Raw genomic sequence first — 43,030 nt, 5'->3', positions numbered from 1 at the left:
CGACTTAAAAAATTGCGATGCGCAATCAGATCATAAAACACTAATACTCGTCAATTTAAAGTTCGATCCCGCCCTGGTATTTAACACTGATTGACTTTTATCTAAATAGGTTATTACGAGAACTCTAAACTAGTTTAATTAGTCGCAAAAATATTCTCACTAATAATATGGTTTAGGCACTGTATGTAGCAGCTAAAAATAACCATATAATTAGCAGCCAACGTTCCTACTGACACAGATAGAAAAGGTATAGTACACATAACAACAATGAGTAGCAGGTTAACAGAAAGAATAAACCTCGACTTGGTTTTTAATCTCTGCTTTATCGCGTCAATCGCGGACATTTTTCTTATTTTATACACAATTCTTATAACATGGACAGCCAATAACAGACTGAATGCAATATTAAAAAGAGTAAGTAGTGGGTATTCAAGGTGTAGCCCGGCAATACCTATGCAAGCAAACGCTAGCATAAGTAGTAACTGTATCCAGTGCTGTTTACAGTAAACTATGAGCGTAACTTTTGCACAAGCTCCTTGTTCTTTTACCACTACGGATAATAAATCCCAAGCAGTTATAATTAGCGCCATATAAAAACCAATATATATAAGTAAGCTTGACTTGTATAAAATAGCAGAGAACAGCAGTAATACTGCAATAGTCAATTTGGCTACTGGTAAGCCTGGTTTTAGATATATACGATCTATGTAGTTCATCGGAAAGCCTTTAGTGTGTATCACCTATTAGATTAACATCTCTCTACTTCTTCCCATTCATAACAGCCACCACCTGTACAGACAGAATATTCTACTGAACAAAAACCTCCCAAAGAGCTGCTGCCACCGCCGTCATTATTTCCTCAGTCATGAGGAGTTTCTACACTTCACCATTATTACCGCGGTTGTCACCATCATTATTTAAATATCCTTTTATTTATAGTTCGAGTTTGTACCTAAAATCAATTATTACAAATTGTTTTTAAATTGTAAAATTAAAGTGGTTTTTCAGCCGTGTGGTATGTTGAAAAGGGGGTCTTAGATTAGAAAGTAGAATGTCTGGGAAGCTAAGGGAAATAAATAAGTTTTCAGAAAAGATAAGCCAACCGGTCTGTCTCGGCTGGCTTATCAGATAAGAAATTATTGCGAGATCTGTAAACGTAGATAGTCATAGATCTTGCTAAAGAATCCACCTTCTTGGATCTCTTCAAGCGTAACCAGCGGGTATTGTGCTACGTCTTCACCCTCAAGTTGTAAGAACAAAGTACCAACTTTAGTGCCTTTTGCTAGCGGCGCTTCGAGCGTCTTATCTAACTCAAAGTTAGCCTTTAAGTTCTTGCTTTGACCACGTGGAATAGTGATTGGCGTGTCTTCCATAATGCCAAGCGATACGGTTTCTTTGTTACCCATCCATACGCGCTGATCGGCAAACGCGTCACCAGCTTGGTAAGGAGTAATGGTTTCAAAGAAACGGAAGCCGTAGTTAAGCAATTTTTTGCTTTCAACTTTACGTGCACGCTCACTTTCTGTGCCCATGACTACCGCAACAAGACGCATATCATCTTTAATCGCTGAAGTAACAAGGCTGTAGCCTGCATCTGAAGTGTGGCCGGTTTTAATGCCGTCCACTTCAAGGCTTGCATCCCAAAGTAGTGAGTTACGGTTATACTGCTTTATGCCGTTGTATGAAAAAGACTTTTTCTTATATAAAGCGTATTCATCAGGTACATCACGAATAAGCGCGGCACCTAGAGTCGCCATGTCTCTTGGAGTGGTGTAATGCTCATCGGTGTCTAGGCCATGGCTATTGATAAAGTGACTATTCGTCATGCCTAGCTTTTCAGCATGTGCATTCATCAGATCGGCAAACGCACTTTCGCTACCAGCAATGTGCTCGGCCATTGCAACACAAGCATCATTGCCTGATTGAATAATGATCCCGTGGTTTAAGTCATCAACACTGACCTGCTTACCCACTTCGATAAACATCACCGATGAACCAGGAAAGTTCTTAGCCCACGCTTTTTCACTAATAGTGACCTGATCAGATGGACTAATGTTACCTGCCGCGATTTCAGTACCAATAACATAACTGGTCATCATTTTGGTTAAACTTGCTGGCGCTAGCTTAGTATCGGCTTCACCTTCTGCAATCACCTTTCCAGTTGTGAAATCAACAAGGAAATAGCCTTTCGCATTAATCTGCGGCGGCGAAGGAATAATTTGTGCACTGGCACTCATAATAGAGAAAGTGCACACCAGTCCAAGGACTTTTTTAACGATTTTTGGTTTGATAGAAGTCATTATGCTCGCTTTTTTGTTTATCGGCATTCATTGCGGTTATTCTAAAGTTCCTGCTCACTGTAAAGCAAGAAAGCACGACTAAATTGACCTTGTTGTAAGGTTTTTAGTAAAGATTGTGCTTGATTGTCGTCGGTAATTGGGCCGACTCTAAGCTTGTACAGGTTGTTTTCAAACGTGATGGGTGTACCTAACCCCAATTCTTGTTTTAACTGACCTGCTAATAACTGTATGTTCTCAAGTTTACTGCCAGCAGCAACTTGTACATAGGTTAGCCTTGGAGACTCGCGCGATAGAGTAATGGCTTCGACCTTAACGCGCGCTGTACCCTGAAGGTGATAGCCTAGCTTATAGGCTGCAGCGTAAGACAGGTCGATTAATCTATCGTCGTGGAATGGACCTCGGTCGTTAATTCTAACGATAGCAGAGCGTCCGTTGTCTAAGTTTGTTACTTTGGCAAAGCTAGGAAGTGGCAGCGTCTTATGTGCCGCTGTCATATCGAACATATTAAAAATTTCACCATTGGAGGTGTGGTAGCCATGGAATTTACGGCCGTACCACGAAGCAGTACCTTGTTGTTGATACCCATGTTCGTCTGAGATTGGTGTGTAACGTTTTCCAAGAACAGTGTAGGGGCGATTGGCACTCACGCTCTTTTTCTCGTTGGTGACAATGGCATCCTGCATTTCCAGTTCGGTAGGCTCGCGTAGTGGCGCTTTATCATGGCGAATATGATAGCGACTTCCACAAGCGCTGAGCACGCTTAACAGGGCAAATACTAAAACCAGTTTTGAAATTAGGGTAATACGAACTGTCATTATTTTAACAACATCCTCTTATCTGTTGCGATTGCCATAATAATGCCAAAACCGGCCATTAAGGTCACCATCGATGTGCCACCATAGCTAATTAGGGGCAGAGGTACACCGACTACTGGCAAGAGACCAGAAACCATTCCGATATTTACAAAGACATAGACGAAGAAGGTTAATGTCAGTGCTCCTGCGAGCAGCTTACTGAAAGCGTCTTGTGCTTGCACTGCGATATACAATCCGCGACCAATTATAAAAAGATATAAGCTGAGTAAAATAGTGACACCCAACAAGCCAAATTCTTCGCTCAACACCGAGAAGATAAAGTCGGTATGGCGCTCGGGTAAAAATTCTAATTGAGATTGTGTTCCGTGCAGCCAGCCTTTGCCCTCAACGCCACCGGAGCCAATCGCAATTTTCGATTGGATAATATGGTAACCAGAACCCAGTGGGTCGCTTTCTGGATCTAAAAAGGTCAGAACACGTTGCTTTTGATAGGCATGCATTCCGTAATGCCAAAACGCATAGCCGCCGGGGACCGCGAGTAACAAACCAGAGCCGATTAAACGCCAACTTAACCCAGCTAAAAAGAGCGCAAAAATACCAGAGCTGGCGATTAAGATAGAAGTACCCAAGTCGGGCTGCTCTTTGATCAGAATGGTTGGCACTAATACAATCGCAAAGCCGATTGTTAAATTCAAAATACTAGGAGGTAAGTGAGAGCGGCCAATAAACCAAGCGACCGTCATGGGCACCGCTAGCTTCATTATTTCAGAAGGTTGAAAGCGGGTAATGCCTAAATCAAGCCAGCGCTGAGCCCCTTTACTACTGACTCCAAAAAACAGCACTGCGACGAGCATGCCAAGACCTAAGAGGTAAACCGGAATTGCCACACGCTTAAGTGTATTCGGAGAAAACTGCGCCATAAATAGCATGGCAACTAACGCACCAAACATGCGTGTGCCGTGGCGCATCATCATGCCCATATCTTGTCCACTAGCACTATAAACAATTGCAAGGCTACCAATCATCATAGTGATCAAGGCTGCAAATAATGGTAGGTCGATATGGACTTTTTCGAATAGCGAACGAGGCTTATTCAGCGGGCTCATTGCTGTTGCTCCTTCTCAAGCGGGTAGGCTGAAAAGTAATAATCCATCACTTGTCGTGCCATTGGCGCTGCGATAGCACTACCACCACCTTGGTTTTCGACAACCACAGTGATAACAATTTGAGGGTCATCAAAAGGTGCAAAACCCACGTAGATACCATTGTCTCTGTGTTTTTCTTTCAGCTTCTCGGCATTGTACCTTTCGCCTTGAGCAATACTGATAACTTGCGCGGTACCTGTTTTACCAGCGTGATCATAGGTCACGCCCTTAAATGCACTTTTCGCGGTACCTATTTTTACTGTGTTGTGCATAGCTTTTAACGCGATATCCCAGTGATAAGGATTTTTCAACACTACAGGTGGTTTTTCTTCCGTAAATAATTGTTCTACTTCAGTGTCTTGCTTAGAAATTTGTACTAAGTGAGGCTGGCGGTGTATGCCTTTATTGACCAAAATGCTCAGCGAGTTCGCTATTTGCATTGGAGTGGCAGTCCAGTAGCCTTGTCCTATCCCAACGGAAATCGTATCTCCCGGGTACCACGACTCTTTAAAACGTTCTCTTTTCCATTCAACGGATGGCAAAATGGCGGAGGTTTCTTCATGAATATCGATACCCGAAAGCTCACCAAAGCCAAACTGGTTCATAAAGTCGCTAATTTTAGTTATGCCGAGTTTATATGCAGCTTCATAAAAATAGGTGTCGCAAGACTGCTCAATAGCCTTATACACATCAACATGCTCATGGCCCCAAGGACGCCAGTCACGCCATTTATGTTTTACATTGGGAATTTGAAAAAAGCCGGGATCCCAAATTTTGGTTGTTTCGGTGACAACACCTTCTTCCAGTGCAAGCACCGCGAGATGGGGCTTCACTGTGGAAGCAGGTGCATAACGGCCTTGAGTTGCACGGTTGATAAGTGGTCTGTCTGGGTTGAGCAAGGCTCGGTAGTCTTTGCCGCTGATCCCGTGAACAAACAGATTTGGGTCGTAACTTGGGTTAGAATAGAGCGCTAAAATTCCGCCATCTCGTGGATCCATAACGATGATCGCGCCTCGGGTGTCTTTTAGCACATGTTGGACGATTTGCTGCAAGCCGATATCAAGCGTTAGCACTAAGTCTTTACCTGGTTGTGGCGTTTCCATGCTTAATGTGCGAATGATACGGCCGCGATTATTCACCTCGACGCGGCGAGAGCCCACAATACCGTGTAGCTGTTCTTCATAAAACTTCTCGACGCCGAGCTTACCGATATCATGGGTGGCACGATAGTTCGTGTCTTTGCCTGCTAGCTCTAAGTCAAAGAGTTCCTCTTTATTGAGCTTTGCGACATAGCCAAGGGCGTGTGTGAGGGTATCGCCATAAGGATAATAACGGGACAATCGAGCTTCAACGCTAAAGCCTGGCAAACGGTGTTGGTTAACCGAAAGGATCGCCACTTCTTCTTCGTTCAGACCACCTTTTAATACTTGGCTTTTGAAGCGGCGGTTATGCTTGATTTCCTTTTTGAAATCTTCTACTTCTTGCTCAGAAATTTCGATGAGTTGACGTACAGAAGCTAATGATGCTTCGAGATCTTCGACATCTTCTGGGATCACTTCAAGGTTGTAAACAGGGCGGTTTTCGGCGAGCAAGACACCATTGCGGTCGTAAATCAGACCACGGTTAGGGGCGACCGGAATGACTTTTATACGGTTATCGTTAGAGCGGGTGCGATAGGTCTCGTGCTCAGTCACCTGAAGTTTGTAGACATTGTGAAACAAGATCCCAACAATAATAACGACAAAAACAAAGCCGACAAAGGCCCGTCTCGCAAAGAGGTTAGCCTCGGCAGAATGATCCCTAATCGTCGGCCGTTTTTTTATCATTATTATTCTCTGTGGTAAGGATGATTGTTATTTAAACTCCAGCCGCGATACAAGCTCTCGGCAACCACTATACGCACCAAAGGGTGGGGTAGGGTTAAGTTTGATAATGACCATTTTTGTTCAGCCGCAGCAATACATTCTGGTGCAAGCCCTTCAGGGCCGCCAATCAGTAAGCTAACATCGCGACCGTCCAACTGCCACTTTTCCATATTGCTCGCAAGTTGGTGTGTATCCCATGGCTTGCCAGTCACTTCTAAGGTTACGATCCGATTGCCTTTTGGAATAGCGGCTAAGGTTTTTTCACCTTCTTGTTGCAAAATGCGTTTAATATCTGCGTTTTTCCCCCGTTTGCCAGCGCTAATTTCAATTAACTCCAGTGGCATATCTTTGGGAAAGCGTCTTTGATATTCGGTGAAGCCAGTTTCAACCCACTTCGGCATTTTGGTACCTACTGCAATGAGTTGGATCTTCACATTAGCCCCACAGCTTTTCTAGGTCATAAAAATCACGGGTTTGGTCTTGCATTACGTGAACAACAACGTCACCCAAATCAACCAATACCCACTCACCAACGTCTTGACCTTCTTGGCCAATTGGTGTTTCTCCAGCATGACGTGCTTCTTTTGCGACATGATCGGCAATCGATTGTACATGGCGTTTTGAGGTGCCAGTACAGATCACTAAGTAATCGGTGATTGAAGAAGTTTCGCGAACGTCGAGCTTAACAATATCACGCGCTTTCATATCATCTACTTTGTCTAGCGCGAAATCTAATAACTGTTGTGAATCCAAGTTTTTGTCTCTGTATTTCAAATAATCGGCGATTTTAACATGCTTTATGGGGTTAATCAGCATACAAGCCATGGCTATTTATATAATCTATGACAGAAGCAGGCAGCCAATGTTCCAAATATTCTTTGTCATGCTGTGCAATTGCAGCTCTTATTGTACTCGATGCAATGTCTTTTTGCTCACCGTGAAGGAAATAGCAATGTCCAGCCTTGGTGGTTTGGAGCTTATTTAAGTTATCTGTGTGTGCTTTGACCAAGTAAGCCGAGACTTTAGCATCTGGTGAGCAATGTTCTTTTGGGCGTTGATACACCACCAGATGACACAGCTTTGTGATTTCTTGCCATTGATACCAAGTGTGCAGGCTATTAAACGAGTCCATACCCATTAAAAATAAAATCGACTGGTCCTGATATTCGTTACGCAGCTCTTGCAGTGTTAGCAGGCTGTAAGAGGGTCCTTGTCGGTCAAGCTCACGTTTATCAATAACCAGTTTTTGTTGCCCTGATAGCAAATTAGCAAGCATCGCTAGGCGATGCTCGTCACTGATGCTGGGCTTTTGTTTATGAACCGGTATGGCACAAGGTAAAAATTTTAACTCAGCCAGACTTAGCTCGTCGACGCAGCGCATCGCCATATTTAAATGGCCCAAATGCGGAGGATCAAAAGTACCACCAAACAAAGCAATCATACATGCTCACTCTGGCTAATTGGTAACGGCATTGCGATGGGGGTGGCAAAGGCTAGTGCGATGTGTGCTAGAGCTTGATATGGCGCAGTGAGTCTTGCTTCTTTATATGCGGTATCAAAGTCTGCCATCATACAGAGCAACTGTTTCATTTGCTCTAGCGTTAATCTGTCTAACGCTTGCTGCGTGATGGTTTGCTGATTTTTCCAGACATTATGCTTTTTATAGGCATCTGCAAGCGTAGTGCCGGTTTGCCACAAGGTTTTAACACCCAGCAGGGTGCGTGCTTGGTTTTGCAAGGTCCAGAGAATACTCGCGGGCTCTACATTATCGCTGGCGAGCTTGTTCAATACTTTGATGATTTGTTTAGGGTTACCACTTAGCAATCCGGTATTTAAATCAAAAATATCGAACTTAGATTGATTTAATAAGCCGCTCAGCAATTGCTGTTCATCAACCGGGTTTTTACCAAATAGTAAGGAGAGCTTTTCGAGCTCCTGATGCGTTGCAAGCAAGTTGCCTTCTGTGGCGACGAGCAGGGCACGCTTGCCTTGTGGTGACACAGACAACTTCAGCCGCTTACATTCATCATCAAACCAGCGTTCAAGATGACGCCCCGTTAACGCATAGCAAGGGACAAACAGGCCTTTAGGCTCTAATGCTTTGAACCAAGCAGTGCGTTGAATGTCTTGACCCGCGCCCAGCCCTTTAAAAATAACAACGACATCTGGATTGACCTGTGCGGCCAAAGACTTTAAAACCGCGACACCTTGGGTAGGGACTTTTTGCTCGTTAAAGTCGAACTCGATGAGCGTACGCGCACTGAACAAAGACATACTGTTGTACTGCGCACTGAGCTCTTGCCAGTCAAATCCCGGAAGTAGAGCAAATTTAATGACTTCGTCAAAGCCTTGCTGCTTGGCTACGGTTCGTATGGCAAGTGCACATTCGCCTTGCTGAAAGGGTTCTTCACCAAAGACCAGATAAAAAGGTGCAAGCCCTTTACTTAGGTAATTGGAGAGTTGATTGGCATAACAACGCATTACAGTTGCGACAACTCTCGAATAATACGTTGGCTTGCAAGACGGCGCATCTCGGTTAGGATCAGCTCAAGCTCTTTTGCCTTTGCTAGCGCATTGTCTGGGTCGTCCTGATAGTTACGATACAGCTCGAACATTTGTTTAACGGGTTCTTGGCCCGGACGACTCAATCGGTACGACACGCGATACGCCAGTTCATACTGAGCAACCTGACCATTTTTGAACAAACTGAGTGTTTGACGTTCAAGTGAGTCATTGTACAAGTACAACTCAGCCGCTTGCTTGGTATTTTTTGGTGTAAGGGATACCTGAGCGCGCTGAAGATCGGACTGTAGCTGTTCAAACAAGGCTGAACGCTTGTCGTCACCGCTTAAGGTGATTTCTTTTAGATCGTCAGGAAGGTAAGAGGCTTGCTTGAGGTGAAAACCGCAGCTCGCCACGAAGAAGCAAGCTAGCAAAACTGCTAGCTTGCTGGTGTGCCAAAATAGGCTACGCATCTTAGTTTGCAACCACATTAAGTAGCTTACCAGGAACATAGATCACCTTACGGATGGTCTTGCCGTCAGTAAACTTAGTGACGTTTTCTTCGCTAAATGCAATCGCTTCAACTTGCTCTTGCGTTGCATCTGCCGCCACGGTGATTTTAGAGCGCAGTTTACCGTTGACTTGTACAACAATAAGCTTTTCATCTTCAACTAGCGCGCTTTGGTCGATAACAGGCCATGCCGCATCAAGAATATCACCAGCCTTGCCAAGCTCAGCCCATAGCTCGTGACACATGTGCGGTGTGATAGGTGCAAGCATAATCACCATGGCTTCTAGCGCTTCGTTTGCTAGTGCAATGTCTTGCTCATCGCTCAGTGGCGCTTTGATAAGCTTATTTGAAAGCTCCATCACCGCCGCAATTGCCGTGTTGAACGTTTGGCGACGTTCGATATCGTCTGTCACCTTAGCAATAGCTTTGTGGATGTCGCGACGTAGCGTCTTTTGCGCTGCATTTAGTTTGCTTAAATCAAGCTCGGCAGTACCTGCTTGCTTTACGTCAACTGCGTATTTCCAAATACGACGAAGGAAACGGTGCGCACCTTCAACGCCTGAGTCAGACCATTCAAGCGTTTGCTCTGGTGGAGCCGTAAACATCATGAATAAGCGAACTGTGTCAGCGCCGTATTGCTTGATAACCGTTTGCGGGTCAATACCATTGTTCTTCGACTTAGACATTTTGCTCATGCCTGCAGAGAATACCGGCTCGCCGTCTTCTTTATGCCACGCTTTAGTGATGCGGCCTTTGTCGTCAGTCTCAGTTAATACGTCAGTTGGTGCGATCCAAATGTCGCCGCCTTTCTCGTCTTTGCGGTAGTAAGTGTCCGCAAGTACCATGCCTTGACATAGTAGACGCTCAAATGGCTCATCAGAATTCACTAAACCGAAATCACGCAGCAACTTGTGGAAGAAGCGCGAGTACAACAAGTGCAAGATAGCGTGCTCAATACCACCAATATATTGGTTTACTGGTAGCCAGTAGTTTGCAGCACCTGGTTCAAGCATACCTTCATCGTAACGTGGGCTACAGTAACGTGCATAGTACCAAGATGACTCCATAAAGGTGTCGAATGTATCGGTTTCGTGGAATACCGCTTCACCATTTATCGTTGCTTTTGCCCATTCTGGATCTGCTTTAATCGGTGAAGTTACCCCATTCATGACTACGTCTTCAGGTAGACGAACAGGGAGCATGTCTTCAGGTGCCGCAAGCTCAGAACCATCTTCTTTGTTCAACATTGGGATTGGCGAACCCCAGTAACGCTGGCGGCTCACACCCCAATCGCGAAGACGGAAGTTTACTTTACGTTTACCCACGCCAAGTGATTCTAGTTTAGTCGCGATGGCGTTAAATGCGCCTTCAAAGTCTAGGCCATCGAACTCGCCAGAGTTGATAAGCGTGCCTTTTTCGGTAAACGCTGCTTCGGCCAGATTGGCTTCTACTTCTGCGCCGGCTAGAGGCTGAATAACTTGTTTGATCTCAAGACCATAAGCGGTTGCAAACTCATAATCACGTTGGTCGTGACCTGGTACTGCCATCACGGCACCTGAGCCGTAATCCATCAGTACAAAGTTAGCTACCCAAATTGGCACCTCTTGTCCTGTGAGTGGGTGGATAGCAGTAAAGCCAGTCGCGATGCCTTTTTTCTCCATTGTTGCCATATCCGCTTCGGCAACTTTGGTGTTCTTGCACTCTTCAACAAAACGTGAGATTGCATCGCTGTTTTTCGCCGCTTCTTGAGCGATTGGGTGACCTGCCGCAACTGCCACATAAGTCACGCCCATAAAGGTATCAGGGCGGGTGGTGTATACGGTGAAGCTTTCGTCGTTGTCGGCGCGTTTAAAGTCGATTTCAACGCCTTCTGAGCGACCAATCCAGTTACGCTGCATGGTTTTAACTTGCTCAGGCCAGTGGTCGAGCTTGTCTAAGTCATCCAGTAACTCTTGTGCGTAATCGGTGATCTTAATGAACCATTGTGGAATTTCTTTTTGCTCGACAATGGCACCAGAGCGCCAACCACGGCCGTCGATTACCTGTTCATTTGCCAGTACCGTTTGGTCAACTGGATCCCAGTTTACCGTTGACATCTTTTTGTATACTAAGCCTTTTTCGTAAAGCTTAGTGAAGAACCACTGTTCCCACTTATAATATTCAGGGTGACAAGTCGCGATTTCACGATCCCAGTCGTAACCAAAACCAAGTAACTTAAGCTGGTTGCGCATGTAGTCGATATTTTCGTAGGTCCATTTCGCCGGTGCGGTATTATTTTTAATTGCCGCGTTTTCAGCTGGAAGACCAAACGCATCCCAACCCATAGGTTGCATAACGTTTTTGCCTTGTAGGCGTTGGAAACGAGAAACCACATCACCAATGGTGTAGTTACGTACGTGACCCATGTGGAGGCGACCACTTGGATATGGGAACATTGAGAGACAGTAGTACTTCTCTTTACTTTCGTCTTCGACAACTTTGAAGGTATTGTTTTCTTCCCAGTACGACTGTACTTTGGCTTCGATATCTTGCGGGTTATATTGCTCTTGCATCTAGGTTTCCAAACATCTGGCAAAATTAATAGAAAATTGCTCGATAGCATACCCGAAATTGGCCAGCAATCACAGCACCTAAAGTGGAATTATTTTAGTCGATTGTCACGGACTAAAGGTCGTGTCGAAGTGGAGATAAACGACGCGAAGACCAGCAGCGGTAAAAGGGGAAATTTTATGCTGTTGCAAGTAAGAGTTATTATCACTTACTATTGTTAAATATCGAAAGAAGTTTGAGAATTCCCTTGATAAAATTGTGGTTACGCCGTGCTCACCTAGTAATGGCGCTAGTGGCTGGTGCATTTATTATTTGCTTAAGCTTAACTGGGGCACTGCTTATATATGCCAAAGATATTCAATATCTTACTCAGCCTCAGTTGTGGCGAGTTGAGCCACAGTCTGAGCCTCTTGGGGTAGAGCAAATAGTCACCTCAGTTGAATCTACAACCGCTGAAAAAGTTTCACTGTTTATGCCTGAGCAGCAACCGGATTTGGCATGGCAACTGAAGTTGTCTAGCGGTGATTATGTTAGCGTTAATCCCTACAGTGGCGAGATCCTTCATCGCTACCAGTATTACTCTACGCTATACGGTTTTACGATGGCGCTACATCGTTGGCTGTTGTTTGAAGGTGCTGACAACAAAAAGCCGCTTAGAGATTGGGTATCTATTTGTGCACTTGTACTCATTATTGAGTTAGTGTTGGGTTTTTATCTTTGGGTAAAGCCTAAAAATCGCTTGAAACGGCTAGTGATAAAACCAAAAGCTAAGCTAAGGATCCTGCTTTATCAGTTACACACCGTATTGGGGGTATATTTGCTTTTACCTATACTGCTCATTGCCTTTAGTGGTATGGCGTTTAACTGGCAGCCGCAAACTAAGGCTGTGGTTGAGTGGTTGAGCTTTGACGAGGTCGAAGCAAGACCAAAACCGCCCACTATTGCGGTTAATTTTCACGGCTTACCCTATGATTTAAATAGCGCTACAACACGCGCAAAAACCACCTTCCCAGACAGTCAGCTGTTCCGTATTTATATGCCTGACAAAGCGTCCGACAGCATCGCTTTCAGAGTTCAAAATCCAGGCGAAAGTCATGCCTATAGCTGGGTTTGGGTAAACCCTTATAATAGTGAGGTAGTAGCGCAATATGATGCGTCAAAAGCGGGAGTCGCTACGCAAGTTTGGAACTTTAAGTACAAGTTTCATATTGGTGATTTTGCAGGACCCATCGTGCAATTTGTCTGGTTAATACTTGCCTTAGCTCCGACCTTTCTCACGATATCCGGCCTGTATTTTTGGCTACAACGTCATCGCAAGAAGAGGTAATTAACTTCACTCTAAGTTACTGTTATGTAGATATAATTGCAAAAAGTGGCGTAGAGTAGAATAATTTTTTAGTAAAGGGTAATGCAAATTATTCACATTTGCCTTGTTTTTACTGAGGTTTGCCAATATTATGTTGCCGCTTTTTATATCATTATTATTCTAAATCCAGCAAGGATAACCATGTTAAAAACTACTCTCAGTATGGTAGCGTTGGCTGTTAGCGCAGCAGCCATTGCAGACGATACCAATGTTAAAGATCTTCAAGCAGCAGATATGGAGCATATCGTGGTCTCGGGCAGTCGTGTGTTTGAAAGCATCGATGAAGTGCCTGCCTCTATTACGATTATTAATCAAAAACAAATCGAAGATCATTTAAAAGTAAATCCAGAACTACAAAGTTTGTTATCTCAAATTGTTCCTGGTCTTGCTCCGGATACGGGTAGTTCAAGTAATACAGGGCAATCATTGCGTGGACGTGCGCCTCTGGTGATGATTGACGGTGTACCTCAGTCTACGCCACTGCGAAATGGTTCTTTGGGTGTAAAAACACTCGATCCAAGTGCCATCGCCCGTATAGAAGTGATCAAAGGGGCAACCTCAATTTATGGTAATGGTGCTTCGGGCGGGATCATTAACTACATCACCAAGCAGGCCAAAAGCGATGGCAAACCAGAAGGTGAAATTAGCCTATCTAGCCGCTTTAGCGCAGTAAAGCTTGCAGAGAGCGCAGGTGCTCGAATTGCGGGCGCGATTAATGGCCGCGTTGACCAGTTTAGTTATTTAGTCACGGCAAGCTATGAAGAAAACGGTGTTCAGCGTGATGCTGAAGGTGATATTCTAGGTTTACAGTATGGTCTGTCGGATACCGTGACAGAAAACTACTTTACTAAGCTTGGCTATGACTTTGATGAAGACAAGCAACTGCAATTTAGCTATAACTTCTACAGTTCACAGCAAAAAACGGACCTAGGTGATGTGTTTGGCAACATCAATTTAGGTGAAAAATCTTACGCAATTCACGTGCCACCAGCTCAGCAGAAACAAGGTAAGCCACAAGGGCCAGAAGGTAATGAAAACATTACGTTGAAATACACTGATATAGAAGTTTTTGCGAATACACAAATGACACTTGATGCGTATATGCAAGACATTGAGAACGTGTTCTTCTTTTCTCCAAGCTTAGCAAACCCTGACGAAGGATACACTGGCGGTCAATCTATTATCCGTTCTGAAAAAAAGGGCGCGCGTGCAACATTTAATACCTTGGTTGATTTTGACAATGTCCAAGCTACCTTCATTTATGGTATCGATGCGTTGAATGATGTGACCTCACAGCCACTTGTTGATGGTCGTATCTGGGTGCCAGAAATGGACATGGAAAGCATCGCAGGTTATCTACAGACCAAGTGGATTGTTGCCGATGACCTAGTGTTAAAAGCGGGAGTGAGACAAGAAAGTATTGATCTTGCGGTAGCTGATTATCAAACACTAAAACTTTGCCGTTCAGCGGATCAGTGCTCTGTGCCACTTAACGTGAAAGGCGACACCATTGACTATGACGCCACAACTTACAACGTGGGTATTAAATATAACGCAAATGAAAAGTTTAGCCCATTCGCCAGTTACTCGCAGGGCTCTGATATCTCGGATATTGGCCGTCTGCTGCGCAGTGCAACGGTAGAAGACATTGGTCAAATTCAAACAGAAGCGTCGATTGTTGATAACTACGAAATCGGTTTTAACTCTCAATTTGAGACGTTACGATTTGAATTTGCGGCATATAGAAGTACGTCTGAGTTTGGCACAACGAATAAATTCAATGAAGTAACCGGAGTTTATGAGCCTGTTCGAGCACCACAAAAAATATGGGGTTATGAGGCACTTGTCGATTACAAGATCAACGACACGCTAAAACTTATTGCCACATATAGCTATGTAGAGGGAAAAGATACCGAAGCCGATACTTATCTTGGCTCTAGACAAATTAGCCCACCAAAGCTTACGGCAAACCTAAACTGGCAGCCAGTTGATGCGTTATCGATGACGTTAAGCTGGTTACATGTGGGCGACCGTAAACGTTTCGAGCGAGACGATAAAGGCAACTATGTTGGAGATCAAGGTCCAATTGACAGCTATAATGTGGTTAACTTTAGTAGTCAATATCAATTCGACCAAAGTTGGCAAGCTTTTGTTGGTATTGAGAACCTATTTAACTCAGACTACTTCCCAGCTCGTGCACAAGCCTATACGTACGGTGGCTACAACATTAAAGGCCTTGGTACAACAGCAACCGTTGGTGTGAAGTATCGTTTCTAAGCTAACTTTTGGCTTCATAATCTGAAGCAAAATGGGTTTGCTGAGCACCCAGTTCAGCAAACCCTAATACAATGAATGGTATATCTGGTCTACACTTAATCTATTGGCGAAACAGGAGTGTAGCAATGGCGGATTATCAAAAATGGCTGGATCAATTTTCCGATTGGCTCAAAGACGTCAAAGAACATGAAATTGACGATTTATCTAAGCGATTCTGGGAAGCGCAGAGCGCACTGAAAGACTACACCAAACAAACCTATGATGATTATAGTTACTATCTAAAACGTGACTTAGAACATCTTCTCGAAAACAAATCCTTCTATGATGAAGCGGCTTGGAGTGAACTCAAAGCCAACATCTTATTTGAAATATCCCAATTAGAAGATAGAACTCAACTTGAGTGGTCCGCACTTTTAAAAGATTTTGAACACCAAGGCATTTATAAAGAAGGTGAATGGATAGCTTTGGGACAATTAGTGTGTAAGAATTGTGGCTATAAATTAGATGTTTATTATGCAATCAAGATCCCAGCTTGCAGCGAGTGCGGGCATGGGGAATATACTAGAAAAGCATTAGCGCCCTAAAGTGTGGGCGCTCAGCTTGGAAGCACCAAGTTGAGTAGACTAACGTATGCGAATAATACAAAGAAGTTAGAATGACCAAATCTAAATTGTCGTCTGAAAAAGCACTGCCTGCGAGCCAGCTCGCGCCATCAGTTTCGTTGACTCACATAGAAAATTGTATCCAAAATCCTTACCCAGAAGCGCTACCGTTTATTGGCCAGCAGCGCGCTCAAACCGCGCTAGACTTTGCCTTGGGAATGGAGCTTCCCGGTTATAATGTGTATGTCATGGGAGAAGCGGCGCTAGGTCGTTTTACCATGGTAAAAGACAAGCTTGAGGCACACAGTAAAACTAAGCCAACGCCCAAAGAATGGTTGTACGTCAACAACTACGATGACCACCGCGAGCCTATCGCGCTATTTATGCAGGCGGGCGAAAGTAAGCAGCTTGAGGCTGATATAGACGCCTTTATCGATGAGATCTTAGATACTTTTCCTGCAGCTTTTGACAATCCGGGTTATCAACGCAAGAAAAAGTCGCTAGATAAAGAATTCGAACAAAAATACGATGCTGCGATCACCGCCGTTGAGCAGCAAGCTATGAATATGAGCGTTGCACTGATAGAAGATACGGGGACAGTTGGCTTTGCTCCTGTGGTCGATGGTAAGCAGCTCAGTGATACGGAGTTTTCGGCTCTGGACGAGCATGTTCAGGCACACTTTTTAACCGCAATTGAAACATTAGAAGATGCCCTAATCGAGTCGCTTATTGAGCTGCCCAGGTGGAAGCGTGAATCTTCTGAGCGTTTGCGTAATCTTAAAAAAACCACCATCGAAGTGGCGACCAAACCGCTATTAAAAGCGCTTGAGCATAAGTATGCCGCACACATTGGCGTGCTGCGTTATCTTAAAGATCTGAAGGTTGAAATTGTCGATGCGGTATTAGATTGGCTAGACGACGATAGTAGCAACAGCGACGAAAACAAAGATGACTTTGACTCAAAGGGAATGCTCACGGACTTTTTTGCGCCCAATATTCTGGTTGAGTTTAAAGAGGACGACCCAGCGCCTGTGGTGTATGAGCCAAATCCGACCTTTGGTAATATTTTTGGTAAGGTGGAATATGCAACCTCTCAAGGTAATTTGATCACCAGCTATCGCTCTATTCAAGCCGGTGCATTGCACCGCGCCAATGGCGGCTATCTGATCATGGATGCGGAAAAGGTCATGGCTAACGCGCAAGTGTGGGATGGCCTTAAACTGTCGTTAAAAACCCACCAAATTAAAAATGACCTACCGTATCAAGACAATTCGGTGGGCAGCAGCTTTACCTTAAAGCCGCAGCTAATTCCGTTGGATGTCAAAATTATTCTTTTGGGGTCGCGAGACCTGTATTACACCATTGGTGAATACGATGAAGAGTTTGCAGAGCTATTTAGAGTGCTGGCCGATTTTGATTACTATTTACCAAGCTCGGACAAAATGCAGTACCAATTTATCACTAAGGTGATGGAATACTGTAATGATACCTTGAAGATTGAGCTTAGCTCAGCGGCGCTGGCGCGTATGCTTAAATTTAGCTATCGCCAAGCGGAGCACCACAGTAAGCTTTCGGCGCGCTTTGCTGATGTTTTGGAGCTGGTGGCAGAAGCCAGTTTTTATGCCAAGCAAGATGGCGTAAACCAAATTGCCGCTAATCACATCGATGAAGCGATAGCTGGAAAAGAATATCGAACAGGACAGTTAAGTGAAAACATGCTCAGTGATATTCAAGAAGGGCATACCTTGATTGCAACCGAAGGCACCGCAATTGGTAAGGTAAACGGCCTGACCGTACTGCATATTGGTGACACTGCATTTGGTACGCCTGCGCGTATTACCTCTACGGTATATGCGGGTGCTGACGGGGTGATTGACGTTGAACGTGAAGTAGACTTAGGTAAGTCAATTCACTCAAAAGGCGTGATGCTGCTTACGGGTTACCTAGGTAACAAGTATGCGCAAGACTTTAGCCTGACGCTTAGCGCAAATATCGCCATTGAACAAAATTATGGTTTTATTGACGGTGATAGCGCATCACTTGCAGAGCTTTGTGCGCTGCTATCGGCGGTGACGCAACTCCCCGTGGATCAATCATTAGCGCTCACTGGCTCAATTAACCAACACGGTGAAGTACAAGCCATTGGTGGTGTAAACGAAAAAATCGAAGGTTTCTTTAAACTCTGTAAAATGCGAGGCCTCACAGGTAAGCAAGGGGTGATCGTCCCTGAATCTAACAAGGTCAACTTAGTGTTAGATGATGAAGTGATTGCAGCTGTTGAAAAAGGCTTATTCCATGTCTATGCCGTTGCTACAGTAGATGAAGCGCTTAGCTTGTTAATGGATAGACTAGCAGGAGAGCTAAGTGATGAAGGCTATCCCGAAAACAGTATCAATGCAGTTGCAATGGCGAAACTTGAGCGTATTGCAAAAGTAGTAAACGGCGATGATGACAAAGGAGAAGAAAGCCATGACGACAACTAATGTTATCCTCGTTATTGTTGCACTGGTGATTGCGGTGGTGTTTTTTCGAGGTGGTCAGAAACAGAAGCAGCTTGCGCAGTTTAATCGAATTCAAGCGGCAGACTTTTTGAAAGAAAACGAAAAGCGCACAGAGGTTCATAAAACTGACTCAGGTCTTCAGTACGAAATAATCACTCAAACTGACGGTGGCAAACAGCCAAATGCAACGAGCAAAGTTAAAGTGCATTACCATGGCACTTTACTTGATGGCTCCGTATTCGACAGTTCGGTACTGCGTGACCAACCCATCAGCTTTGGACTTAATCAAGTGATCCCGGGTTGGACCGAAGGCGTGCAGTTGATGAGCGAAGGGGATAAATACCGCTTTTGGATTGGTCCAGACTTAGGCTATGGTGACCGCGCTGCAGGTAAAATCGAACCGGGTTCGTTATTAGTGTTTGAAGTTGAGCTGCTCGCGGTAGAGTGATCGGTGTTATAGTTGTGCAAGGCGCTACGGCATATAGCTTGAATAAACGTAGCGCCATACGCAGTTAATGGAGCAACAACCTACATAAATACAGCCAATTATTTTCCTTTATTTTCTGTATAGCGACTAAGCAGCATATTGGCGACCTGTTGCTTTACGGCCCGTTTGTCATTGGGGTCAACGCCAAAACGTTCCGCCAGTAGTGCGATTTCTTCATCGGTTAGATTGAAGGATAAGCGTTGCCGAGTTTTCTTCGATTTAACTTCTAAATCAAGGATCTTTCTGATCATATCGGATGGCGTTAGCTCTTCGTCTATCGCCTGTTTTTTAATGCTTTTTTGTACTTCCGTGGTTAAATCGAAGGCCATTTGTGTGGCCCTCAATGCCACTTCTTGACGTTTCCACTTGTCTTCTCTTGTGGTCACGAGTTCGCTCCAGGAAATAGGTCGACAATATCGCTCAGTGGGCGACACATGGTTAGTGACACGTCAGTTTCCCCCCCATCCCAGATCTCAATATTGATAGCGAACTTTTCGTCAGGGCTAAGTAACTCGATAACTTCACATACTTCGCCACTTTCATCTTGATAGCGTGGCAAGGTGCGGCCGCGATAATCGCTATCGTAAAAATAGCAAACGTAGGGCGCTTCACTTTGTTGATAGCTTTTACCTAAAAATCGCTCGAAAATCTCTGGAGTGGCGTGGGTGTCGATGTGGGTCAGTGCTTCTTCATCGAAAATACGCGCAAACTCATCAAGCGTAAAAATAGCATCGACGTCTTCTCTTTGGATTTTGATAGAGAAATTCGCGTATTCCTCACCGTCACTTTGTTCAATTTGCAAAAAAGTAATGTTACCTGAATCACTTTCGAGAACAAATTCATATGCAGCGCTGCGTTCAAATTGGTAAGTTTGTACGCCAACCACTTTTAGGGTTTGTCCCTTGAGCCAGCTAGGGTAAGCGAATGAATCGATGATGGTGAGCATGTCCCCAACTTGCAGATCTTTTGCATGAGTAAGTTGTCGCTCAGGAGTTTTTTTTGATTTAAAAAAGCCAAACATAATGCACCTACATAATCAAAAAGGGTAAAAAGGAGGCGAGGCCTCCTTTTTCTAATCAGCAAATATTAGTTGCTTTGTTTAGCTCTAATACGTTCAAGAATATCATTACTCTTTTGCGTAGAGCCAATTCCTGCTTCTGCCATTTTAGCTTTTAGGTCTGCACCCGTTGCAGCGGCTTCAAGCTCTTTTGCCGCAGCCAGTTGATCTTGCCTATCTTGCTGGCGTTGCTTGATACGCTCAAGCGACTGACGTGCATTTACCATAGATGACGCATTGGTATTTAGTGTGCTGTTTACTGCCATGGTTGCTTTTTGAACGCTGTCTGTGGTTTTTACCATTGTCAGCTGGCGTTGGTTTTCTTTAATCGTTTTTTCAGCTTCTTTGATCTGCCGTTTTAACAGGATCACATGTTTACTAAAGCCGTCTAGCACTTGCTGATGCTCTGCGCGCTCAACTTCAAATTCACCGATTTTCTCTGCGATTTCTACCGCTAAAGCTTCGTTACCTTTTTCGAGCGCTTGTCCTGCATAGTTTTCATGCTCGATAATGCTTTCGTCAAGTGCAGCTAATTTGCGTTTTGTCTGCATCTCTTTCGCCATTACTTCTGTTAAGCTTTTTTTTGCTTTAGCTAATGCGTTTTGTGCGTCTGCAATTTCTTGCTCAAAAATACGAATGCCATTTGCATCAACAATTGACTCACCAACTTCTCTAGCGCCACCACGAACAGCAGTAAATAATTTCTTTAAAATACTCATTTCACAACTCCAATATTATTCATTCAAATACACAGTCACTGCATCTAATGCTTCGATTGCATTGTCCGCTAGGGTGACCAGTTCGTGCGTGATCTCATCAATTGAGGAGGAAACGGCTAGAGCACCAAATATCGCATACTGCTCATCAATTTTAGCAAACGCACTCAGCGGGATCGGCACATTCAGTTTTAATAGTGCTTCATTTAACTCGTTTAGCAACTCAGGCTTTACCTCATTCTCTTTAAATAGGTAACTAATGCATACAAGTTGTTCTTCAGTCTGAGTCACAAAAATTGGTAATTCGTCATTTCCGTCAACAATCACTTGCAATACATCTTGCTCGCCTTCATTGGCGATTAAGAAAGATTCGAAGTTAGCACCTTCTGTTTCAAATGATGCTAATTTGATTGATAGTTCATTTAATTCCATCTTCATTTACCTTTTTTGTTTTGACATATTATGTCTGAGTTAAGAGTTGCACGTAAGACATAATATGTCAATGGTCGTGCGCTAGTTTTTATACAATTCATCTTCTGTTTGCCATGCTTGGCGATAATAATCGTATAGTCTCCCTGTTCCTAACTGGTTGACTTCAATATCTTTTGCTCCATCAAAAAAGCGATTAGGGAAGGCGAAAGTCGCGAGTAAATACTCTTTGTTTATCCAGTTACTTGGGACAGGCAAAGACTCGACTGCTCGGATCCTAGCACTTGCAGGTTGCCCTGTTCTCGTTGCGATTGTCCATCCCCACTGGCCAAATGAGGGAATATTCTGTTGGTATTGCTCAACATGCGTAAACCCGGCATGTTTTACCGTTTTGGCTATGCTAATAAACGCTTTTTTGGCGTGATAGGGAGATGTTGACTGAATAGCGAGTGCACCATCGGGTGCCAGTAATTGACGCACATGATTATAAAAGTAGTCGCTATATAGCTTATTCAAATCGGGGTGATTAGGGTCAGGTAAGTCGATAATGATAGTGTCAAATTGCCTACCTTGGTCTAGCATTTTTTCTACTTCTAAAAATGCATCTGCAACGATAACTGTTGCTCTTGGGTCGTTTAAGGCGTCGCCATTTAAATGAGTTAATTGACTGGTGATATGTGGTCTAGCAGGGTAGGGTTGCCCTTGTAGTCCAAACAATGAAAGTAGTTGTCCATCCAAATCAATTAAGGTTGCATTTTCAACAGGCCATTCCAGTACATCTCGAAGTGCCAGACCATCTCCGCCACCAATGATTAATACCTTTTCACGACGGTTGGATGCCAGCATCGCAGGATAAACGAGCATAGTGTGATAGATCTGTTCATCCACAGATGAAAACTGTAATCGACCATTTAAGAATAAATCGTTAATTGGCATCGGTTGTGCGCGGCTCAATCGCTCAGTGATGACAACATGTTGATACTTCGTTGACTCTGAATAGATCACCTTGTCTTTGTAAAGCACGTTGCTGAGGTCTTTCATCCAAAGAGAGCCATGGCTCAGGATGACAAAAAAGATACCAAGTAGAACAAAGTGGCAAGCAAACAGCAGCTTAGCGAAGCGGACATGAGCATGGTAACGCCATAGGAAGATAAGTCCTGCAACAATATTAAATAGCGCAGTCCACGCTGCTGCTTGCATTATTGGCAGCGCAAGCATAATCGTGACCCAAATGGCAGCACCAACACCAGCACCGATATAATCTGCACCGTAAATGGTACCTGCGTTATTTTCAAGGAAGCGGCCATACACTTGTTGACGGATCCTAGCGATCAGCGGAATTTCCATGCCAATTAAAATGCCTAGGATGAGGCCGAAAACATAAGGTAAAAATCGGGCAAATGCTTGTAATTGCTCAAATGGCATGCCATCTAAGACACTATCGGGAGGCAGGCTGTAAAGGCTAGAAAGCGTATGGGGTAGGGTATAGGTAAGTGCAATAACACTGGCAATCACCAAAATACTGCTCATGCCCAGTAGCGCGATTAGGCTTTCAAGCCATGCAAACGCGGTAAAAGGATCTTTGAACCAGCGTGCTAAAAATGCGCCAATGCCCATGGCCACGATCATAGTGCCAATCATGGCATAAATCGCGCTTTCTACAGAGCCTAAAACGCGACCAGCATAATGAGAGAGTAAATATTCGTAGATTAGGCCGCAACCGGCCAAAATAGCCATGACGCCAATTAGTAGGGTGTCGTGACCGAACAACGACCAGTTGCCGGTCACTCTTGCTGAAGTTTGTGGTGCAGATGCGCTCAAGGGTTATGCACCTAACAAACTTGCCATAGTCGTACCAATGGCAAATGAAAGCGCGGCTGAGATTGCAGCAACACCAACATTCTTTTGTCTGTTCACTTCATCGGAAATATCTTTACCCGCCAGAATAATTTTTATCATGACGAGGTGTAAGACGATGAAAAGCACAATGCTACCCAGTGCCGCAATACTCCAGTACAGTAGGCTTGAGTTAATGTTGTCCGCTACATACGGCGCTAAACCGGACGCTGCAGTCAGTGCTAGTGCTGAGCCGATTAAAAAGCCCGCGTAGCGGATCCCGACCGCGATATTGTTGTCTTTAATTGCTTGCTGTAAACAGTCGCCACTTTTGTTGGTGCGCTTAAATAGTTGTACTCGGTATTGGCTCACAAGCAACATACAAATATTACCGATAATGAAGGCCGCAACCACAATCGGTAAACCATACCAGCCCTCTGTGAGTACCCAAAGCAAAGCTGAGCGGATCACAATGGCAACGCTCACCACATGGCCAAAATCAATCAGTGCTGAGGTGACATTACCTTTAACGATTTCGTCATGGAGGTGCACCTTGCGTAACGCGACTTTGTCTTGGAAAAAGTGGCCGAGTTTGATAAGGATGATACCAACGATACCATAGCCCGCCATTTGTAGCGCTTCTTGAGCCAAAGAACTGGCAAAAGCACCACTTGAAATACCTGAAATTACGATGGCCAAACCTGCTAAACCACCAGCAAAACTGAGACCAAATGCAAAGTTGTCTTTTTCTGTGATTTCATCGTTTGCATGGAGGTTAGATACCCAACCTTTGATGTATTTTAAGCTAACAAACAACGCGACGATCACCGCCATATCTATTAGCAATGCTTGAAAAGTCCAAGCTGTTAATCCGTTAAATTGGTACATGTGTTAACTCCGCTATATATGCGCTATTTGCCCCGGCTTACGCCACGGGAGGTTCTACTTGAGCTATTGCGAACTGAGCCGTAGCTTGAGGTTCGAGAGTAGCTGCTTCGAGTTACTGCTGATGGGGTATTGCTACTTCGACTTAACCCTGACGCGCCAGACTTTTTCTTGGCATAGGGACTGGTAAACTGTTTGCCTTGGCGTTGGTATGATTGTTGAGTACGCTTGGCGAGTTCAGTTTGGCGTTTGTAGCTTTTATAACTGGTGTATCTATGACGACCATAGTCACTGTAGTAACTGTATTTGCGGTGTTTACTCCAGCGACCATATTCAACATCACCAACAATATCGCCAAGCATGCGATACATGCCGTACCACATCCAAAAGCTAGTGCCGTCTGAGTTGGTCTGCCATTCGCCATAGTTGGCATTACCAACAAGCTGATTGCCGACACCGGTCTGACCGTTTGCCGTTTGTTCCGCTTGCTGACTGATTGCGCCAACTCGCGCTAGCTTTCCATCTGACATATCGGCTAAAACATTGATTGGATCTGTCAGCGCATCATTGAACAAACTGATGGAAGCTGCTTCTTTTAACAAGAGCGCTTGGTTGATAATATCATCGCTGTTCATACTTGGAGCGGGGGACTTGAGGGACTGATAACGAGTCAATAAACTCTGATATAAGGTTCCACTGCTTGTTGCGTCTTGGGAAATAATTTGCGCAATTTCACTGAGCTGAGGTTTTTGCTGACTAAGTACTTTGCCATACTCAGTCAAAAGGTTGGCATTTCTCACCTGCTTTTTATCAAGGGCGGATCCCAGCGTATTTATCGCTGTTGAAGCTTCTTGAAGTGTATGTGTAATGGTTTGCTGGATACGTTCTTCTTTCGATTCGCAGCCCAGCATTAGGCTCAATACACACAGTAGGCTAACCAGTTTCCAAATTCTAAAGTTGGACATTCATTGTCACCTAATCTACCTTGACCATTCGTTTTAATGTGCTGCCTTATTGATTTTAAGTCAACTATAAAGCGTCGTAATACGCAGTTGCGATGGCTTAAATAGTGTAATAAGTCAGTATAGAGAGTTACTTCCAATACGCCTTAACATAAATCTAAGCGTTAAGTGAATTGGTATCATAAAACTAGAGTTTGTTCATATAGAAGTTGCATTCGTATGAATGCAACTATCACTAAAGCGTAAAACGATAGCAGTATCCTAGCAATTCGCCTCTAGAATGTCATAGATAGCATCTTCTAGGTCTTCTAAATCAGTTTCATCTATTAGCAATCTGGCTTTTGACTCATCAAGGTCTAGCGCCTCCGCAAAGAAGCCTTTAAAGCCTCGCGCTTTGCGATCAATCTCAAAGATGATTTCGAGTTGCTCACCACGATTAAAGAAAACCACTTCTACCTCATCAAAGCGACCATGGAAGTCACCTGTGATCGTTTTAAACTCTAGCTCTTGTACGAATGGCAGGCGTGAGAAAGATACTTCATCAATACCTTCACAGTCTGATTCATAGAGTTTAAAGCCAAGCGCTTCCATCGCATCGATAGCCGCTTGTTGGAGCTCGGTAGGTACGATGTGTAAATAGTCCCTATCTGACTTGTCGAGCGCCATATCAATATCAAGGTTGGTAGCGATCCAAGTTTTGGATTGTCCAACAGTAAGCGGGGTTTCTTCAGCGAGGTCAAGCGCAAATGGAATGTGCTTTTCATCACCGGGTTCGATAGTAAATCGTTCGTTGATTTGAAATTTAGCAAGGGTGTGGTTTTTAGTGATGGTCGTTGTTTCACCTTCACTGTCTTCTCTTTCAACTGTGTAGTTGCACATTACGTTAAGATCTATTTTGTTGATCTCTTGAGCAACTTTGCCACCGATGATTTTAACCGTTCCAGAAATTTCTTCGCCAGGGGAGGCGTGATGGGTTTCTAAGATGGTATCTACTTTTGCTGCACCGATACCGACTGCGCCAAGGGCTTTTTTGAAAAAAGACATAGTCATCCTTATATATCTTGTGACCTTCCATCATGGAAAGCGCTGCCGTGTCGATTATAGGAATTATTATTAATTCGTCAATTGCTTTTCTCCTTCGAAGCCAATGACTTGAAAATATTTTTTATGATGCAGTCGGTAATTAACCTGAGGTTTGGATAAGGAATGTTCAAACTCATTGTTTCTAAAGAACAACTTAGTTTTTTCCTTGTCTATCCGCAGCTCAGGTTAATTAGTCATTATTCATAAAATTGGTATATTATTTTTATAACGATAGCCGTAGATGAGCAGTGTTCATTGGCATGTTTCAAATTGCAAAGTTCAAGTTTATAGAATTATGGAACAGGATGTTGCAACGCCTCATGGTTAAGGACCGACGTATGGCCCGCACTCAAGCTTTGGCGCAACCGAGCTATGAGGAATTGGCGTCGACATTAAGTGCGATGCCGGATTTGATGTTTGAACTGGATGAAGAGGGGCGGCACTGGGACGCCAGAATACTTCGCCCTGAGTTGTTAGTCGCGCCTGCAGAACAATTGATTGGCCATACGGTGACTGAAGTGATGCCAGAGCAAGCCGCTAAAATAGTGATGCAGGCATTACGGGAAGCAAAAGTTAACGGCTATTCACATGGTAGCCATATTCACTTGTCTACACCGGTTGGTGAGCGTTGGTTTGAGGTCTCTATTGCCCGTAAGGTTGTCACTGCAAGCGATAATCATGCTGAAACACGTTTTATCGTGTTATCTCGGGATATCAATGACCGCAAGTTGGAGTATCTCGAAGCCGAGAAGTTGGCGTATCATGACCAGTTAACTGAATTACCGAATCGCCATATTCTCCAGCATGGATTGACGGAGCAACTCCGTGTAGGTCAACAGCTTGGTAGTTACAGCGCAATCTTGTTTTTGGACCTTGACGACTTTAAAAAAGTAAATGATTTGCATGGCCACCATGTGGGGGATCAGTTACTCAAGGCGGTTGCCCAGCGTTTGTGTGCAAGTGTACGTGAGGATGATGTGGTGATCCGTTGGGGAGGCGATGAGTTTGTGATTTTAATCACTCACTTATCTCCGCAACAGCCTCAAGCCGAATCTCATGTGGTTGGGATCTGCCAGCAAATAATCAACAAGGTAGATAAACCATATCTCTTTGAAGGCAATAAGCTAAGTTGTCGGATTAGTATCGGCGTCAGTCTATTTAATAACCTCGACATCGAGACTGGGATCCAACAGGCAGATTCCGCTATGTATCAAGCCAAGCAATCTGACAGTGTGCGCTATGCTTTCCACGACAAGCCTATTAAGGATGTGGGAACCTAGATAAATTCATCTGACAATAACGACAACCATGATACACTTCGCGACTTTTCAGCAGTTTGAGGTAGAGAATGAAAGTCGGGTTTGATTACGGAAGCTCTCATTGTGCAATGCCTAGTGTGTCATGCAAAATGGTGGAGACGGAGATCCAACAGGCTTATTCCGCTATGCTTTTCGCAATAAGCCTATTAAGGATGTGGGAACCTAGATAAATTCATCTGACAATAACGACAACCATGATACACTTCGCGACTTTTCAGCAGTTTGAGGTAGAGAATGAAAGTCGGGTTTGATTACGGAAGTTCTAATTGTGCGATGGGTGTCATGCAAAATGGTGAAGTGGACTTACTGTGTCTCGAGCAAGATAAATATTACCTGCCTTCGACTATGTATGCGATGCACAATGCGTTAATTCCTGCATTTGTTAACCGTCATCTGAGTAAACCAGATCCAGTCTATACGCAGTCTCGCCAAGGGCTGCTAACGGTAGCGCAGCAAGCTAAGCGCGATCTCGATTTAGAAGCACATGAAGCGGGCGTTTTTTTTGGTCAAGCGGCAATTTCTGAGTATATTGAATTTCCTGAAGAAGGTTTTTTTGTTAAATCACCTAAGTCCTTTTTTGGGGCGGTTGGGCTTAAACCTCAACAAATCGCCTTCTTTGAAGATATTGCTGCGGCGATGATGGTTGAGATTAAGCGCCGTGCCGAGTCGCAGCTGCAACAGTCCATTACCGACACGGTGATTGGTCGACCTGTTAATTTTCAGTCCGTCGGCGGAGAAGAAAGTAATCAACAGGCGGTTAATATTCTTACTACCGCTGCAAAAAGAGCAGGATTTAAGGAAGTGGATTTTCTCTTTGAACCGCTCGCAGCGGGGATTGAGTATGAAAGTCGTCTTCAGCAAGATAAACTTGTGCTGGTCGTTGATATCGGCGGTGGTACTAGCGATTGTTCGTTTGTCCGAATGGGGCCAAGCTATCGCAATAACACACAGCGCCAGCAAGACTTTTTAGCGCATACGGGTAAACGTATCGGTGGTAACGATTTAGATATTGCGCTTGCTTATCACCAATTAATGCCGTTATGTGGTCTAGGTTCTAACATGAGTTCAGGTTTGCCGATGCCTAGTCAACTGTATTGGCAGGCATGTAAAATCAATGATATTCAGTCTCAACTAGACTTCTACAGCGATAAATTAGCGCGAGAATTGCAAAGCATGTTGCGAGATGTCGCCGAGCCGCAAAAGCTGGCGCGTTTGCTTCACATTCAACAGAACAAACTTACCCATCAAGTGGTTCGTGAAGGTGAGCTTGGAAAGATAGCACTCTCTGAGCAAGCAAAATTTAATGCCGATCTTGGTTTTATTGAGCCACAGTTAACCTCTGAATTTACGCAGCAAGATTTTGCCGAGTCGATCATGTCGAACTTAGAGCAGATGGGCATGCTTGCGAAAGAAGCCATACATCAAGCGGGGTCAAAGCCCGATGTAATTTATCTGACTGGCGGTAGCGCGCAATCACCGTTACTCAAGGCAACGCTTGCACAGCAAATTGGTGATATTGAAATGGTGAACGGGGATAACTTTGGTAGTGTTACTGCAGGCTTGACTAAGTGGGCGGATAAAATATTTAAGTAATCGAAGTCAAAATCAGAGAAGCGGTCACAAACCGCTTCCTTACTCATCTATTTTATCAATCTAAGCGACTAGCAAGATACTGCTCATAATCAGGTAAATGTCTTGCGATTGGCTGGCTCATTTTATCGCACGCCATCAGTAAATCTGCCGTTGCTTCATTACAGGCAACGGGAATATTCCAAACAGCAGCGAGTCTCAACAGTGCTTTTACATCCGGATCGTGAGGCTGTGAGGCAAGCGGATCCCAAAAGAAAATCAAGACATGAACATCTTGCTCCGCGATTTTGGCACCAATTTGTTGGTCGCCACCCATTGGGCCACTAAATAGCTTTGTTACTTCTAAACCAGTATGCTTTTCTATTATGTTACCCGTTGTGCCCGTGGCGTAAAGCTTGTGCTGTTTTAGGCTATCTAAGTGGGTCTGACACCACTCAAGTAGGGCTGGTTTCATGCCATCGTGTGCAACCAAAGCAATATGCTTTTTAGCTGGCAGTGGCTGTGAGCGTTTTTGCATGTGTACTGCTCCTATTTTGCGTAACTGTTTAGAGTAATAAGTTGACTGCCAATGCGATAAAAATTAAGCCTGAAATACGATCAATCCACACCGGCGCTGCGGGATGCTGCCTAAAATAGCCAGCGATTTTATCACCACCGTAGATATACATGCAGTCGATGGGAAAAGCTAAAATAGGATACAGTAAGCCAAACATGGCCAATTGCATCGTTGTTGAGGTCGCCAAGCTACTATCGACAAACTGAGGAATAAATGCAATAAAAAACAGGGCGACTTTGGGATTTAAGACTTCCGTCATCATTGCTTGGAACATCACGTTTTTAGGCTTTTTGGTGCTCACGTGCGGTTTTTCCTCGCAAGCTATCTGCCCCTTCCCAAGCGTCTCTTTGATAGTCATTATACCTAGATAAGCTAAGTAAGCTGCGCCGAGATATTGCACTGTGGTATAGGCGGTCTCTGAGGCTTTTAGGAGTGCCGATAAGCCAACAACGGCAAAGAGTGTGTGGATCACTCCTCCTAGCGCAAAGCCTAATGCGCTTTGCATGCCAGCTACGCGGCCATTAGTAAAGGTCTGCGCCATTAAAAACGCATTGGATGGGCCCGGTGCCACGGCAATTACCGTGCTGGCGATTAAAAATGAGAATAAGTATTCAAGATTTAGCATCGTATTATTAAATTAGATCTTTACCAATCCATACCACTTTACCGAGAATTTCCAGCTGCTCCAATTCATTCGGCATCACAACTTGTTCCCGGTATTCTTTATTATCACTAATCAAGCGTACTGAGCCATCAAAGTTTTGTTGTAAGCGCTTGGCATAAAGCTCTTCACCAAGGCGGACAACATAGATCAGGCCTTCGCTTAATTTTTTATCCGATAAATCCACTAAAATTGTATTGTTATTGTGAATAGTGGGCTCCATAGAGTCGCCTTTGGCAAACACCACGACCAGCTGTGACTTATCTAGATTTTTAAATTCAATCCACTTTTTTCTGAATGCAAGATAACGTGCAACCTCGGCACTTTGGTTAAATGCACCATAACCCGTACTGACAGAGACATGGTAGCCAGGCACAACAACAAAGTCCTCATTGAAGTCTTCCAAGGTAATACTTTGCTGGATGATTGGTGATTCGGTTTTGCAATCAAGTGGGATCCCGGTAACGAGCCACATCAAATCTACGTTGGCTTGTTTAGCAATGCGTTCAATGACACTGAGTTTTGGGTCTTCCCCTTTTAATATTCTGCGCAGCGTCCCTTCAGATACATCAATTTTTAACGCAAAAGCTCTAATACTGTCTGGCTTGATCGCATATTCTACGCGTTCCGCTAGGCTCATGAGACTTTGTTCCATGCGTTGCCTCTTAAATAATGATATGTGTGCGTCATTATATGGGCTATTTTTTGCGAAGTAAAATCATTTTTGACGCAAAAAAGATCCATTTTTTCGTTGAAATGCGTAAAAAATGGATCTATCATCTTCATTAAATTACGCAGCGAATGCATTTAGTCAGTGAGTGCGTAAATAAGTGATTTTTCTAAATGTCATATATTTGCGCAATTTTTTAAGGAATGAGTGTGATGTTAATGAGCCAACCTTTAGTTTCTGAACGCGCGCCGCTTGGTGCTGCCATACTTAGATTTGCACGTAAAAGTCGCGGTTTTACTCAAGCTGAATCAGCCGCAAGCTATGGTATAGAGGAGCGAACATTAAGGCGCTGGGAAAATAACGAATACAACCCTAAATGGAATGATGTGATTGCTTTGGTTGAAGATGTTTATTTAATGGACATTGTTAATGTTATTGTGGGATTAAGGACATCAAGCGCTGCGTAAAAAATTAAAGCCAGCTTGCGCTGGCTTTGTTCGATAAAATCGCTATGGCTAACATAGCGACTTATATTCTCTTACTCTTCGTCTTCAACAAGCGTCATCAGTGAAGTATTACCACCAGAAGCTGTGGTATCGATACTGATGGTTTTCTCCGTCACTAGACGATTGATAAGCGTATCGTAGTACTCTGCACTGATCACCGGCAGGATAGCACCTTTGCGCTCTGCAAGTTGCTGTGAGAAGTAACCAAGGCGTGAAGAGCGCGCAGCCACAACAGCACCTGCAAGGTGAGGGTGTGCCAAAATCGCTTGTAGCTGGTTTTGCTTCGCTACTTGGAATACGCCTTCAGCAACGCCAGTTGAGATGAACTTATCTCTAAATGCCAATGCTTCTTCATAAAACAAGTCAGAGGCTACTGTGATCACTGTGTTACCGGCAGCAAGTGCTGTGATAATTGAAATCGCCCAGAAGTTGAACGACGTACTCTTATCGGCATATACCACTACACAACCACGCGCTTCTAAGTGCAGCGTGTTCGATTCACCAGTAGGTCCCGGTAGCGTTGTGTATGTACGCATACGCTTTTCTAAGCGGTTTAGCTGAGCACGCGCATCAGAAAGCGTTAATGACAAATCATCCGCCAGCTCATCAATGATGTCTACTGTTGCCACTTTAGCAAGTAGCTGACGCACTGCCGAAACACGGTCATTAAGCGCAGTACGACGCCAGATCTTCTCATCACGCTTAGAGTTTTGCATCAGTTTTTCAACTTGCTCAACGGCACCTGGGAAGTGGTGGATCTCTAGCTCATCAGGCGTCAGATCTGTCATTTGTACGTTGTCTGGTGACGCTTTTTCTTTCACAAGGCGAAGTAGGTAGTTTGGACCACCTGCTTTTGGACCTGTACCAGATAGGCCACGACCACCAAATGGCTGTACACCAACGATCGCACCAATCATGTTACGGTTCACGTATACGTTACCCGCGCGAGACATCTTAGCTAGGTATTCGCAGCGCTCTTCAATGCGTGAATGAACGCCCATTGTTAGACCGTAGCCTGTACCATTGATTTGATCGATCACATTATCAAGTTGATCTGCTTTGAAGCGTACGACGTGGACTACCGGACCGAATACTTCACGCTTAAGCACGGATAGATCAGAAATCTCATATAGACGAGGCGCGAAGAAGTAAGCGCCGTTCTCGCTGTTATCAGGGATCTTAGCTTCGAATAGGAGCTTACCGTTCGACTTCATGTAATCAACATGCTTAGTCAAAGTGGTCAGCGCTTTTTCGTCGATTACTGGGCCTACGTCTGTAGATAGTAGCGATGGGTCGCCGATATGTAGCTCTTTAAGCGCACCTTGGATCATTTCAATGATACCGTCAGCAACATCTTCTTGTAAGAACAACACACGAAGTGCTGAACAGCGTTGGCCGGCACTTTGGAAACCTGATGAAATAACATCGTCAACCACTTGCTCTGGTAATGCTGTTGAGTCAACGATCATACAGTTTTGACCACCAGTTTCTGCGATCAGAGGAACCTGAATATCGTTACGCTCAGCAAGAATTTGTGAGATAAGCGTACCTGTCTCGGTTGAACCTGTGAACATAACCGCTTGGATACGCTCGTCAGGCACGATGTGTTTACCCACTTCGCTACCGCGTGCGATAACCGGTTGTACTACGTGCTCTGGTAAACCAACGGTATGCATTAATTCAATACAACGCAGTGCAATCATACTGGTTTGTTCAGCTGGCTTTGCAATAACGGTATTACCCGTCACGATAGCAGCAGCTACCTGACCTAAGAAGATCGCAAGCGGGAAGTTCCACGGGCTGATACATAAAATCACGCCACGAGCTTCAAAACGCTCATCTTTAGAAAGCTCTTCTGCACGCGCTGCATAGTAGCGACAGAAGTCAACGGCTTCACGTACTTCATCGATGCTGTCTTGGGTTACTTTACCTGCTTCTTTAATACAGATAGCAACAAGTTCGTCATGGTGACGCTCAAGGATGTCAGCAGTACGGCGTAGTAAGTTTGCACGCTCTTCAACAGAGGTTTGAGACCAACTTTCAAAAGCCGCATCAGCATTGGCAAGCACGCTTTGCATGTGTGCTTCATCGTGTAAAGGTACAGATCCAATCACTTGTTTGTGGTTCGCAGGGTTACGAACAGCAAGGTGACCTTCTGGTACTTGGCTTTCATCAATTAGGTGTTCATTAAACCAGTTGTCTAGGTTTTCTTTAAACGGTGTTAAATCGTTGATGTCCGTAAGGTCTTTACCTTTTGAGTTTGGACGCTCATCGCCATAAAGCTCGATAGGTAGTTTAATCTGCGTATTGTAACGGTTACGTAGGCCTTGCAGTGTTTCTACAGGATCTGGAAGTAGTGACTCAACAGGCTTCGTGGTATCAACAATTGCGTTTACGAATGATGAGTTTGCACCATTTTCAAGTAGACGGCGTACCAGATAAGCAAGTAGGTCTTCGTGCTGACCAACTGGTGCATACACACGACACTGAATTCCTTCGTTTTCAACGATTTGGTCGTAAAGTGATTCACCCATACCGTGTAAACGTTGGAATTCGAACCCTTTGTTATCGCCTTTGGCCACTTCTAGAATGGTTGCTGCGGTGTAAGCATTATGCGTCGCAAATTGCGGGAATAGTACATCGCGTGCTTCAAGGAGCTTAATAGCACACGCTTTATAAGAAACGTCAGTCGTTGCTTTACGAGTGAACACAGGGAAGTGCTCAAGACCATCTTGTTGAGTGGTTTTGATTTCTGTATCCCAGTAAGCACCTTTAACTAGACGCACCATCAGTTTACGGCCTACGCGGCGAGCAAGTTCAGCTACCCATTCCACAACGAAAATGGCACGTTTTTGATATGCTTGTACTGCAAGACCAAAACCATTCCAGTCGCCAAGTGCGTCGTCTGAGAATACCGCTTCGATGACATCTAGTGAGATATCTAAACGATCCGCTTCTTCCGCATCAACCGTGAAACCGATATCGTATTCTTTCGCAGCAATCGCAAGTTCTTTTAGCTTAGGTACAAGCTCGTCCATCACGCGGTCACGATGTGTGAATTCGTAGCGCGGGTGGATAGCAGAAAGCTTCACTGAAATACCTGGGCTCTTAATTGGGCCACGGCCTTTCGCTGCTTTACCGATCGCGTGGATAGCGGTCATATAGCTTTGGAAGTAACGATCAGCATCTTTCATCGTACGTGCGCCTTCACCTAGCATGTCGTACGAATATACATAACCTTTTTGTTCTTTATCAGCGGCGCGATCGATAGCATCTTGAATGGTTTCACCCATTACAAACTGCTTACCCATGATCTTCATTGCATAGTTAACGGATTTACGGATAACTGGCTCACCAAGACGACCAATTGTACGCTTTAGCACGCCAAATTGTTCTTCTTTATTCTTGTCTGAATAGTTAACCATTTTACCGGTAACGAGTAGACCCCAGCTTGAAGCGTTAACAAATAACGAGTCGCTGCTGCCTAAGTGTGAACTCCAGTCGCCTTTTGCGAGCTTATCGCGGATCAGGCTTTCTTGTGTTGCTTTGTCTGGTACACGAAGTAAAGCTTCGGCCAAACACATCAGTACCACGCCTTCTTCGGTAGAAAGAGAGAATTCATTTAAAAGCGCGTCTACACCGTTTTGACCGTCTTGATCTCTACGAATGTTCAATACCATTTGACGTGCACGTTCCCATGCTCGGCTTCGAGCTGTAACGCCTACCTCAGCTAAAGGTAAAATATGATCAATTACTGCGTTCTCATCGATGCGGTAAAAATCACGGATCTTTTGTCGGATAGGACAGTTAGTTGTCAAATCGCCGTTATAAAGCATAAGCAACCCTCAAAAATTGGAGTCAAAAATACATGTAATTCGCGCCTGCCTATGGAATCACACACCTTAATGTGCAGATTACAAAACTACATCTGAACTGATGCCAAACTAAGCAACCAAAGGTTGAAAGTGTAGTTTAATTTGTATAGGAAGCCTCAATTACGACAAAATGATGCAGTCACATTGCTAACCATAACACACCCATTTGGGGGTTCAAATTTTAGCCAGAATGCATTATCTAAATGTTCGAACAAAGCCGCGTTAAAGACTGAAATAAGCCGCTTTGCCCTTTATCGTTAATTTCGCGGGCATTCTATCGAAAAGACAGCAGAATATGCTGTTTTATTTTTAAGGAATACGGTAAATTTGCGGGTAATCTCAAACCCTCACAAAATTTTATGCTGATATGACGACTTCCATTAAAACTCGGGTATTAGATCGCATCGATTTAGCAATCTTAGACGCGCTCCAGCGCAATGGTCGGATCTCTAATGTAAACTTGGCGAAAGAGGTAAACTTGAGTCCGAGTCCTTGCCTCGATCGAGTAAAAAAACTCGAGTCGGAGGGGTATATCGAAGGGTATACGGCAAGATTAAATGCCGCAAAACTTGGCCAGCATTTGGTTGCGCATGTGGAAATTACCTTAAAAAGCTCGACCGAAGCGGTATTTGAGGTGTTTAAACAGCATATTGTAAAAATTCCCAACGTCGTTTCTTGTGATATGGTAGCTGGTGGCTTTGATTATTTAGTTAAAATCCGAGTCCAGGATATGCGTCAATATCGTGAGGTATTAGGTCAAATTGTTGAAATACCTGGAGTTGGTACAAATCATACCTATATGGTGATAGAGCACGTCAAAGAAGATATGGGTGTAGAAGTACTGAACTATCAGTAGCTGTTGGCCCAATTTAAGGAATAATAGATGCAAAAAGTGGTACTTATCACCGGTGCGAGCCGTGGGATTGGTGCGGCAACGGCTCAACTGCTGGGACAACAAGGGTTTACCGTTGTTATAAATTACAAGCAGAATGTGCAAGCCGCAGAAACGGTTGCTGATACCATCCTAAGTAATAATGGTAAAGCGCATTTGTTACAAGCAGATGTCACAGATGAAAAATCTGTAGAGGCAATGTTTGACAAGATAAAGACCGATATTGGCATAGTTACGCATCTGGTCAACAACGCGGGCGTGCTGAACGTGCAGACTCGAGTTGAACACATGACCGCAGCGCGTATCAACAATATGCTTACTAATAATGTTACGCCGTATTTTATTTGTGCTCGCGAAGCAATTAAACACATGCGTTTAAGTGCCAATCCAGCACAATGCGCAATAGTGAATGTATCGTCGGCAGCTTCTTATTTAGGTGGAGCTAATGAGTATGTTGACTATGCGGCTGCAAAAGGTGCAATAGACAGCTTCACTAAAGGTTTATCTCTGGAATTAGCCGCTGAGCAGATCCGCGTGAACTGCGTGAGACCGGGCTGTATTTATACCGATATCCACGGCGACGGGGGCGAACCAAACCGAGTTGATCGCCTAGCCGATTTTTTACCGCTGAAGCGAGGTGGAACCGCGATTGAGGTTGCCAATGCCATCGCTTGGCTTTTAAGTAATGAAGCAAGCTTTGTTACAGGAACTTTTATTGATTTAGCTGGAGGGAAATAGCAATTTATGAAAAATAAAATTGTTTATGTCTCAGGAACATTTGATTTATTTCACAGTAATCATTTAAAAATGATTAGTTATGGCCGAGGTTTAGGAGACACGTTGATCGTTGGTGTGAGCACCGATGAACTTGTTTGTTCTTATAAAAAGCCACCGGCAGTGCCATTTGAAGAGCGTTTGGCGATTATCGAAGGGTTAAGAGACCCAGATCTAGCTATTCCACAACGTACTTTAGATCATCGTGAAACAGTGAAAAATCTAAATATTGATGTGTTCGTGATTGGCGATGATTGGAAGGGAAAATATGATTATCTGAAAGAGCTTGGAGTTCAGGTATTTTACTTTCCTTATGGTGCTGGCGTTAGCTCCAGTAACTTAAAGCAAAAAATCTACGATCAGTATAAAAAGCTGATAGAGCAAAGCGACAATCATCCAATCCCAGAGCCACAGAAATGAAAGTGTTAATAACGGGCGGACAGGGTGGTCTTGCCGCTTATTTAAGCGATGAATTGAAGCGCTTAGGACACGAAGTGGAAGCACCATCACGCGCACAGCTTGATGTCTCTAAACCAGCTAAAGTTGAGCGTTTTTTTGACGACAAATCTTATGACTGTGTAATCAATGCGGCAGGAACGCTTTACTCAAGTTTAGTGGCAGACTCAGACCCAAATCTCTGGATCCGTGACATCGAAGTAAACCTAATCGGCACTTATTTAATTTCTCGTGCTGCAATTAAAGCAAACAAAGCGGTGCATTTGATCAATGTGGCGTCGACGGCGGCATTTAACAGTTACAAAGATTGGACGTCTTATTGCGCAGCGAAAGCCGGCGTAGTGACTCTATCTAAAGGTCTTCACAAAGATGGCTACAAAATAACGGTACTGTGTCCTGGGGCAATAGATACTAAGCTGCGCGATGGTCTTACTATCAATAATCCCAATGTGATGAGCATACCGCAAGGCGCTGCCCCAATCTTAGAGGCTGTAACTACACCACAGCACATCGGTAAGCTGTTTTTTTATCGCCTGAATGAAAGTCGTAGCGAGTCGCTTGATTAGACTGGTTTGCTAATATTCATTGGCATAATGCGCTTGAGCTAGGTTCTCAATACGATTGCGCAAGGTCGGTGCAAGCAGTTTGTAATAGTATGTGGTGGCATGGAAGTCACCGCGCTCATCACTGACGAAATGAGGGATTTGCCCAGCAACTTTAAAACCCAAACTCTGATATAGGATTTCTGCGTCCGAATCCGATTGTGTGTCAAGGACGAGTAACGATATCTGCTGCCGTGTAGATTCTTGCTCTATGGCTTGCATCAGCTTTGTTGCCACGCCTTTGCGTCGGCTGTTTGGATGCACTAATAGTTTTTCCACTTCAGCCCGGTGCTGAGCATTATCTTTTGTTGCTGGTGAGAGTTGCACACAACCTGCCATTACGCCATTAAGTTCAGCGATAATAAGCGTCTTTTGCGACTTGATTACAGCATCGAATACCTGCCACCAGTAGTTTTGTATTGCTCTGCTAGAGGATGAGGGTAAAAAGCCGATAGAGGCGCCAAGATTAATACAGGCTTGCGTCAGTGCGCTGAGTTGTTTTACCCAAAGCTGACAATCTAAGCGATTGTATTTCAAGCTAGGCGCCTGAATAATGCGAAGCTGCATAGCGCTATTAGACAAATTGTTCATGCAGTTCCTTATTTATCCGAGCCAGACTTCGCTCAAGCCTTGCCTTTTCATGCATTAATTTTTGCCATCGAGTTTGCTGTTTCTCTTGGGAGCGTCGCAGTGCTTCGTAAAGTGCTCTCTGCGACACATGATAGGCTTTTGCAGCTTGTGATGGGGTGAGCATATCGTTCATTACTGCGTGTACTGCTGTGTCTAGTTTGCCAAGTGTCATTGTGCCTTCTCCTTAACATCTACTGGGTTTGTTGCTGTATCGTGCACAGGCCAGATACTCACATCCAAATGCCAAAGTAAGTACATCGTTTGATATAAAGTGTACATAATTACGCTCCTTTCTTTGTCGTGTTAGTTGATAAGGAAAAACTGTGCCAGAAATTAAAATTATTTAATATCAATAAGATGTGGTTTTTGTTGGTCTGTAAATACGTTCATATTGCACTGCTTTAGTGAGGTGAGTGCAGCATTTGCACCGAATTGAACAGAATTAGCGCGAGAGTGCTTAAAAGTTAATTTGGATCAAATTAAGGTGAATAAAGTAAATAAAATGTTTATTTTTAATATTTGGATAGTAGGCTTTGTGCGACTTTATTGAAGGAGCATTTTTTCATGTCTGAATTATCCAGAACCCAAGATATTACAGACCCTGAGGGGTTACAGTTCCAAATCCAAATCGACGACATTGCGGTTAACGCATGCGATGGTGAAACCGTGCTGTCTGTATTGCTTGCGGCGAACTACAAGCAAATCATGGAAAGCGATCGAGAAGCCGTATCCGGTGCTTATTGTGGTATGGGCGTTTGCCATTGTTGTCAGGTAACAATAAACAAACAACATAAACAAAAGGCTTGCCAAACCTTAGTACAACCCAATATGCAGGTTGAAACCAAACAAAATCGTTTCAAGCAGGTTGGAGTATAGTGTGATGCCTAGTTGTCAAAAAGAAAAAATCGTTATTGTTGGTGCAGGACCTGCAGGCGTTAGCTGTGCAGCTGAGCTGGCTAAATATGGCATTACTAGCACCTTAGTTGACGAAGCACCAAAAATTGGTGGGGTGATCTATCGCGGGCCACTTCGACAAGCAAGTAAGCTTCCTCATTTAGATGAAAATCTTAAACGAGCGATGGCTGCACTAAAGGTACGCTACGAACATCATAAACAAGATATAACACTACAACTACAAACCAAAGTGCTTGGGCCTGAAGGCGAAAGCGGTTTGCTGTTGCAAACACAAAATCAGTTAACACAAATAGATTACACCAAGTTGGTTCTGGCAACTGGTTGTCATGAGCGCAGTGTGCCATTTGAAGGATGGCAGTTACCTGGTGTGATGTTAATGGGTGGGATGCAACTTCAGCTTAAAAGTGGGTTAGTTCGACCAGGGAAAAAAGTGGCGTTAGTCGGAACTGGACCATTATTGCCACTGGTTGCTTGCCAGTTACATAAATCCGGTGCACAAGTAGTTGGCGTATATGAAGCGAGTCGCTTTAGTGAACTGGCGAAAGAGACCGTGGCGCTGCTTAATAAACCTAAGCTTACGCTTTCGGGATTGAGTATGTTGGCGTATCTCAAAAAGCATAATATTCCGTTCAAGTATGGCTATGGCATTGTGAAAGCAGAAGGCCAAGAAAAACTCTCCAGTGTTACCGTAGCGCCTTACGATGAGCGCTGGCATGCGGACTTGTCAAAAGCACAGCATTTAGCCGTGGATAGTCTAGGGGTCGGCTATGGTTTTGTTGCCCGCACCCAGCTTGCCATGCTACTTGGGGTTTCTCATCAGTACACCACCACGAATGGTTATGTACCTTTATTAGATGACAATTTACGCAGTAGCTTAAATTCAATTTTTGTCTGTGGTGATACCAATGGTTTGCTAGGTGCCGAAGCGGCTATCATTGAAGGGAAAATGGCCGCAACCATGCTTGCCTATGAACAAGCCTGTTTAAGCGAAACGGCCTTCCACACGCGGATGCGCAAGCTCAAAACTAAGCGTAAGCAAGCACAGAAGTTTAGAGCCGGATTTGACCGCTTCTCGGCGCGCAGAGAGGGGCTACTAGCGTTAACCCAGCCAGATACTGTGGTGTGTCGCTGCGAACAAGTAAAGCGCCAGCAACTCGATTTAGCATTACAACAAGGTGCAAAAGATTTATCTAGCGTGAAAATGAGAACCCGTATTGGCATGGGAGACTGCCAAGGAAAAATGTGCTCTAGCTATGCACTAGACCGACTGCATGCGGCAGGGCACTTAGATACACTCGGTGTGATAAGACCAAGATTCCCACTTGACCCAATTCCATTTACTTTACTGGAGAAAAACCATGAAGCAGTATGATGTCATTATCGCAGGTGGCGGTGTAATTGGTGCTGCCTGTGCCTATTTTTTAAGCCGCGATACCAACCTAAAAATCGCGTTAGTGGATTTAAAAAAGCCGGGTAACGCGTCTCGTGCATCTGCGGGTGGATTATGGGCAATTGGTGAGTCGGTTGGACTTGGCTGTGGTGTGATCTTCTTTAAAACCTTGTCTAAGCTCCAAAGCGAAGGCGATACCGAAGCTGCGGAAACATTGCGGCCGCATCAATTGCCAGAATGTTTTTTTGAACTTGCGCTCAAGTCAAACGAGTTATATCCAGCACTACATGAAGAAATGCTGACCAGACACGATGTCGACTTTAAGTTTGAACGTACCGGTCTTAAATTCATTATGTACAATCGCGATGATGAAATATATGCAGATAGCATAGTGTCAGGGATCCCTAATTTATCTTCGCAGATCCGGTGGTTAGATCAACAGCAATTACGTGCAGAGGAACCTTACATCACTCCAGATGCGATTGGTGCAATAGATTTTATTTGTGACCATCAGGTAAACCCATACCGGTTAGTTGATGCGTATACCGAAGGTGCACGCCAAAATGGTGTTGAGTTGTTTCTGAATACAGAAGTGCTAGAGGTACTGCGTGAAGGCAATAAGGTGATAGGCGTGAGGACGCAAGATCAAAGTTTGCATTGTGAGACCTTAATTAATGCTGCTGGTGCCTGGGCGGATGACATTTACCATCAGGCGACAGGTAAACACATGCCAGTTTACCCGGTTAAGGGTCAAATAGTGCTGTCTGAGCGCATGCCTAAAGTATTAAATGGTTGTATCAGTACCAGTGATTGCTACATTGCACAAAAGGACAACGGCGAGATTTTAATTGGCTCTTCAACGGAGGAAAAAGGCTTCGACACCACCAATAGTCTAGATAAAATCACCGAGTTGTCACAAGGTGCTATGAAGTGTCTACCTATTCTTAAAGAGTCGAGTATTAAACGTTGTTGGGCAGGGCTTAGACCCGGTACACCGGATGAGCTGCCAATTTTGGGCCCCGTTGATGGCGTGGAGGGTTACATTAATGCGTGTGGGCACTTTAGGACGGGGATTTTAATGTCGGCCATTACCGGCACGCTTATAACTGAACTCATGACAGGCAAACCTACTTCTGTTGATTTAGCTCCATTTCGCGTTGAAAGGTTCGAATAAGCGTTTGATTCTGTTGTCTTAATGGGATATATCTAGTCGCTGATGAATATTCCATTAAGGCAAGATAGAAGGTGCAGTTACGCAAGCCTAAAAAACTAAACCGAGGTGATACCCTTGCGATTGTATCACCTAGCTGGGGTGGCCCATGCACATTTCCTCACATCTTTGAGCAAGGGTTAGCAAACCTGCGTTCGCTTGGTTTTAATATTGTTGAAATGCCGTCGGCTCGAACGGCTGCGGATGTGCTCTTTTCACAGCCACAATTACGTGCAAAAGATATTAATGATGCCTTTGCCGACCCGAATATAGCCGGGATAATTTCTTCTATTGGTGGTTCAGATTCCGCGCGGATCCTATCTTATTTAGATAAATCCGTTATCTTGAATAACCCTAAGTTTATGATGGGCTATTCTGACTTTTCCACGCTCACCACACTGCTGAACCAGTGGGGATTAGTCACCTTTAACGGCCCATCGATCATGGCCGGTTTCTCCCAGTACCATAATGCTAGTGCTGAGTATCAAGCCTATTTAGCGCAGGCGCTGCTAGGTGAAGTCCATTATCCAATATTCAACGCTTATTCTCATGGGTATCCTGAGTGGGCAATACCAGAAAACGTCGGTAAGCTGCATCCCGCTATTGCGACAAATGGTCCAAAAGTATTGCAAGGTACTGGGCAAGTGGAAGGGCGGCTATTTGGCGGCTGTTTTGAAGTGATGGAGATGCTAAAAGGCACTGAATACTGGCCATCGCCGTCATTTTGGCAAGACAAATTGCTATTTTTAGAAACCTCTGAGGACAAACCCAGTCAAGACTATATTCGCTTTTGGTTACGTAACTATGGCGTAATGGGCGTGTTTGAAAAAATATCCGGCTTAATGATTGGCCGCGCGCGGGATTACAGCGAACGCGAGATGATTGCGCTTGATGAGATGATTTTATCGGTTGTACGTGATGAGTTTGGCTGTGAGAGTTTACCCGTAATAACTCGGCTTGACTTTGGCCATACCGATCCACAGTGGGTTTTGCCGCTAGGCATACAGCATCGCTTGGATCTGGATAACTTCAGTCTAGATGCGATAGAGCCGGTATTTGATTTGTTGTAGTGGTGTGATGCTGGGGCGACGTTTT

At 44.3% G+C, this 43,030-nt stretch carries 41 protein-coding genes; 16 read left to right on the top strand and 25 right to left on the bottom strand.

Features of this window, described 5'->3' with window-relative positions:
* Window positions 1-134 precede the first annotated feature (134 nt).
* The 11 genes from BB427_RS03860 to leuS form a co-directional block, all read right to left on the bottom strand.
* Entirely contained in the window at window positions 135-716 is a 582-nt protein-coding gene (locus tag BB427_RS03860) for a hypothetical protein (RefSeq protein WP_069018996.1), read from the bottom strand.
* Window positions 717-1,136: 420 nt separating this feature from the next.
* Entirely contained in the window at window positions 1,137-2,300 is a 1,164-nt protein-coding gene (locus BB427_RS03855) for a serine hydrolase (protein WP_039493684.1), read from the bottom strand.
* A gap of 41 nt (window positions 2,301-2,341) precedes the next feature.
* Window positions 2,342-3,115, bottom strand: a complete 774-nt coding sequence (locus BB427_RS03850) for a septal ring lytic transglycosylase RlpA family protein (RefSeq protein ID WP_039493682.1) — start codon at window positions 3,113-3,115, stop codon at window positions 2,342-2,344.
* Window positions 3,115-4,221, bottom strand: coding sequence for a rod shape-determining protein RodA (gene rodA, locus BB427_RS03845; protein ID WP_039493680.1), 1,107 nt, complete (start codon window positions 4,219-4,221; stop codon window positions 3,115-3,117). The genes BB427_RS03850 and rodA overlap by 1 nt, the downstream gene beginning before the upstream one ends.
* A complete protein-coding gene (mrdA, locus tag BB427_RS03840; protein WP_069018995.1) occupies window positions 4,218-6,086 on the bottom strand; it encodes a penicillin-binding protein 2 in 1,869 nt (622 codons plus the stop codon). The genes rodA and mrdA overlap by 4 nt, the downstream gene beginning before the upstream one ends.
* 2 nt (window positions 6,087-6,088) lie before the next feature.
* On the bottom strand, window positions 6,089-6,559 hold the full coding sequence (rlmH, locus tag BB427_RS03835) for a 23S rRNA (pseudouridine(1915)-N(3))-methyltransferase RlmH (protein WP_010372039.1): 471 nt from the start codon (window positions 6,557-6,559) through the stop codon (window positions 6,089-6,091).
* 1 nt (window position 6,560) lies between these two features.
* On the bottom strand, window positions 6,561-6,878 hold the full coding sequence (gene rsfS, locus BB427_RS03830; RefSeq protein ID WP_010372036.1) for a ribosome silencing factor: 318 nt from the start codon (window positions 6,876-6,878) through the stop codon (window positions 6,561-6,563).
* Between the two features lie 52 nt (window positions 6,879-6,930).
* Window positions 6,931-7,566, bottom strand: coding sequence for a nicotinate-nucleotide adenylyltransferase (gene nadD / locus BB427_RS03825; protein ID WP_069018994.1), 636 nt, complete (start codon window positions 7,564-7,566; stop codon window positions 6,931-6,933).
* On the bottom strand, window positions 7,563-8,606 hold the full coding sequence (holA, locus tag BB427_RS03820) for a DNA polymerase III subunit delta (protein WP_069018993.1): 1,044 nt from the start codon (window positions 8,604-8,606) through the stop codon (window positions 7,563-7,565). The genes nadD and holA overlap by 4 nt, the downstream gene beginning before the upstream one ends.
* Window positions 8,606-9,118: an LPS-assembly lipoprotein LptE gene (locus BB427_RS03815; RefSeq protein ID WP_010606155.1), complete on the bottom strand. Its 513-nt coding sequence runs from the start codon at window positions 9,116-9,118 to the stop codon at window positions 8,606-8,608. The genes holA and BB427_RS03815 overlap by 1 nt, the downstream gene beginning before the upstream one ends.
* The gene (gene leuS, locus BB427_RS03810) at window positions 9,102-11,690 is read right to left on the bottom strand and encodes a leucine--tRNA ligase (protein ID WP_045988933.1); all 2,589 of its coding nucleotides are present in this window, start codon (window positions 11,688-11,690) and stop codon (window positions 9,102-9,104) included. Before leuS ends, BB427_RS03815 begins: the two co-directional genes overlap by 17 nt.
* Before the next feature lie 248 nt (window positions 11,691-11,938).
* Here leuS and BB427_RS03805 point away from each other — a divergent pair, with 248 nt between their 5' ends.
* The 5 genes from BB427_RS03805 (at window position 11,939) to BB427_RS03785 (ending at window position 18,882) form a co-directional block, all read left to right on the top strand.
* Window positions 11,939-13,015: a PepSY-associated TM helix domain-containing protein gene (locus BB427_RS03805; RefSeq protein ID WP_069019000.1), complete on the top strand. Its 1,077-nt coding sequence runs from the start codon at window positions 11,939-11,941 to the stop codon at window positions 13,013-13,015.
* A 180-nt stretch (window positions 13,016-13,195) separates the two neighbouring features.
* Window positions 13,196-15,331, top strand: coding sequence for a TonB-dependent receptor (locus BB427_RS03800; RefSeq protein ID WP_069018992.1), 2,136 nt, complete (start codon window positions 13,196-13,198; stop codon window positions 15,329-15,331).
* Window positions 15,332-15,456: 125 nt separating this feature from the next.
* Window positions 15,457-15,915 carry a zinc ribbon-containing protein gene (locus BB427_RS03795; protein WP_017216346.1) on the top strand — a complete coding sequence of 153 codons (459 nt, stop codon included), beginning with the start codon at window positions 15,457-15,459 and terminating at the stop codon, window positions 15,913-15,915.
* Window positions 15,916-15,986: 71 nt separating this feature from the next.
* Window positions 15,987-18,416 carry a Lon protease family protein gene (locus BB427_RS03790; protein ID WP_069018991.1) on the top strand — a complete coding sequence of 810 codons (2,430 nt, stop codon included), beginning with the start codon at window positions 15,987-15,989 and terminating at the stop codon, window positions 18,414-18,416.
* Window positions 18,403-18,882, top strand: coding sequence for an FKBP-type peptidyl-prolyl cis-trans isomerase (locus BB427_RS03785; protein WP_039493664.1), 480 nt, complete (start codon window positions 18,403-18,405; stop codon window positions 18,880-18,882). Before BB427_RS03790 ends, BB427_RS03785 begins: the two co-directional genes overlap by 14 nt.
* 98 nt (window positions 18,883-18,980) lie before the next feature.
* On the opposite strand, the gene BB427_RS03780 is transcribed toward BB427_RS03785, so the two are convergent.
* The 8 genes from BB427_RS03780 to BB427_RS03745 form a co-directional block, all read right to left on the bottom strand.
* Window positions 18,981-19,307: a hypothetical protein gene (locus BB427_RS03780; RefSeq protein ID WP_069018990.1), complete on the bottom strand. Its 327-nt coding sequence runs from the start codon at window positions 19,305-19,307 to the stop codon at window positions 18,981-18,983.
* Entirely contained in the window at window positions 19,304-19,942 is a 639-nt protein-coding gene (locus BB427_RS03775; RefSeq protein ID WP_069018989.1) for a DUF4178 domain-containing protein, read from the bottom strand. Before BB427_RS03775 ends, BB427_RS03780 begins: the two co-directional genes overlap by 4 nt.
* A 65-nt stretch (window positions 19,943-20,007) precedes the next feature.
* A complete protein-coding gene (locus tag BB427_RS03770; RefSeq protein ID WP_069018988.1) occupies window positions 20,008-20,697 on the bottom strand; it encodes a PspA/IM30 family protein in 690 nt (229 codons plus the stop codon).
* A gap of 15 nt (window positions 20,698-20,712) precedes the next feature.
* On the bottom strand, window positions 20,713-21,126 hold the full coding sequence (locus BB427_RS03765) for a DUF2170 family protein (RefSeq protein WP_010371994.1): 414 nt from the start codon (window positions 21,124-21,126) through the stop codon (window positions 20,713-20,715).
* Window positions 21,127-21,207: 81 nt separating this feature from the next.
* Window positions 21,208-22,860, bottom strand: coding sequence for a polyamine aminopropyltransferase (locus tag BB427_RS03760; RefSeq protein WP_254663576.1), 1,653 nt, complete (start codon window positions 22,858-22,860; stop codon window positions 21,208-21,210).
* 87 nt (window positions 22,861-22,947) lie between these two features.
* The gene (locus BB427_RS03755; RefSeq protein ID WP_069018986.1) at window positions 22,948-23,847 is read right to left on the bottom strand and encodes a DUF350 domain-containing protein; all 900 of its coding nucleotides are present in this window, start codon (window positions 23,845-23,847) and stop codon (window positions 22,948-22,950) included.
* A gap of 23 nt (window positions 23,848-23,870) precedes the next feature.
* Window positions 23,871-24,809 (bottom strand): hypothetical protein, encoded by a 939-nt coding sequence (locus BB427_RS03750; protein WP_069018985.1) that lies wholly within the window; start codon window positions 24,807-24,809, stop codon window positions 23,871-23,873.
* A 258-nt stretch (window positions 24,810-25,067) separates the two neighbouring features.
* Complete coding sequence (locus BB427_RS03745) at window positions 25,068-25,850, bottom strand: sporulation protein (protein ID WP_010606169.1); 783 nt, start codon at window positions 25,848-25,850, stop codon at window positions 25,068-25,070.
* Window positions 25,851-26,227: 377 nt separating this feature from the next.
* Between BB427_RS03745 and BB427_RS03740 the strand changes: the two genes are divergently transcribed.
* Complete coding sequence (locus BB427_RS03740) at window positions 26,228-27,169, top strand: sensor domain-containing diguanylate cyclase (RefSeq protein ID WP_254663575.1); 942 nt, start codon at window positions 26,228-26,230, stop codon at window positions 27,167-27,169.
* 273 nt (window positions 27,170-27,442) lie between these two features.
* Window positions 27,443-28,801, top strand: coding sequence for a molecular chaperone (yegD, locus tag BB427_RS03735; RefSeq protein ID WP_069018983.1), 1,359 nt, complete (start codon window positions 27,443-27,445; stop codon window positions 28,799-28,801).
* Window positions 28,802-28,856: 55 nt separating this feature from the next.
* Here the strand turns inward: yegD and BB427_RS03730 are convergent, their stop codons facing one another.
* Genes BB427_RS03730 through BB427_RS03720 form a run of 3 tightly spaced genes read right to left on the bottom strand, consistent with a single transcriptional unit; the run spans window position 28,857 to window position 30,670 of the window.
* Window positions 28,857-29,315 (bottom strand): methylglyoxal synthase, encoded by a 459-nt coding sequence (locus tag BB427_RS03730; RefSeq protein WP_069018982.1) that lies wholly within the window; start codon window positions 29,313-29,315, stop codon window positions 28,857-28,859.
* Window positions 29,316-29,343: 28 nt separating this feature from the next.
* Window positions 29,344-29,979 carry a LysE family translocator gene (locus BB427_RS03725; RefSeq protein ID WP_069018981.1) on the bottom strand — a complete coding sequence of 212 codons (636 nt, stop codon included), beginning with the start codon at window positions 29,977-29,979 and terminating at the stop codon, window positions 29,344-29,346.
* Window positions 29,980-29,986: 7 nt separating this feature from the next.
* On the bottom strand, window positions 29,987-30,670 hold the full coding sequence (locus BB427_RS03720; RefSeq protein WP_010371973.1) for an XRE family transcriptional regulator: 684 nt from the start codon (window positions 30,668-30,670) through the stop codon (window positions 29,987-29,989).
* Window positions 30,671-30,897: 227 nt separating this feature from the next.
* Here BB427_RS03720 and BB427_RS03715 point away from each other — a divergent pair, with 227 nt between their 5' ends.
* The gene (locus BB427_RS03715; protein ID WP_045990720.1) at window positions 30,898-31,152 is read left to right on the top strand and encodes a helix-turn-helix domain-containing protein; all 255 of its coding nucleotides are present in this window, start codon (window positions 30,898-30,900) and stop codon (window positions 31,150-31,152) included.
* 71 nt (window positions 31,153-31,223) lie between these two features.
* Here the strand turns inward: BB427_RS03715 and putA are convergent, their stop codons facing one another.
* Window positions 31,224-35,027, bottom strand: coding sequence for a bifunctional proline dehydrogenase/L-glutamate gamma-semialdehyde dehydrogenase PutA (gene putA, locus BB427_RS03710; protein ID WP_069018980.1), 3,804 nt, complete (start codon window positions 35,025-35,027; stop codon window positions 31,224-31,226).
* 406 nt (window positions 35,028-35,433) lie between these two features.
* Between putA and BB427_RS03705 the strand changes: the two genes are divergently transcribed.
* Genes BB427_RS03705 through BB427_RS03690 form a run of 4 tightly spaced genes read left to right on the top strand, consistent with a single transcriptional unit; the run spans window position 35,434 to window position 37,754 of the window.
* Window positions 35,434-35,922, top strand: a complete 489-nt coding sequence (locus BB427_RS03705) for a winged helix-turn-helix transcriptional regulator (protein ID WP_010371968.1) — start codon at window positions 35,434-35,436, stop codon at window positions 35,920-35,922.
* Window positions 35,923-35,949: 27 nt separating this feature from the next.
* Complete coding sequence (locus BB427_RS03700; RefSeq protein WP_069018979.1) at window positions 35,950-36,696, top strand: SDR family oxidoreductase; 747 nt, start codon at window positions 35,950-35,952, stop codon at window positions 36,694-36,696.
* A gap of 6 nt (window positions 36,697-36,702) precedes the next feature.
* Window positions 36,703-37,152, top strand: coding sequence for an adenylyltransferase/cytidyltransferase family protein (locus tag BB427_RS03695; protein ID WP_010371961.1), 450 nt, complete (start codon window positions 36,703-36,705; stop codon window positions 37,150-37,152).
* Window positions 37,149-37,754 carry an SDR family NAD(P)-dependent oxidoreductase gene (locus tag BB427_RS03690; protein WP_045990717.1) on the top strand — a complete coding sequence of 202 codons (606 nt, stop codon included), beginning with the start codon at window positions 37,149-37,151 and terminating at the stop codon, window positions 37,752-37,754. Before BB427_RS03695 ends, BB427_RS03690 begins: the two co-directional genes overlap by 4 nt.
* A 9-nt stretch (window positions 37,755-37,763) precedes the next feature.
* Here the strand turns inward: BB427_RS03690 and BB427_RS03685 are convergent, their stop codons facing one another.
* A complete protein-coding gene (locus tag BB427_RS03685) occupies window positions 37,764-38,381 on the bottom strand; it encodes a GNAT family N-acetyltransferase (RefSeq protein ID WP_045990716.1) in 618 nt (205 codons plus the stop codon).
* On the bottom strand, window positions 38,365-38,592 hold the full coding sequence (locus BB427_RS03680) for a helix-turn-helix domain-containing protein (protein ID WP_069018978.1): 228 nt from the start codon (window positions 38,590-38,592) through the stop codon (window positions 38,365-38,367). The genes BB427_RS03685 and BB427_RS03680 overlap by 17 nt, the downstream gene beginning before the upstream one ends.
* Before the next feature lie 392 nt (window positions 38,593-38,984).
* Here BB427_RS03680 and BB427_RS03675 point away from each other — a divergent pair, with 392 nt between their 5' ends.
* From BB427_RS03675 to BB427_RS03660, 4 genes are all read left to right on the top strand, one after another.
* Complete coding sequence (locus BB427_RS03675) at window positions 38,985-39,296, top strand: 2Fe-2S iron-sulfur cluster-binding protein (RefSeq protein ID WP_010371949.1); 312 nt, start codon at window positions 38,985-38,987, stop codon at window positions 39,294-39,296.
* A gap of 4 nt (window positions 39,297-39,300) precedes the next feature.
* A complete protein-coding gene (locus tag BB427_RS03670; RefSeq protein WP_069018999.1) occupies window positions 39,301-40,707 on the top strand; it encodes an FAD/NAD(P)-dependent oxidoreductase in 1,407 nt (468 codons plus the stop codon).
* Window positions 40,694-41,899 (top strand): NAD(P)/FAD-dependent oxidoreductase, encoded by a 1,206-nt coding sequence (locus BB427_RS03665; protein WP_069018977.1) that lies wholly within the window; start codon window positions 40,694-40,696, stop codon window positions 41,897-41,899. The genes BB427_RS03670 and BB427_RS03665 overlap by 14 nt, the downstream gene beginning before the upstream one ends.
* 71 nt (window positions 41,900-41,970) lie before the next feature.
* Entirely contained in the window at window positions 41,971-43,005 is a 1,035-nt protein-coding gene (locus tag BB427_RS03660) for a S66 family peptidase (protein ID WP_069018976.1), read from the top strand.
* Window positions 43,006-43,030: the final 25 nt, after the last annotated feature.

This window comes from Pseudoalteromonas sp. BMB (assembly GCF_001709235.1).
In the GTDB taxonomy this organism is placed as follows: domain Bacteria; phylum Pseudomonadota; class Gammaproteobacteria; order Enterobacterales; family Alteromonadaceae; genus Pseudoalteromonas; species Pseudoalteromonas maricaloris.
The sequence above is the reverse complement of the archived record's forward strand: the minus strand, read 5'-3'. Positions and strand labels throughout refer to the sequence as shown.

Coding starts and splice junctions, on each gene's coding strand:
- BB427_RS03860 (WP_069018996.1), bottom strand. CDS start 716: ATGAACTACATAGATCGTATATATCTAAAACCAGGCTTACCAGTAGCC.
- BB427_RS03855 (WP_039493684.1), bottom strand. CDS start 2,300: ATGACTTCTATCAAACCAAAAATCGTTAAAAAAGTCCTTGGACTGGTG.
- BB427_RS03850 (WP_039493682.1), bottom strand. CDS start 3,115: ATGACAGTTCGTATTACCCTAATTTCAAAACTGGTTTTAGTATTTGCC.
- rodA (WP_039493680.1), bottom strand. CDS start 4,221: ATGAGCCCGCTGAATAAGCCTCGTTCGCTATTCGAAAAAGTCCATATC.
- mrdA (WP_069018995.1), bottom strand. CDS start 6,086: ATGATAAAAAAACGGCCGACGATTAGGGATCATTCTGCCGAGGCTAAC.
- nadD (WP_069018994.1), bottom strand. CDS start 7,566: ATGATTGCTTTGTTTGGTGGTACTTTTGATCCTCCGCATTTGGGCCAT.
- holA (WP_069018993.1), bottom strand. CDS start 8,606: ATGCGTTGTTATGCCAATCAACTCTCCAATTACCTAAGTAAAGGGCTT.
- BB427_RS03815 (WP_010606155.1), bottom strand. CDS start 9,118: ATGTGGTTGCAAACTAAGATGCGTAGCCTATTTTGGCACACCAGCAAG.
- leuS (WP_045988933.1), bottom strand. CDS start 11,690: ATGCAAGAGCAATATAACCCGCAAGATATCGAAGCCAAAGTACAGTCG.
- BB427_RS03800 (WP_069018992.1), top strand. CDS start 13,196: ATGTTAAAAACTACTCTCAGTATGGTAGCGTTGGCTGTTAGCGCAGCA.
- BB427_RS03795 (WP_017216346.1), top strand. CDS start 15,457: ATGGCGGATTATCAAAAATGGCTGGATCAATTTTCCGATTGGCTCAAA.
- BB427_RS03790 (WP_069018991.1), top strand. CDS start 15,987: ATGACCAAATCTAAATTGTCGTCTGAAAAAGCACTGCCTGCGAGCCAG.
- BB427_RS03785 (WP_039493664.1), top strand. CDS start 18,403: ATGACGACAACTAATGTTATCCTCGTTATTGTTGCACTGGTGATTGCG.
- BB427_RS03775 (WP_069018989.1), bottom strand. CDS start 19,942: ATGTTTGGCTTTTTTAAATCAAAAAAAACTCCTGAGCGACAACTTACT.
- BB427_RS03770 (WP_069018988.1), bottom strand. CDS start 20,697: ATGAGTATTTTAAAGAAATTATTTACTGCTGTTCGTGGTGGCGCTAGA.
- BB427_RS03765 (WP_010371994.1), bottom strand. CDS start 21,126: ATGGAATTAAATGAACTATCAATCAAATTAGCATCATTTGAAACAGAA.
- BB427_RS03760 (WP_254663576.1), bottom strand. CDS start 22,860: ATGGCTATTTTGGCCGGTTGCGGCCTAATCTACGAATATTTACTCTCT.
- BB427_RS03755 (WP_069018986.1), bottom strand. CDS start 23,847: ATGTACCAATTTAACGGATTAACAGCTTGGACTTTTCAAGCATTGCTA.
- BB427_RS03750 (WP_069018985.1), bottom strand. CDS start 24,809: ATGTCCAACTTTAGAATTTGGAAACTGGTTAGCCTACTGTGTGTATTG.
- BB427_RS03745 (WP_010606169.1), bottom strand. CDS start 25,850: ATGTCTTTTTTCAAAAAAGCCCTTGGCGCAGTCGGTATCGGTGCAGCA.
- BB427_RS03740 (WP_254663575.1), top strand. CDS start 26,228: ATGGCCCGCACTCAAGCTTTGGCGCAACCGAGCTATGAGGAATTGGCG.
- yegD (WP_069018983.1), top strand. CDS start 27,443: ATGAAAGTCGGGTTTGATTACGGAAGTTCTAATTGTGCGATGGGTGTC.
- BB427_RS03730 (WP_069018982.1), bottom strand. CDS start 29,315: ATGCAAAAACGCTCACAGCCACTGCCAGCTAAAAAGCATATTGCTTTG.
- BB427_RS03725 (WP_069018981.1), bottom strand. CDS start 29,979: ATGCTAAATCTTGAATACTTATTCTCATTTTTAATCGCCAGCACGGTA.
- BB427_RS03720 (WP_010371973.1), bottom strand. CDS start 30,670: ATGGAACAAAGTCTCATGAGCCTAGCGGAACGCGTAGAATATGCGATC.
- BB427_RS03715 (WP_045990720.1), top strand. CDS start 30,898: ATGTTAATGAGCCAACCTTTAGTTTCTGAACGCGCGCCGCTTGGTGCT.
- putA (WP_069018980.1), bottom strand. CDS start 35,027: ATGCTTTATAACGGCGATTTGACAACTAACTGTCCTATCCGACAAAAG.
- BB427_RS03705 (WP_010371968.1), top strand. CDS start 35,434: ATGACGACTTCCATTAAAACTCGGGTATTAGATCGCATCGATTTAGCA.
- BB427_RS03700 (WP_069018979.1), top strand. CDS start 35,950: ATGCAAAAAGTGGTACTTATCACCGGTGCGAGCCGTGGGATTGGTGCG.
- BB427_RS03695 (WP_010371961.1), top strand. CDS start 36,703: ATGAAAAATAAAATTGTTTATGTCTCAGGAACATTTGATTTATTTCAC.
- BB427_RS03690 (WP_045990717.1), top strand. CDS start 37,149: ATGAAAGTGTTAATAACGGGCGGACAGGGTGGTCTTGCCGCTTATTTA.
- BB427_RS03685 (WP_045990716.1), bottom strand. CDS start 38,381: ATGAACAATTTGTCTAATAGCGCTATGCAGCTTCGCATTATTCAGGCG.
- BB427_RS03680 (WP_069018978.1), bottom strand. CDS start 38,592: ATGACACTTGGCAAACTAGACACAGCAGTACACGCAGTAATGAACGAT.
- BB427_RS03675 (WP_010371949.1), top strand. CDS start 38,985: ATGTCTGAATTATCCAGAACCCAAGATATTACAGACCCTGAGGGGTTA.
- BB427_RS03670 (WP_069018999.1), top strand. CDS start 39,301: ATGCCTAGTTGTCAAAAAGAAAAAATCGTTATTGTTGGTGCAGGACCT.
- BB427_RS03665 (WP_069018977.1), top strand. CDS start 40,694: ATGAAGCAGTATGATGTCATTATCGCAGGTGGCGGTGTAATTGGTGCT.